This is a genomic window from Faecalibacterium sp. AF10-46, from assembly GCF_003604105.1.
In the GTDB taxonomy this organism is placed as follows: domain Bacteria; phylum Bacillota; class Clostridia; order Oscillospirales; family Ruminococcaceae; genus Faecalibacterium; species Faecalibacterium taiwanense.
Genome location: NZ_QVGY01000003.1, coordinates 191,297 through 244,095, shown reverse-complemented (window position 1 = coordinate 244,095; position 52,799 = coordinate 191,297). Strand labels below are relative to the sequence as shown.

The 52,799-nt window shown below is 52.0% G+C and carries 72 protein-coding genes and 2 tRNA genes (1 of these 74 cut by a window edge); 6 read left to right on the top strand and 68 right to left on the bottom strand.

The genetic code is table 11. The features are described from left to right. Positions 1 to 137: 137 nt before the first annotated feature. The 52 genes from DWV57_RS05955 to DWV57_RS05715 form a co-directional block, all read right to left on the bottom strand. Entirely contained in the window at positions 138 to 482 is a 345-nt protein-coding gene (locus DWV57_RS05955) for a hypothetical protein (RefSeq protein WP_120020252.1), read from the bottom strand. An 83-nt stretch (positions 483 to 565) separates the two neighbouring features. Beyond that, positions 566 to 712 (bottom strand): hypothetical protein, encoded by a 147-nt coding sequence (locus DWV57_RS14490; RefSeq protein ID WP_165853666.1) that lies wholly within the window; start codon positions 710 to 712, stop codon positions 566 to 568. 12 nt (positions 713 to 724) lie between these two features. Next, positions 725 to 979 (bottom strand): hypothetical protein, encoded by a 255-nt coding sequence (locus tag DWV57_RS05950; protein WP_207666240.1) that lies wholly within the window; start codon positions 977 to 979, stop codon positions 725 to 727. Between the two features lie 154 nt (positions 980 to 1,133). Continuing rightward, positions 1,134 to 1,820: an FAD-dependent thymidylate synthase gene (gene thyX / locus DWV57_RS05945; RefSeq protein ID WP_120020251.1), complete on the bottom strand. Its 687-nt coding sequence runs from the start codon at positions 1,818 to 1,820 to the stop codon at positions 1,134 to 1,136. 177 nt (positions 1,821 to 1,997) lie between these two features. Then, positions 1,998 to 2,177, bottom strand: coding sequence for a hypothetical protein (locus tag DWV57_RS05935; protein ID WP_120020249.1), 180 nt, complete (start codon positions 2,175 to 2,177; stop codon positions 1,998 to 2,000). After that, positions 2,174 to 2,632 (bottom strand): hypothetical protein, encoded by a 459-nt coding sequence (locus DWV57_RS05930; protein ID WP_120020248.1) that lies wholly within the window; start codon positions 2,630 to 2,632, stop codon positions 2,174 to 2,176. The genes DWV57_RS05935 and DWV57_RS05930 overlap by 4 nt, the downstream gene beginning before the upstream one ends. Positions 2,633 to 2,774: 142 nt before the next feature. Next, positions 2,775 to 2,975, bottom strand: coding sequence for a hypothetical protein (locus tag DWV57_RS14335; protein ID WP_133303636.1), 201 nt, complete (start codon positions 2,973 to 2,975; stop codon positions 2,775 to 2,777). A gap of 186 nt (positions 2,976 to 3,161) precedes the next feature. After that, positions 3,162 to 3,527 carry a hypothetical protein gene (locus DWV57_RS05915; protein ID WP_133303635.1) on the bottom strand — a complete coding sequence of 122 codons (366 nt, stop codon included), beginning with the start codon at positions 3,525 to 3,527 and terminating at the stop codon, positions 3,162 to 3,164. 454 nt (positions 3,528 to 3,981) lie between these two features. Continuing rightward, positions 3,982 to 4,233: a hypothetical protein gene (locus DWV57_RS05905; RefSeq protein ID WP_120020244.1), complete on the bottom strand. Its 252-nt coding sequence runs from the start codon at positions 4,231 to 4,233 to the stop codon at positions 3,982 to 3,984. A gap of 47 nt (positions 4,234 to 4,280) precedes the next feature. After that, positions 4,281 to 4,442, bottom strand: a complete 162-nt coding sequence (locus DWV57_RS14485) for a hypothetical protein (RefSeq protein ID WP_165853665.1) — start codon at positions 4,440 to 4,442, stop codon at positions 4,281 to 4,283. Continuing rightward, on the bottom strand, positions 4,435 to 4,953 hold the full coding sequence (locus tag DWV57_RS14660) for a dATP/dGTP diphosphohydrolase domain-containing protein (protein ID WP_207666239.1): 519 nt from the start codon (positions 4,951 to 4,953) through the stop codon (positions 4,435 to 4,437). Before DWV57_RS14660 ends, DWV57_RS14485 begins: the two co-directional genes overlap by 8 nt. Beyond that, positions 4,946 to 5,137, bottom strand: a complete 192-nt coding sequence (locus tag DWV57_RS05895) for a hypothetical protein (RefSeq protein ID WP_120020243.1) — start codon at positions 5,135 to 5,137, stop codon at positions 4,946 to 4,948. The genes DWV57_RS14660 and DWV57_RS05895 overlap by 8 nt, the downstream gene beginning before the upstream one ends. Positions 5,138 to 5,143: 6 nt before the next feature. Next, positions 5,144 to 5,485 carry a hypothetical protein gene (locus DWV57_RS05890; protein ID WP_120020242.1) on the bottom strand — a complete coding sequence of 114 codons (342 nt, stop codon included), beginning with the start codon at positions 5,483 to 5,485 and terminating at the stop codon, positions 5,144 to 5,146. Then, positions 5,485 to 5,637: a hypothetical protein gene (locus DWV57_RS14480; RefSeq protein WP_165853664.1), complete on the bottom strand. Its 153-nt coding sequence runs from the start codon at positions 5,635 to 5,637 to the stop codon at positions 5,485 to 5,487. Before DWV57_RS14480 ends, DWV57_RS05890 begins: the two co-directional genes overlap by 1 nt. A gap of 31 nt (positions 5,638 to 5,668) precedes the next feature. Further along, positions 5,669 to 6,013 carry a hypothetical protein gene (locus tag DWV57_RS05880; RefSeq protein ID WP_120020240.1) on the bottom strand — a complete coding sequence of 115 codons (345 nt, stop codon included), beginning with the start codon at positions 6,011 to 6,013 and terminating at the stop codon, positions 5,669 to 5,671. Beyond that, on the bottom strand, positions 6,003 to 7,217 hold the full coding sequence (locus tag DWV57_RS05875) for a DEAD/DEAH box helicase family protein (protein ID WP_120020239.1): 1,215 nt from the start codon (positions 7,215 to 7,217) through the stop codon (positions 6,003 to 6,005). The genes DWV57_RS05880 and DWV57_RS05875 overlap by 11 nt, the downstream gene beginning before the upstream one ends. 4 nt (positions 7,218 to 7,221) lie before the next feature. Beyond that, on the bottom strand, positions 7,222 to 7,422 hold the full coding sequence (locus DWV57_RS05870; protein ID WP_120020238.1) for a hypothetical protein: 201 nt from the start codon (positions 7,420 to 7,422) through the stop codon (positions 7,222 to 7,224). 204 nt (positions 7,423 to 7,626) lie between these two features. Then, the gene (locus DWV57_RS05865; protein ID WP_097775598.1) at positions 7,627 to 7,917 is read right to left on the bottom strand and encodes a hypothetical protein; all 291 of its coding nucleotides are present in this window, start codon (positions 7,915 to 7,917) and stop codon (positions 7,627 to 7,629) included. 43 nt (positions 7,918 to 7,960) lie between these two features. Further along, positions 7,961 to 8,039 (bottom strand) — tRNA-Ile (locus DWV57_RS05860). Positions 8,040 to 8,096: 57 nt separating this feature from the next. Next, on the bottom strand, positions 8,097 to 8,483 hold the full coding sequence (locus DWV57_RS05855) for a DUF3846 domain-containing protein (protein WP_120020237.1): 387 nt from the start codon (positions 8,481 to 8,483) through the stop codon (positions 8,097 to 8,099). A gap of 125 nt (positions 8,484 to 8,608) precedes the next feature. Beyond that, positions 8,609 to 8,971, bottom strand: a complete 363-nt coding sequence (locus DWV57_RS05850; protein ID WP_120020236.1) for a hypothetical protein — start codon at positions 8,969 to 8,971, stop codon at positions 8,609 to 8,611. A gap of 10 nt (positions 8,972 to 8,981) precedes the next feature. Continuing rightward, positions 8,982 to 9,494 carry a hypothetical protein gene (locus tag DWV57_RS05845; RefSeq protein ID WP_120020235.1) on the bottom strand — a complete coding sequence of 171 codons (513 nt, stop codon included), beginning with the start codon at positions 9,492 to 9,494 and terminating at the stop codon, positions 8,982 to 8,984. A 17-nt stretch (positions 9,495 to 9,511) separates the two neighbouring features. Beyond that, positions 9,512 to 10,138 carry a hypothetical protein gene (locus DWV57_RS05840; RefSeq protein WP_120020234.1) on the bottom strand — a complete coding sequence of 209 codons (627 nt, stop codon included), beginning with the start codon at positions 10,136 to 10,138 and terminating at the stop codon, positions 9,512 to 9,514. Between the two features lie 6 nt (positions 10,139 to 10,144). Next, positions 10,145 to 14,152 (bottom strand): DUF5906 domain-containing protein, encoded by a 4,008-nt coding sequence (locus DWV57_RS05835; protein ID WP_120020233.1) that lies wholly within the window; start codon positions 14,150 to 14,152, stop codon positions 10,145 to 10,147. 30 nt (positions 14,153 to 14,182) lie between these two features. Further along, positions 14,183 to 14,563 (bottom strand): hypothetical protein, encoded by a 381-nt coding sequence (locus tag DWV57_RS05830; RefSeq protein ID WP_120020232.1) that lies wholly within the window; start codon positions 14,561 to 14,563, stop codon positions 14,183 to 14,185. Between the two features lie 13 nt (positions 14,564 to 14,576). After that, positions 14,577 to 15,128, bottom strand: coding sequence for a hypothetical protein (locus tag DWV57_RS05825; RefSeq protein WP_120020231.1), 552 nt, complete (start codon positions 15,126 to 15,128; stop codon positions 14,577 to 14,579). Beyond that, positions 15,125 to 15,661: a hypothetical protein gene (locus DWV57_RS05820; RefSeq protein WP_133300945.1), complete on the bottom strand. Its 537-nt coding sequence runs from the start codon at positions 15,659 to 15,661 to the stop codon at positions 15,125 to 15,127. The genes DWV57_RS05825 and DWV57_RS05820 overlap by 4 nt, the downstream gene beginning before the upstream one ends. After that, complete coding sequence (locus DWV57_RS05815; protein WP_097775607.1) at positions 15,642 to 15,809, bottom strand: histidine kinase; 168 nt, start codon at positions 15,807 to 15,809, stop codon at positions 15,642 to 15,644. Before DWV57_RS05815 ends, DWV57_RS05820 begins: the two co-directional genes overlap by 20 nt. A gap of 123 nt (positions 15,810 to 15,932) precedes the next feature. Beyond that, positions 15,933 to 16,919, bottom strand: coding sequence for a DUF6353 family protein (locus tag DWV57_RS05810; protein ID WP_120020229.1), 987 nt, complete (start codon positions 16,917 to 16,919; stop codon positions 15,933 to 15,935). A 19-nt stretch (positions 16,920 to 16,938) separates the two neighbouring features. Then, positions 16,939 to 17,550, bottom strand: a complete 612-nt coding sequence (locus DWV57_RS05805; RefSeq protein WP_120020228.1) for a hypothetical protein — start codon at positions 17,548 to 17,550, stop codon at positions 16,939 to 16,941. Positions 17,551 to 17,620: 70 nt separating this feature from the next. Next, entirely contained in the window at positions 17,621 to 17,950 is a 330-nt protein-coding gene (locus DWV57_RS05800; protein WP_120020227.1) for a hypothetical protein, read from the bottom strand. A gap of 102 nt (positions 17,951 to 18,052) precedes the next feature. Beyond that, positions 18,053 to 18,835 carry a DUF6353 family protein gene (locus DWV57_RS05795; RefSeq protein WP_120020226.1) on the bottom strand — a complete coding sequence of 261 codons (783 nt, stop codon included), beginning with the start codon at positions 18,833 to 18,835 and terminating at the stop codon, positions 18,053 to 18,055. Positions 18,836 to 18,900: 65 nt separating this feature from the next. Beyond that, positions 18,901 to 19,125, bottom strand: coding sequence for a hypothetical protein (locus tag DWV57_RS05790; RefSeq protein WP_120020225.1), 225 nt, complete (start codon positions 19,123 to 19,125; stop codon positions 18,901 to 18,903). Between the two features lie 69 nt (positions 19,126 to 19,194). Next, entirely contained in the window at positions 19,195 to 19,359 is a 165-nt protein-coding gene (locus tag DWV57_RS14475; protein WP_158576310.1) for a hypothetical protein, read from the bottom strand. Next, the gene (locus DWV57_RS05785; RefSeq protein ID WP_120020224.1) at positions 19,352 to 20,131 is read right to left on the bottom strand and encodes a DUF6353 family protein; all 780 of its coding nucleotides are present in this window, start codon (positions 20,129 to 20,131) and stop codon (positions 19,352 to 19,354) included. Before DWV57_RS05785 ends, DWV57_RS14475 begins: the two co-directional genes overlap by 8 nt. A gap of 62 nt (positions 20,132 to 20,193) precedes the next feature. After that, complete coding sequence (locus DWV57_RS05780) at positions 20,194 to 20,421, bottom strand: hypothetical protein (protein WP_118527306.1); 228 nt, start codon at positions 20,419 to 20,421, stop codon at positions 20,194 to 20,196. A 65-nt stretch (positions 20,422 to 20,486) separates the two neighbouring features. Next, a complete protein-coding gene (locus DWV57_RS05775) occupies positions 20,487 to 20,711 on the bottom strand; it encodes a hypothetical protein (RefSeq protein ID WP_097775616.1) in 225 nt (74 codons plus the stop codon). Positions 20,712 to 20,764: 53 nt separating this feature from the next. Then, positions 20,765 to 20,938, bottom strand: a complete 174-nt coding sequence (locus tag DWV57_RS14470; RefSeq protein WP_158576312.1) for a hypothetical protein — start codon at positions 20,936 to 20,938, stop codon at positions 20,765 to 20,767. Positions 20,939 to 21,079: 141 nt separating this feature from the next. After that, positions 21,080 to 21,214, bottom strand: coding sequence for a hypothetical protein (locus DWV57_RS14930; RefSeq protein WP_256372184.1), 135 nt, complete (start codon positions 21,212 to 21,214; stop codon positions 21,080 to 21,082). Between the two features lie 109 nt (positions 21,215 to 21,323). Next, the gene (locus DWV57_RS05770; protein ID WP_118527308.1) at positions 21,324 to 21,581 is read right to left on the bottom strand and encodes a DUF2442 domain-containing protein; all 258 of its coding nucleotides are present in this window, start codon (positions 21,579 to 21,581) and stop codon (positions 21,324 to 21,326) included. Positions 21,582 to 21,594: 13 nt separating this feature from the next. Continuing rightward, entirely contained in the window at positions 21,595 to 21,861 is a 267-nt protein-coding gene (locus tag DWV57_RS05765) for a DUF4160 domain-containing protein (protein ID WP_118527310.1), read from the bottom strand. A gap of 50 nt (positions 21,862 to 21,911) precedes the next feature. Further along, positions 21,912 to 22,259, bottom strand: a complete 348-nt coding sequence (locus DWV57_RS05760) for a hypothetical protein (RefSeq protein WP_118527312.1) — start codon at positions 22,257 to 22,259, stop codon at positions 21,912 to 21,914. An 88-nt stretch (positions 22,260 to 22,347) separates the two neighbouring features. Continuing rightward, positions 22,348 to 22,542: a hypothetical protein gene (locus tag DWV57_RS05755; protein WP_118527314.1), complete on the bottom strand. Its 195-nt coding sequence runs from the start codon at positions 22,540 to 22,542 to the stop codon at positions 22,348 to 22,350. Between the two features lie 89 nt (positions 22,543 to 22,631). After that, positions 22,632 to 22,880, bottom strand: coding sequence for a hypothetical protein (locus tag DWV57_RS05750; RefSeq protein ID WP_118527316.1), 249 nt, complete (start codon positions 22,878 to 22,880; stop codon positions 22,632 to 22,634). A gap of 70 nt (positions 22,881 to 22,950) precedes the next feature. Further along, on the bottom strand, positions 22,951 to 23,316 hold the full coding sequence (locus DWV57_RS05745) for a hypothetical protein (RefSeq protein ID WP_118527318.1): 366 nt from the start codon (positions 23,314 to 23,316) through the stop codon (positions 22,951 to 22,953). 54 nt (positions 23,317 to 23,370) lie between these two features. After that, complete coding sequence (locus DWV57_RS05740; RefSeq protein ID WP_118527320.1) at positions 23,371 to 23,775, bottom strand: hypothetical protein; 405 nt, start codon at positions 23,773 to 23,775, stop codon at positions 23,371 to 23,373. Between the two features lie 57 nt (positions 23,776 to 23,832). Further along, positions 23,833 to 24,072 (bottom strand): hypothetical protein, encoded by a 240-nt coding sequence (locus DWV57_RS05735; protein ID WP_118527322.1) that lies wholly within the window; start codon positions 24,070 to 24,072, stop codon positions 23,833 to 23,835. A 99-nt stretch (positions 24,073 to 24,171) separates the two neighbouring features. Then, positions 24,172 to 24,405 carry a hypothetical protein gene (locus tag DWV57_RS05730; RefSeq protein WP_097775622.1) on the bottom strand — a complete coding sequence of 78 codons (234 nt, stop codon included), beginning with the start codon at positions 24,403 to 24,405 and terminating at the stop codon, positions 24,172 to 24,174. Between the two features lie 92 nt (positions 24,406 to 24,497). Further along, a tRNA-OTHER gene (locus DWV57_RS05725) sits at positions 24,498 to 24,567 on the bottom strand. 93 nt (positions 24,568 to 24,660) lie between these two features. Next, positions 24,661 to 24,807 (bottom strand): hypothetical protein, encoded by a 147-nt coding sequence (locus DWV57_RS14465; RefSeq protein ID WP_158576314.1) that lies wholly within the window; start codon positions 24,805 to 24,807, stop codon positions 24,661 to 24,663. 264 nt (positions 24,808 to 25,071) lie between these two features. Further along, a complete protein-coding gene (locus DWV57_RS05720; protein ID WP_120020223.1) occupies positions 25,072 to 25,485 on the bottom strand; it encodes a hypothetical protein in 414 nt (137 codons plus the stop codon). Beyond that, entirely contained in the window at positions 25,482 to 25,730 is a 249-nt protein-coding gene (locus DWV57_RS05715) for a hypothetical protein (protein ID WP_097775624.1), read from the bottom strand. Before DWV57_RS05715 ends, DWV57_RS05720 begins: the two co-directional genes overlap by 4 nt. A 238-nt stretch (positions 25,731 to 25,968) precedes the next feature. On the opposite strand from DWV57_RS05715, the gene DWV57_RS05710 reads away from it, so the two are divergent. Further along, on the top strand, positions 25,969 to 27,210 hold the full coding sequence (locus DWV57_RS05710; RefSeq protein WP_118527326.1) for a tyrosine-type recombinase/integrase: 1,242 nt from the start codon (positions 25,969 to 25,971) through the stop codon (positions 27,208 to 27,210). 122 nt (positions 27,211 to 27,332) lie between these two features. Here DWV57_RS05710 and pfkA read toward each other — a convergent pair whose 3' ends face one another. From pfkA to hprK, 6 genes are all read right to left on the bottom strand, one after another. Continuing rightward, positions 27,333 to 28,307, bottom strand: coding sequence for a 6-phosphofructokinase (gene pfkA / locus DWV57_RS05705; protein ID WP_097777759.1), 975 nt, complete (start codon positions 28,305 to 28,307; stop codon positions 27,333 to 27,335). 170 nt (positions 28,308 to 28,477) lie between these two features. Then, a complete protein-coding gene (locus DWV57_RS05700; RefSeq protein ID WP_120020222.1) occupies positions 28,478 to 31,987 on the bottom strand; it encodes a DNA polymerase III subunit alpha in 3,510 nt (1,169 codons plus the stop codon). Beyond that, positions 31,984 to 32,913 carry a DNA-binding protein WhiA gene (gene whiA / locus DWV57_RS05695; protein ID WP_120020221.1) on the bottom strand — a complete coding sequence of 310 codons (930 nt, stop codon included), beginning with the start codon at positions 32,911 to 32,913 and terminating at the stop codon, positions 31,984 to 31,986. The genes DWV57_RS05700 and whiA overlap by 4 nt, the downstream gene beginning before the upstream one ends. A gap of 16 nt (positions 32,914 to 32,929) precedes the next feature. After that, positions 32,930 to 33,793 carry an RNase adapter RapZ gene (gene rapZ / locus DWV57_RS05690; protein ID WP_097777756.1) on the bottom strand — a complete coding sequence of 288 codons (864 nt, stop codon included), beginning with the start codon at positions 33,791 to 33,793 and terminating at the stop codon, positions 32,930 to 32,932. Positions 33,794 to 33,827: 34 nt separating this feature from the next. Continuing rightward, positions 33,828 to 34,724: a UDP-N-acetylmuramate dehydrogenase gene (gene murB / locus DWV57_RS05685; protein ID WP_118527334.1), complete on the bottom strand. Its 897-nt coding sequence runs from the start codon at positions 34,722 to 34,724 to the stop codon at positions 33,828 to 33,830. Between the two features lie 28 nt (positions 34,725 to 34,752). After that, positions 34,753 to 35,688, bottom strand: a complete 936-nt coding sequence (hprK, locus tag DWV57_RS05680) for an HPr(Ser) kinase/phosphatase (protein WP_005941969.1) — start codon at positions 35,686 to 35,688, stop codon at positions 34,753 to 34,755. Between the two features lie 298 nt (positions 35,689 to 35,986). On the opposite strand from hprK, the gene DWV57_RS05675 reads away from it, so the two are divergent. From DWV57_RS05675 to DWV57_RS05665, 3 genes are read left to right on the top strand one after another with little or no spacing between them, the layout of a single operon-like run. Continuing rightward, positions 35,987 to 37,774 carry a Na/Pi cotransporter family protein gene (locus DWV57_RS05675; RefSeq protein WP_120020220.1) on the top strand — a complete coding sequence of 596 codons (1,788 nt, stop codon included), beginning with the start codon at positions 35,987 to 35,989 and terminating at the stop codon, positions 37,772 to 37,774. Beyond that, positions 37,771 to 38,460 carry a response regulator transcription factor gene (locus DWV57_RS05670; RefSeq protein WP_120020219.1) on the top strand — a complete coding sequence of 230 codons (690 nt, stop codon included), beginning with the start codon at positions 37,771 to 37,773 and terminating at the stop codon, positions 38,458 to 38,460. The genes DWV57_RS05675 and DWV57_RS05670 overlap by 4 nt, the downstream gene beginning before the upstream one ends. Continuing rightward, complete coding sequence (locus DWV57_RS05665; RefSeq protein ID WP_120020218.1) at positions 38,457 to 39,806, top strand: ATP-binding protein; 1,350 nt, start codon at positions 38,457 to 38,459, stop codon at positions 39,804 to 39,806. The genes DWV57_RS05670 and DWV57_RS05665 overlap by 4 nt, the downstream gene beginning before the upstream one ends. Before the next feature lies 1 nt (position 39,807). On the opposite strand, the gene DWV57_RS05660 is transcribed toward DWV57_RS05665, so the two are convergent. The 3 genes from DWV57_RS05660 to DWV57_RS05650 are packed head-to-tail and all read right to left on the bottom strand — an operon-like array spanning position 39,808 to position 43,033. Further along, positions 39,808 to 40,779, bottom strand: a complete 972-nt coding sequence (locus tag DWV57_RS05660) for a hypothetical protein (protein ID WP_120020217.1) — start codon at positions 40,777 to 40,779, stop codon at positions 39,808 to 39,810. Beyond that, positions 40,776 to 41,576: a hypothetical protein gene (locus DWV57_RS05655; protein ID WP_118527340.1), complete on the bottom strand. Its 801-nt coding sequence runs from the start codon at positions 41,574 to 41,576 to the stop codon at positions 40,776 to 40,778. Before DWV57_RS05655 ends, DWV57_RS05660 begins: the two co-directional genes overlap by 4 nt. Continuing rightward, a complete protein-coding gene (locus tag DWV57_RS05650; protein ID WP_243089033.1) occupies positions 41,573 to 43,033 on the bottom strand; it encodes a spore germination protein in 1,461 nt (486 codons plus the stop codon). Before DWV57_RS05650 ends, DWV57_RS05655 begins: the two co-directional genes overlap by 4 nt. A 78-nt stretch (positions 43,034 to 43,111) precedes the next feature. On the opposite strand from DWV57_RS05650, the gene DWV57_RS05645 reads away from it, so the two are divergent. Together DWV57_RS05645 and DWV57_RS05640 are read left to right on the top strand one after the other, a co-directional pair. Then, positions 43,112 to 43,804 carry a DUF421 domain-containing protein gene (locus DWV57_RS05645; protein WP_243089034.1) on the top strand — a complete coding sequence of 231 codons (693 nt, stop codon included), beginning with the start codon at positions 43,112 to 43,114 and terminating at the stop codon, positions 43,802 to 43,804. Between the two features lie 9 nt (positions 43,805 to 43,813). Then, positions 43,814 to 44,182 carry a DUF4363 family protein gene (locus DWV57_RS05640; protein WP_097782131.1) on the top strand — a complete coding sequence of 123 codons (369 nt, stop codon included), beginning with the start codon at positions 43,814 to 43,816 and terminating at the stop codon, positions 44,180 to 44,182. 52 nt (positions 44,183 to 44,234) lie between these two features. On the opposite strand, the gene nrdR is transcribed toward DWV57_RS05640, so the two are convergent. The 7 genes from nrdR to DWV57_RS05605 all read right to left on the bottom strand — a co-directional run. Continuing rightward, on the bottom strand, positions 44,235 to 44,705 hold the full coding sequence (nrdR, locus tag DWV57_RS05635; protein ID WP_044953681.1) for a transcriptional regulator NrdR: 471 nt from the start codon (positions 44,703 to 44,705) through the stop codon (positions 44,235 to 44,237). A 38-nt stretch (positions 44,706 to 44,743) separates the two neighbouring features. Beyond that, positions 44,744 to 47,080: a protein translocase subunit SecF gene (gene secF / locus DWV57_RS05630; protein WP_120020216.1), complete on the bottom strand. Its 2,337-nt coding sequence runs from the start codon at positions 47,078 to 47,080 to the stop codon at positions 44,744 to 44,746. Between the two features lie 180 nt (positions 47,081 to 47,260). Then, positions 47,261 to 48,544, bottom strand: a complete 1,284-nt coding sequence (locus DWV57_RS05625; protein WP_118527346.1) for an aminotransferase class I/II-fold pyridoxal phosphate-dependent enzyme — start codon at positions 48,542 to 48,544, stop codon at positions 47,261 to 47,263. Between the two features lie 230 nt (positions 48,545 to 48,774). Next, positions 48,775 to 50,097: an ATP-dependent Clp protease ATP-binding subunit ClpX gene (clpX, locus tag DWV57_RS05620; protein WP_120020215.1), complete on the bottom strand. Its 1,323-nt coding sequence runs from the start codon at positions 50,095 to 50,097 to the stop codon at positions 48,775 to 48,777. 41 nt (positions 50,098 to 50,138) lie between these two features. Then, entirely contained in the window at positions 50,139 to 50,735 is a 597-nt protein-coding gene (gene clpP, locus DWV57_RS05615) for an ATP-dependent Clp endopeptidase proteolytic subunit ClpP (RefSeq protein WP_005941935.1), read from the bottom strand. 146 nt (positions 50,736 to 50,881) lie between these two features. Then, positions 50,882 to 52,198, bottom strand: a complete 1,317-nt coding sequence (tig, locus tag DWV57_RS05610; protein WP_118527348.1) for a trigger factor — start codon at positions 52,196 to 52,198, stop codon at positions 50,882 to 50,884. Positions 52,199 to 52,407: 209 nt separating this feature from the next. Further along, positions 52,408 to 52,799 carry the 3' portion of a metallophosphoesterase gene (locus DWV57_RS05605; RefSeq protein WP_005941928.1) on the bottom strand. 292 nt of this gene lie beyond the right edge of the window, so the window shows 392 of its 684 coding nt (coding positions 293-684); the start codon falls outside the window, past its right edge — the gene reads right to left on this strand; it ends in the stop codon at positions 52,408 to 52,410.

Genomic DNA, 52,799 nt, shown 5'->3' with positions numbered 1-52,799 from the left:
ATTTTTATTAAGTTAAAGAAAAAAGTGGGTTTTTGGCCAAACGGCAATTTTATTACGTATTATCGTAATATTTTGTGGCCATTTTTGCAAAAATTTTTGGCCACGAAGTGGGTTTTTGACCAAAAAGTTGCCGAGAATCAGTCAAAATCGTTCATCACCCTCCTTGCCGCGGCATAAATGAACCGTTTCACAGACCACCGATCAACCCGATATTCGGCCCGAAGCCGCTCAAGTTCAGGGTTCGGATACTCTCCACACTGAAACTCAGTCACGTACAGTGCCCTGCGAAGCCGTGCATCCGCTGAACTTGCACTGCAGTGAAAACGATCGCTAAGTACATTTTCAATGCCTGTCAGTGTGACAAAACGATTATTCCGCATTTCCTGAATAGTGAAATCAATCGCTTCTCCCATGAGATCTCCACCGAATGTCGCCATCGGCACCCGCATTCTCACGAGAAAGTCATGTGTTTTCTGCTGCATTTTGCATCTCCCATCTTATCTACAAATTTATATGTAGTCATCCTATCACCGCTGTCCCGAGCTCCTCTTAACCTTACCGAGAGCTACTCGCCATGCAAAGACCTCAGCATCAAATGTTTCTTTTGAAACGCCACACTTTTCGCCTCACGTAGCGCCTGTGTATACGACCACGTTCCGTCAACATAGCGTCCTGCCAAAATTTCCGCATTGTCCGCTTCGCCAATCGTCATGAACATATCTCCTTAGGTTTTCATAATAGCATTTGCTGCATGAACTAGATATGTGGTGCCATCAATCGTGATTCGCAGCTGATCGCCTTCGCAATCGTTCCAGTTATCTACCTTGCCTTCGATGATGGTTCCGTCGGGCAGCTTAATCTGTGCCCAGGAGTAGGTAAAGGTCGTATCGAACATCTTATAGTTGCCACAGCTACACAGAACCACACAGCCAACGAGCATCATCATACATGCAACGACGCAAATAATACGATTTTTCATAGTTAATCACCTCAACCAAATACCATGTAAATCAAAAGCAAGAACCATCCTGTATATCTGATGATTCTCTGTTTTTCTTTGCCGATGTTCTCAGCAAAAGACATTCCAATTGCAATAGCTTGCAAAATAACACTTGTGAGCAGCACAATTCGCATCACTTCTCCACACTTTCCTTTTCCGTCTGGTCATCCTTCGGCCAGTACGTGTAAATGTCATCGAACACCACCGGGATCTTGCTCTGCAGTTCCTTCAGCAACGGGCACATCAGCTCTCTCATCTGAGGATGGGCCGCCACATGAGTACGCAGCTTGAAGATATTGCGCCACTCGCGGTAATTGGCCGTGACCACAATCTCAGTCTTCAAGCACAGCGGCAGCACACAACGGGCCTGTTCGGGACGATAGCCGTTCATAAGCATCAAAAAATAAGTTTTTTCTGCCAATTCACAGGATTCTACCCATTTACGATAGAACAGGCGATTCTGCTCTTTATCGATATAAAACGGCTCCACAACGGTAATGCTGCCCTCAAACTTCTCCTTTGAGTAGTTACAGTACCGGGTGCTCTCCTGCGCAAAGCTCGCAATGCGGTGCCGCACCAGCTCATTGGCCACGCCACGATCGCACGTAAACAGCACGGACAGCTGCGAATGCTCCAGCATAGCCTCATGCCCTTGCTTCACCAGAAAGCCCACCAGTTTCTTTGCCGACTCACCATCCGGCGTGATCTTATCCTCGCTCTTGTAGCAGACCCGGGCCACCCGCTCAATCTGCTGCAGCTCCTTGATGCCACCCTCAGAGATATCAGTGAGAATTTCGTACTTAGGTTCAATGATTTTCATAATTAGTTCTCCTTTTCATCCATGTGTCCACTATTTCGAGCTGTCCGAGGCTCTTTCCAGCACCTCTTGGCACAATCATGTACCCGAGATGAGCCATTTGCTTATGGTCACAGGATTTCACCTTCGGACACTTCTGGCATTTAGGAGCAAGAATGGTAATCGTTCCAAAGTCCTCGTTCATAAACTATCCTCTCGCTTCAACTTACACTCCCAGTCGCCACAGATTTCTCCGCAAGCGAACTTCTTCGCTGTTTTCATGCCTTTACGGATGGCCTCCTGCTTGTCGGTCGCCCTGACTTCAAAGCTCTGATAGCCGCCACCGTTGTCTGTGCAGGTAAAGATAAAAGTGTGTTTCATAAGAAATCCTCCGTAATAGCTTGTACAAACATATCAATTACTTCGTTCAGAAAAGCAACCAACCGATACGGCCAAGATCTTTTCTTTTCATGCCAAGCTGGGATAGTCGTAGTTTCTGTCTGACCGTATCGAATACTTCCTACCGCTTGCTCCATATCAACCAGTGAGTGATTGGTGTTAATGCACCAGATTCGTGCGTCTTGCAAAGTGATATAGCTATTCGCCAACAGCCAAGCAACATCGTCTATCGACGTGAAATTTCCAACCGGAACCCTGTAGCCATACTCAAGATCATATGTAGTAAGGGCATTCCGAGTTTGTTTTCGTACCATATCAATAGGTCGGCCATTCGCGTAGATGGTTTCAATGTCATCATCAGAAAATTCGTACACTGTCTTAATCCGATTCCGGATAGCTTCTACGGCTTCTTCATATGGCACTCTTCCATTGTCCATAGCCTTCTCACCTCACAGCAGAATCCGAAACCAGATAAGCCAAAGCACCTTCAGCGTGAATGCAATAATGATGGCCCAAGCGCACAAAATAAGTGTCAGCGCAATAGCCCGGCCAAGAAATTTGCCAACTTTCGTCCAAACATCAGTCATTTTTATCAACCCTTTCAAACCCTGCAAACTTTCCGAAGCCAATATTTCCATGCTCGCAGTGGTGAACCGGTTCATATTTTTTCAATTCAGGCACATGATTTAGAGCATCGGCTAAACCGACATAGCAGAGACCATCATTGAATTTCTGTTCGCATAAGCTGCATTTGTAAGCTGGAAAATAGAATGTTGTCACCCCACACACCTCCTAACTGCATCCACTCGGCACTCCGCAGCGTTCAACTCAAAAATAGCCGCATCCACAAATTCCGGGTCACAGTGCTCGAAGTGGTTCCGAGCCACCTCCAAGGCCTGTAAAGCCTCCCGCAGGGTAGTAACCGTCGTCGGGATCGGCTCCATGCGGAATATCTTTTTGACAAAATCAGCGATTTTTCGCAGCATTTCTACGCCTCCACATCTTCATAACCTGCCGAGCCGTGAGCCAGCCCTCGACATCATAATGATCAACAAGTGCTAGCCCGCACACCTCGAGTAAATGAGGAAACCCGTAAGTGCACCAACCGCATACCGCATCCCACAGATATGTGCCAGATTTATCTCGAACTGTAATCTGATAGCCCCCATCATGCAGTGCTCCAGGGCCGTAAACTTCAGGCCGGTTTTTATCGTTCTCAGGAAATCTTCTTTCCATCTCATGCGTAATGCCCGCTTTCGTAAGAAGATAATCCAGCTTCTGCATCTCGGTCATGTGATTCCAAACCCGGAGTTTCCAGGTTTTCTTAGACATGTTTCTCATTTCTGCATTTCCTTCCGTCAGCCTCCATGGTCTTTGCGATTTTGTGCTGAATATAAAGCACACAGCCAGCCTGACTATCACACCCGAATGAAGCCAATAGTCCAGCAATAGCATTCAAAGAGTTCAAATCCTCTTCAGCAAATATCATTTAGCGTTCACCGTTCCTCCTGATACTCTACGATTTTGGTCACTTCACTCTGAACCCGGCGTAAGAAATCACACGTACCCAAGCAACCGCATTCCCTCAATGCCTCAGCGATATCGCCCAAACAATCCATGTCGGTTCTTGTGAGATTAACTTGAGGAATAACTTCAATGTTCTCCTCTGTGATAAATGGAGTATAGTCCCCACAATGGCAGCATTTAATGTTCATACGTTGCATACAAGCATCTCCTTCGATGATAAAAAACAAAGAGCCGCAGATTTCTCCACGGCTCTTCACCTTTAATCTTCTCCAATTAGTTTCTCATATTCCTCATGTGTAATATACTCGTTTCTAAGTGCATCATACAGTCCGCAAAAACGGCCATTGTGATATCCGTATTTATACCCGCTGTCCCAAGCCTTGTTCCATGTCTCAGATTTGATCATATTGATCTTCGGTCTAATACATGTGTCATAAGCTTCAAACAGCAGTAATGCTACGGCACCGCACATACATGCCATTTTTACAATAACCTTCAATGTTTTTTTCATAATAAGTATCTCCTTTCAAATATGAGTTTACCTCATAAAGGAGTCTGTTATTTTCGCGTCTTCTCCTCGAACTTCACGGGCTTCTTGCTGCCCTCCCGTGCACACTCCGTCAGGCACTCGTTGCAGGGTTCATCCGTCTCCAGCACCTTGAAGTTCACGCACTTCGGGCAGTAGGTTGCATAATCCACTTCGCGCATCCAGTCATTCATCAGGCTTCACCTCCCGAACGATTGTTACATTCCCACAATGAGGGCAAGTCGTCATCACTCCGTCTGGAATATTGGTATACTGTGCTCTTTTGCGGACCCACCATTCGGTCGGCGCTTCAAAATGATTACCACAGGAACTGCAGACAACTGTAATAAGTTGTTCATCGTTCGAGCTTTTCATCTTTGGCACAAACCTATCATCCAACTCCGGATGCGTTACGCGCTGGTTAAGAGCCCACAGCAGGTTCCAGCAGGCAGCGCGCAGGTGATCCTCGTCGTCCATACCAACCATGTACTTTGCCAGATGCCGAGAAGCACTGTCCAACAACGAATGCAGCGGAATGCCCTTGTCCACATTGTGCTCACCATACTTCAGCGCACCTTCCTCGCAGTGCTTGCTGACCTCCATGATGCCATACCAGGGCAGAAGATCCATCCGCCCCTTTCCTGCATGCATATCACGTTTAGCACCGGTTTCAAATTCGGTACGATCTCCAGAATCCTTAATCATTGTTCTCTTCCTCCAGCGTTCTCATCAGGGTAATCGCCCACATCGTCAGTACAATAAAGTGACAAAATTCCGGATCGGCAGTTGTCCGGGTAACGACCTGATTTGCCAGTTCATCTTTGTTGGCATACGTCAAGATTTCATCTTTAACCCTTTTTGAGTTCGGCTTCTGCAACTTTCTTTTCAAGTTCTTTCATTTTTCAAATGCTCCTCTCAAATTTGATGTAAAATTGTCGATACTAGACATAGCATCTAAAATCGTCGCTCCTAAATCTGCGAGACCGGCATTTAAGAAATAAGCACTCTTAACAAGTCCTTCATGTCTCAGAGCTACTTTTTTGCCCCGTTTAATTTTTTCTCCCGGAATCATGTAGCGAACGTTTGTGCACATGCTCCAGCGCCAGTCCATCATTTTATTGTAATCTGCCCGGTTGTTCGGCGCGGCATGAAAGAACTTGCTCAGCATAACGGTAGTCCCACCAAAGCCGTTCCTTCGCCTATAAATTTGCTTCAGATGTTTTTTCGACAGGTTCATCAAGCAACCTCCCATACCTGCTCCGGCGAAAGAATGCCGAAGAAATTGTACTCACCAGATTTCTCCAGTGAAACTCCGATGAAATATCCAGCCTTGCCGCAGAATGTTACATAATCCAAGCCGATTTCAGTAGGATTGCGAAAAATGTACATTTTCAGCGCATTTCCAAACGTTCTATGCTCCTTACATCTGCTCTCCAGCATCCGGTCGATTTTCTTGATTGTTTTCTTCGATGGGTTGCACATTTTTCTTGACTCCTTCATATCGAATAAATATTCCGCATTTGAACGTTTCGCCCGCCCAGTGCAAAACCTTTCCCGATTTCAATGCCTCAATATCGCTATCAGACATCATGAGAAAAACATTTCCAAATGCTGACTGTTGCCGACAAACATCGAGGGTCTCGTTTAATACTTCGAGCTTTTCGTCAAACCATTGTTCAATGAGTTTTTCGGTAACGCCACACACTCGCCCGTCTTCCATGCAATAATCATATTTCGTGCACATCGGACAATTTTTATATGCCATAAAATTTCCTTTCATTAAACGCTTTCTTCGAGTTCAGTGCCCTCGAAATCGCCAGATCAATTCCCGCCCTGCTCTTCAGATGATAGTAGAACAGGTTCTTGTAAGGTGTATTCAGTCGATCTATTCTGCCTGCAGCCTGCTCCATAATTTTGTAGGAGTAGTTCTGCGAATAGAATATGACGGTATCGGTCTTGATGCAGTTCCAACCTTCTGCACCCGCATTGTACTGGACCAGATATACCCACTTCTTACTGTCAGGGATTGGCTGGTGCTTATGGCCGTTCCATTGCGCTACTTCCGCATCATCGCCATAGGGCAGATTCATGAGAATATTCAGTTCATAATCGAAATTATAGAAGATTATGACTCTTGGGCGGGTCATGCAAATATCCAGAACTTTTTGCGACCTAGTCAGGTCTGTGTTCACCAGTTTCCGCAGCAAATAACAAAACTCGCTGGCGGTCTCAATGGGTTTGTTTTCCCACAGGTTCCAGCGAGTTTTACAAATTTCCAGATACTTAGGCTTGTCATACTCGACAAAAACATTCTCATGGTGAGATACAGTAGGTCGCTCAAAGTCCATATCTACAAGCACCCGTTCACGCAGGCGTACCAGTCGCTGGGTGTTCAGATACCGGTCAATTTTCGGAAACTTGGAAAAACGACTATAGATTATGTGTTCATTGTTGAACTGCGTCCGGTTTTTATAGAACCCGTTTGCAATAAACACCGGAATGTAATCTGTCCAGCAATCTCCCGGAGTAGCGCTCAGAAGAATCCAGTCATTCTCCTTCGTGATTTTCAGGAAGGATTTGACCCATTGCCCGCTGCCAATGACTCTCTGCTCATCGAAAATAAAAAATGCGTTCTTCACGCCAACGTACTTTCCGATGTTGTTCCATGAATCCACAACCACCTTGTGATTGTAAATATCAAGGTCGCTGTCGGTGGACATATAGAAATGGGCCAGCTCTTCCTCCCACTCGCCTGTATCGCGCTTCCTCGCAGTGGTGATAATACACAAGTCGGGTGGATCATGCATCTTAACGTAGTTTTTGGTGTTGACTGTGCCACCATAGAGCGTATAGTAAAATGCCAAACTTGTTCTTGATTTTCCGCTTCCTACACCACCACATAAGATGCATCCGATTTTCATTCGTTCCAGCGCATCTTTTTGGTAGTCATAGAGCGTTATACCCGCCATCCAATCACCTCATTTCCGTGTGAACATGAATCTGGTTAGGATAGCAATGATTCTCATAAGCTAAAAGCTGTTTGGTGCATTCTTCCTCGTCTTCACTTTCACCGCGAATCGTGTAGGAAAAAAGTTCTTTGCCTTCTTTTGTAAAAACTTTCCAGAGTTCCTTTATGTGATTAGTGCAGTCCGTGTTTTTTACAATATTCTGCATACTGAAGCCCCTCCTTGGTAGCCTCTCTCATAATTTCCTGCAGAGTCGGCCCAGTGTACTTCGGATGTACCAAAGGCAGTACCGGGTCATTGGTTGCATAGCCAAATCTGCAAAAATCGCAGTATTTCCTTGCCACAGACACGTTGTGCATCACAGCGCCACACTTTGCACAGCGCTTTGTAACTTTGCTATCACCCATGAAAATCACCCAGCCTTTGTTTCATCACTGATGTTCGGGCAGTAATCTGTGTAGAAGGTCAAATCGAAAGTTGCCGAACCGTCGCTCTCGAAATTTACATTTGCTTCCGCCACAGCTTCATGCTGATAAACTTCGGTCAGGATTGCTCCAAACATCTCAATCACGCTGCTTTCGGCTACAGGAAATGCTTCTGCAATTTCCGCGCTCGTGAATATCCAGTTGCCGCTGGAGGTGTTCTTGGTACCTTCCTCGACCATCCATTTCACCATTGCCGGGACATAGTTTCTTGCGCTCATGCTGTTTTCTCCTTTGTTTATTCAAATATAAGGCTTGCACCTCTGGTGGGTCAGGCAGGATTTGAACCCGCGATCACGCAGTTATGAGCTGCCAGCTTTCAGCCAGACTAAGCTACTGACCCAAAATAAAAGAGCCGCAGATTTCTCCACGGCTCCAGGTTGTTTGATTTTAGAGTGTCTTACTCTTCCGGATCACAGCAATCGATTTTCAGATGAGTTCTTCCCCGTTCGTCGATCTCATGCCAGAATTTCTCCGGTTGGTGGAACAGCTTCTCATATTTGTCGATGTACTCCTGCGAAAGGTCGCCGAAGTCATCTTCCGTCAACCCTACAATAAGGAATGTACCGACAATCACATCAGTAGGTGCACCATCTGCATCCATGAGAGTCCGGTTAAAGCTAACACCAATCAGTTTTCCTTCCTCATTGCAGATAAGTGCAACCGGATCATCCCACGGGTAGACCGCCTGAATCGGACCGGCCACTTCTTTCTGAAGAGATTCGAGCGAGCCGTCGATTTCAATAACTTCAGGATACTTCTTGGGCTGGATTCTCAAGACTTTCATACGTTCAACCTCCCAAAATCAAAATATCAATCGAGCTGTTTCCTCTGAGAACGCCATTTGCGACGTGGGCACTCACCGACTGGATCATTCAACCGAGGACCGACCCCGGCACTCGATAAATACCATCAGACCATATGCTGCAAACGCTGCTCCATGATGTCCGGTGCTACGTACGCAATATTCACCAGATACTGCGGTACACCGTAGAGTTTGGCGACATGGTTCTCGATGATGCAGCCATCATAAGCTTTCTGGTCATCGAAAATGCCGATGAAGCAATCCGCCTCGGACATTTTCTCAATGGATTTGCCCAGATACCACAGACGATCATTGGCATTTTCAGGAGGGGTGCCCTCAAAGTAAGTCGGGATGACCTCCAGTTCTTCGCCGAAAATAGCCTCGGCGATTTTATGCATCCGGTCCATAGTCGCATGGATCTGTTCTGCAGTGCGAGCACGCATCGGACAGCTGATAAACAGTTTTTCCATAGTATCCTCCTTAGAACGGCACTTCAGGAGCAGGCTCTGCGTACTGAGCGTAGCGCTCCGCATACGGGTCAGCATCAGCATCCTGCTCAACGTACATCACATCAGCATACAGGCTGTACTCACCGGGTGCGTTCCTCTTCTCAACGAGATTTGCCTGCAGGCAGACGTTCTTGACGCGGATGAAGTCCAGCTGGCTGATGGTGTCCTCGTTGCAGAGCAGGCGCTTGCCAGCAGTTGTGACCCAATAGATGTGCGGCGGCCACTTGGAGTCCATCTTGATATTGACCGGCACGTAGAGCGTGGGCACAAACGGCTCGTCGTAAGTGCGCTCAGGGTTCGGCTTGGTCTGCTTGACATTCACACCCAGATCCAGCAGATACTGCGCGAGCTCCTCGGTAGGAATTACCACGTTGACACGGCGCTGGTCAGAGCCAAAGCGGTCACGCTCCGGATCACCGGAAAAATTGGTCTGGAAGATAAAACGGGTATCGTCGATATTGACTTTCTGGCGCTTTGTGTACATAAATATCAGTCTCCTTTTTACTTGTTGATTTCAATTTCCAGAATTTTCAGGTCTGCAGTGAGGGCATTCATATTGAGAAGGAGCTCCGTATTGTCATTATTTGCGCAGGCTTTAAGGAACTCATTCCAGTCCTCATTGGTCTTGGAAATTAACTTCTTCATAGATTCTCGATCGGGATTAGACTTAGGGGCAGCTTTCTTCTGCGTAGCAGTCTTCCCGGGATACTTCTTCCCGCTCTTCTCGACCCAATTCTGGATCTCCTTGTAATAGCTGCCCTTATTGCCACCGCAACGCTTTGCGATCGCCATAGCCAGCCCCTTCTCCGGGTCGAAAACATCCTTCTCGCTGCACTTCACAATGGTCTTGGAGCCATCCGACCAGTAAACGATCGTGGCCGGAGGAGCAAAGATAACGTCCTTGATAGCAGCGGTGTTCGCAGCAGAAGTGCTCTTCTTACCCGCATTGGGCCCTCCATAACGAATACTCAAATTACCACCCCGATCAGCGATCAGATCACCCGGGAGAAATGTGAGTTCATTACCAGTATGAAGAATCACTCTCGTCAGGCCGTCGTGCATATTCTTCTCGACGGTTTTGATATAGCCAATCAGTTGTCCTTGGGAATCACACAGCTTGTTCGCCATAAAATATCACCTCACGTCAAAATTTCTTGCTGCTTCTTCCTGCGCATCGCTCCATGGAAGGTCGGGTGCTGTCCAGGGAGCAACACCGTCGTCACCAACGAACCAGTTGAAGTCGCCGTACTTGGAGATTTCCTCAACTGCCTCATCGACTTCCCGGTTGAAATATCTTTTGTCGATATCCTCCTGCATCTGGAGCTGATAGACCGCCTCGCTTTCCAGCCAGCGATAATCCTTTGCTCCGGTCACAGAAGCATATTTCCGTTCGCCGGTATCCGTCAGGCCCGCTTCCCGCAGCAGCAGAGCGCCGCCCTTTCCCGGCATGATCGGGCAGAACTGTCCCACGCGTCCCACAAAAATATAATTGTGTTCGCCTTCAGGCAGATCTTCGTTCTTGTCGAGATAGATAGCGCCCTTGGAAACGGTCTTTGTCTCGCAGAGGTCAGTGAACTCGATCTTCTCCTTGGAGAACAGGGTCTTGAACACATACGGGACTTGGAACTGTGTGCCCGTAGCCGTCCATTCGCCGCCTTCGTCCTTGCAGTCGCTCGGGATATAACCGTAAAGCGCCTCGCACTGGTCGGCAGCCATATACTTTGCAATATAAACGGCATTGTTCACCAGACACATCCGCTCATAGGTCGCCTCATGCTCGAACGTGTAGCCGTACTTCTTCGCAAAATCCATGCAGTACGCAATGATCTCCGGGGTCGCATCGGGGATCTTGATTGAATCCGTTTTTATGTGCGCCACCTTAAAGCCACGCTGCTGCACTTCATCCTGCAAAGTGCGCATAAATAAAGCCCCTCGAAGCGCCACAATGTTGTTGACGTTCTTGGGGTTGCGGAACGGGTTGTCAAAGCTTGCACTGCTCAACCCGTAAACCGAATTGATGGCGATTTTCAACGCCTCCGCCAGATCCTTTGCCTGCTGCGGATCATCGAGGTATTTTGCCAGTTTACCGCCAAAGAGCCCCTTTGCCTTCTCGTACTCGCCGTGCTTGACATAGATTCGCACATCCATCAGGTCGTTGAAACGCTTGGTGTACTCGCCAAAGTAGTTCATGGCAACAGCCGAATGCGGATGCAGCGACGCAACGTCCAACAAAGCTACATTCGTGTACATTCCTGGCTCAGCGTAGACATAACCGCCCATGCCCAGGTCTGTGCCCCGGAACATGTTGTGGTACTTGCCATCTTCACCTTTGGTCCACTCGTAACCGGGAAAGGCATTGATGATGTTGCAGTCCGTCAAAATATCAGGCTCGACTTCCACGATTGCATCGGATTTCCCCGTGGCAAGGTCGGTGTAGACCAGCCGGGGGTGTTTTTCCTTGCCGAAAATAATGCGTGTTGTCAGCGAGTTTGTCGTGTCGTTCACCGTCATGCCGGCAAGGTCTGCCAGGATCTCACGTGCCACAAAGTCTGCCTGACACGTTTTCGAGTAGAACAGGGTCTCGGTCGCGATCACGTCGTTGTCGCAATACTCGGCCACCTTGTCCCACAGGCTCTTCGGCACCGGCTGATCCCACGGAAGTCCCAGCTCCTGATGATGGATGCCCAATTCGATTTCAAACTTCTTTAGGCTCTGTTTTTTCGATGAGAAGTCGCAAATATCAGTGTAGGACAGGTTGTACGCCTCACCAAAGAAGCCCGTGTGCTCGTTGACGATCCGTTTGGACAACGCATAGATCTGCTCCACCGACATCCCAATCATGCGGGCCCAAAGGATATGATTGTCGTACTTGCGGTTGTTGAAGCCGACCAACCGATACTTTGTCAGGCTCTCGATCTCGTCCGGTGCAGGATTCACCATGCGGTGTACAGGCCCCTGCTTGGCAAACTTCCAGTTCACGAGCAGCAGATTCGGGAACACCTCCACGTCTAAAAATATCAATGGCGCTTCCTCCCCCGCAGGGGCCTCCCGCTGAATATCATCCTTCGATTTGAAGTGCATCTTCGCCACGATCTTCAGACAGGTCTCCGCCTGATTGGTACTGCTGGCGGCGAACCCCAAGATGGCATTCCGCATGTCATCCACATTATAAGGGACGTTGCCTTCATATGCCTCGTCTATAACATGGGCAATAAAGTCCACACTTGGCTTCGTATACGGGCTGATCTCCTTTGCCAGCGCTTTCTTGATGAGAATGCGCAGATGCTTCTCATTCTGGATCTGCTTTACATCGACCATTGCTTTTTCTCCCTTCAACGGCAAGCCACTGCTGATGTTTGCGATGGAAATATCATTGCACTTCGACAATTTTCTTCGCAGAGAAGATTTTCCCATGAATACCTTGATTTCGATGTTTTCATCGTAGATCCTGCTTAGCTTAGCCGGATCACCGGTGTAAATATAATGCAGATGGATGCCCGCACCAGATTTACTAAGCTCAGCATAGGTCTTTGGCCATTTGGAAGCAGCTTCAAGGTTGCGCTCAAAGCTCTTACTCCCATCCGGGCCGGGAATATCAAAGTCGATGACAATGTGATTCTCCGGAACTTTTACATAATGCAGCTTTTTTGTATCGATCCCGGTCAATCTGGTTTTGACATTCTCCCACTTCTGCAGGGGAGTGCCATTTTCGTTCGCATATTGCGCCAGGCAGTCCTTGCAAATATCATTAAAGAGAGAATGCTGCTCCTTCAATTCGATCCAGGAGGAGGCAGGGGGATCGTTTCCCGCATCATCCCCGGGGGGAGGGTCCTCCAGAAATTCTTTGAATTTTTCGTACTTGAAGCCGCTGTAGTAGCTGCGCACCCGTTCGCCGTTCATATCCTCGGCACGTTCTTTGTAATCCGAGAAATAGTTCATCAATTCTTCACGGAACGCTCGCCTGGAGTAAGGATACGAAACCTTTGCCTCCTGATTGTAGGTGTCGTACATTGCCCAGGCACGTTTCAGCGATACGCCATCTTCTTTTTTGAAGATATAGTAGGAGTCCAGCATGAAGTTGTAGAAGTCGTTGGATGCACCAAGCATTCGTGTCGGAACATAATTGTCGTAACGATGCTTGTTTTTCTCGTAGACGTCTTTGCAATACCATGCAATAGCACCCAATTCAAAGTCAACCTTGCCTACGAGGTCGCGGTATTTCTTTGCCGGTATTTTTTCGCCGCTTGGCTCCACATCGATCAGTCGCCGGATCAGACCCGATTTTGCATCCGTGATCTTTACGGGCTTGTTTGTACCGAGAAACATGAAGCACTTGAACTGGCTTGCGTAGGCACTGCGGAACTTCTCGTTCACCATCATGGTTTCATGGGAAACCAGCGAGTTTAATCGGGTATTGTCCTCGATACGCGATAAATCGCCGTCATGCTGAATTGCGATCAGCGGGTTCGATTTGAACGCTTCCAGTGCAAACGCATTGGATGATGAGCCAAGTGCCTTCGAGTCAAACACGGCCCAATATCCATCAAACATTTTCTGGATGATGTTCAGAATGGTCGATTTGCCGCTTCCGGGCGGACCATACAGAACAAGGAACTTCTGGATCTTTTTGGAATCCCCGTTTACAATGGAACCAATGGCCCATTCGATCTTTTCACGTTCCTCCGGCGTATACAGCGTGGTCATCAGCTCGTCGTAGGCGGCAATGCTCCCCTGTTCCAGCGGGTACGGCAGTCGTTTGGATGCATAACTGTCTTTTTTGACAGAGGTGTTTGCGAATATCAATGTCTCATCGAGGGTATGATAGTTGTCCCGCATCTGGCGCTGACAATATTTGTGCCAAATATCAATCATGCCAGACTGTGCATCCCACATATGTAAGACTCGAACATTATCGCCCAGAAACTGCTTATGCTCGTTTGCATAAATATCAAGTTCACGGTCAATGAGCTGCAACGCATCCTGCTCTTCGGTACTCCACAAGCTGCGTTCTTCCAGCCAGATCGCATAGAAATCAGAACCCCGGATCATCAGGTCTTTCGACTTGGTGATGATAAAGTTCGGGTACACTTCGATCACCCCGTGTTTTCCGGTTCGCGTGGCGATCCTCAGGAAATCAATCATCGGCAACTGACTTCCTCCTTTCTATGCATTTTATTCCGGATTTTTGGTAATGGTTGCCTTCCCATCGCAGCAGATATCTTTTTCGGCTTCCTTCGCAATTGTGCTGCTCTCCGTCCAGAACTGTTCGGCGTTCTTGCGGTTCACATCGTCCAACACCTGCTGCGTATGAGCCAGTGCCGCGTGGAGCTGCCGGGCGTCTTCCTCAGCCTCTTTGCGCTTCTTATCGTTCTCGCTCAGCATCCTGCAGGCCGTAACGGTGAGCCATGTCAGCCCTGCGATCATCAGACTCTGGCGCAGGCACCGACGGTTCAGACTCCGGTTCTGCTTCTGCAGAGTTTCGATGGTACGGTCAGCAATGGTCAGCGAAGTTTTGGTGTTGACCAATTCATACATAATATTCGTCATATCCATGTTGATTTTCCTTTCAAAAATCGTTTTCCTGCAGGTAGTGCATCAGCTGATACCAAATATCAAGCCGACGCATATCTTCGGTCGGACGGTTCACTGTAAAGAGACCGCCGGCACCATTGTATTCATAGTCTCTGCGCTCAAACCTGTCCAGAATATAATCTGCCCGGTCTTCGTGAAACCGGCCGTCGTCCATGGCAGCAAGCCCGAGACTGACAACCATGTTCCAGAACCACTGCCCGACACGGTTTCCCGCACTGGAATCCTCCATAATATGTTCTTCGATGCGCACCGCAAGGGCCACCATCATTTCCAGCATACTGCACGGAACACCGTGGAACTCCGCATCGATCTTGCCATACGGAATATCACATTCGCGGGCAAAACGGTAACGCAGATTCACACCATCTTCTGCTCTGCACTGGTCCATTTCGCAGGCCCAAACATAGGTGCGGTTATGTAAGTACATGAGCAGCCGATGGAACGAGAGATTTCTCGGCTCCCATTCGCCGCACACGATTTTGTGGAGCCAGTCATAATACTGTTCTCCAAGATCCGAAAATATCATTCTTCCTCCTTTTCCGGATAGAGGTCGCCCCAGTTCTGACGAACCTGAATGATCTCATAGTCCTTATGATAGTTGTTGTTTCTCACATGAATGGTGCTGGGCATGAACTCGCCAAAGTGGTTCAGCGCCTCTGTTCCGATGATGTTCGGAATATCATCGTCGTTCACAGGCATTGTCTCCTCGTCGAATACCAGCTTGCCATCGGCATAATAGGTCAGCCCGCGAGTCTCATAGTCGTCGATGTCACCAAACTCGTCCGGCTGGATGATCTCGATAGGGTCGTGGGGCGCAATATCTTCCGGGTCGGACTCGGTGCGGTACTTTCCCGTAAGCTGCTCCATGCTCTTCTGCTGGGCCTTTTCTTCGATCATGGCATCCAGATCAGCTTCCTTCTTGCGGTAGTGGTCGCGCACATCATCAATTTGTGCATCGGCGTACTCCTGGTACTTCGTACGGAAGACCGTGTGCATAACGTACGCACCTGCGGCAAAACCTGCGCCAAACAGCAAAACATCACGAATTGTCCGATTCATTGTCTTCTCCTTTAATCGTCATCATGGTAAACGCCAGACCGCCAAAGAAAAGGGAGACACTCATCAGAATGCCTCCCACCATGTGGCGCTTGCGCTTGGTATCGGTCAGATAGTCCAGAAACAGGAATGCATTTTCCAAACTGTCCATCGTGCACCTCACTCCGAAAGAACTGCCAGACCAGAGACAAAGCACACTCCGGCCATGGCAGCAAACAGATAAGAAAGCGTCTTAACGTATCTGGTCATAGCAAGTTCCTCCAAAATATCAGTCTCAGATTTTGTCGATGATCACGCCGTCACAGTTGAACCGCAGCAGGACAGAGCGCTCGAATCCGTCGATGAAATTGTTCAGCGCATCGTTGTTCTCAACATAGTTGGTTACACCAAAGTCCACACGATTTTCCTTCATAGGATCATCCGGGCTCAAGATCCAGCCGACGACCTGGCCTTCGGGGGTGTGATGCATACCGTTGCCATAGGGGTCCAAAATATCAATGACATCGTTAAGGAACAGATGGCCTTGGCGATGGAGTTTCCGGTTTGCAGCAGCCTGCGCCTGGATCAGATGGGACATGTTCAGCTGTGCATCCTTATCCCAGGAGCTCACAGTCTCGTCGTAGATCAGCGTATAGGGGCTGGTGTGTGCCATTGCCACATCCGTATACTCTTTGACAGTCTCCTCTACACCCTGCTCATTTTTCCGGGTGGTCTCAACCTCAACGGCCTTGATGTTGTGCTCAAGCTCCTGCTGTACGCGGTCGCCAAAGCGGTCGGTCACACGGCCCTTATACTCGTTGAAGGCCTTATCCAGAGCGATGTAGGCGGCAGTCAGGCTGGCGTTACGCTTGGTCATGATGTGGTGCGAGCCGAACATACAGCCGAGTGCAACCGTGCCCATGGTTACTGCAGGTGCATAGATTTTCGCCAGCTTCAGACCGGTCTGCACATAGGCCGTGGTCAGGTCCTTCTTGTAATCGTTCTCGGTGTAGGCAGCGCCTTCCTTCAGGATCATTTCACCGCTATCGACCTTTTCCTTGGTCTCATGGATGGCTTTCACCATCTCGTTATGATTCTCCAGAATATCCTGAGCCTTCACAGTCGCCTTGCAGGCAGAGACGGTCGCTGCTACGCCCACAATAGCAGCACCAAAGATCATGATGGTAGGGCTTGCTTTCTTCAGCTTATAGCCATACTTCGAGGCAGTCCGGGTCACAGTTGCCATGAACTCGTCGGTTTTCACGTTTTTCAGAAACTTCATAAAATATCAGTCCTTTCTATCAGCGCAGCGGTACAGTGTGCGGCAGAACCAGTCGGAATCCGCCGGGGATGCCTTTGATGAATGCATCGTCGAGGTTGTACCAGCCATAATTGTAGTCGGTCGAATCGTTTGTCACGCCCATCAGGTCCCACAGGTCGCCCACCGAAACCTGCCGGTAGCGGTACAGTGCGTCCCTGAGACCCGCCAGAGTGTCTTCAGCGTCACCCCGACTCTCGAAATCCAGATTCTGCAAGCTTCTGCGCACGGGCGGCGGGTTCGGGCGATTGTTCTGGCTGCCCTGATAATAGCCATCGTAGCTGTTGCGCTGCCCACGGTTGTTTCCGTAGTAATTGTTCGAGCCGCCGCGGCTGCGGTCTTCACCCCAGAGTGCAATGCTGAACGCCGAGTTCAGAATGCTCCATGCACCGTTCTTGAGCATCGGCAGCAGATAATCGGTCAGAATACGGTCTTTCACCGTTTTCAGATCTTCGGCCAGAAACTGTGATGCGATCTTCTGCATATCGCTTTGCTCTTTCACCGCCACCTTACCCTTGACGACCTTCTCAAGCTTCTTTTTCGGCTCGGTCGGCGTCTGGCCAATGCTGGACTTCGGCATATCTACTTGTGCCATGTCTTTCCCCTTTCAAAAGCAAAAAAAGTAAGAGCTGCAGATTTCTCCACAGCTCTCGCCTTACCAAACATTACTCTTCTTCCGTAGTTTCCTCGTCAGAAGGAACTTCTTTCGACTCAATGTCGATGACTTCGTTTTTCTTCATCTTCTTGTTGGCAATCGACTCCTTGATGTGATTGAAGCCCTTCTTCACCAGCGGAATACCAAACTTGACAGCAGCGGCTCCGACAAGCACCGCACCAGCACCAACCTTGACAATAGTGCCAAAGCTAATGCCAGCGCTGCTCTCGCAGTCGTTGTTGTAAGCAGGATTCTCTGCCTCAGCAGGAACAACACTCTCAACAGGAGCGACCTCCATAGAAGTCTCGTTCTCCATAGTCACATTATTCATTTCGTCCATTTTTGTTACCTCTTTCTTAAATATAAAGTTTTGTAATGTTGGAGTTTTACCTCCATAAAGCAAGGTGAATTTTTCGCGTCTGTTCCGGGCATTGAAAAAAAATCAATAGCCCAGCCACTTGGGCGGTGTACGGTAGTCCAGTACAAGGCACGGCATACCGTTTTCATCAAGTTTGGAAGCATAGAACGTTTCCACTTCCATGGTCGTGTCGGTATCCCACCCAAGCAGATCGCCGTTTCGGTTATGTTCCATCCCCAGATAGTCAAACAGGTCGTTTTCGGTCATGCGGAAATCGCTGAGCAGCTGTTTGTTGACCCCGTTGATAGCCCGTTCAATGGCATTCCGTGTGGTCCAAAAGTAGTTCCCGCTCAGGCTTTCCCAGCATTTTACCCGCTGGTCATAGTAAATATCATCCATTTCGACCCCTTTTGCATTCGGGATCACTGCCGGCTCCGGACTCTTTGCCATCTTATCCAGAGCAACAGCCTCACGGATCTCCTGTTCCTTCTCTGCGCCAATGGTCTCAACAACTTTATTCTGGTAGGTGCGCAGAGCCGTTTCCGAGAGCGTGCACGCTGCAGCCAGCGCGGCATTCTGCTGGCTCTTCACCTTCAGCGCACCGATCGTGCACGCGGTCGAAAGGCCCATGCTCACGATCGTCGGAATGTATACCGGGCCAGCCGTTTTGACAATGGTCTTCGCATCCAGCTTTTCGACACCGAGTTCTGCCTTCTTTTCCTCCAGCAGGATCATCGCCTTCGGAGTTGCCTCGATGGCGAAACCTACAGCCATGACGCCTGCGCCGATAGCAAAACCGGCCAGGATCTTGGATGCATTGCGATTCAGCATCTGCCGACTCGCTTTTGCAAATGATTTCAGGTTCATTTTTCATACCTCCGTAAAATATAAAAAAGAAAGAGCCTACGATTTCTCGTAAGCCCTCGCTTTCGTCAGATGTGTCCAGTTCGTTTCAAATTCTCGAAGCGAATCGTTTCCTCACGGTCACATTCACGCTCGATCTGGATACAGTACCAGATGTATTCCACCAGTCTGATCGGCTGCATCAACACGTATCGTACTGTAGCATACAGCACACGTACCATGTTGATGGCCAGATCTGCCAGCAGATTTACCATCAGGCTGTCCATTTGTTCGTAAAAATTGTAATCGTACATAAATATCATTCTCCTTTACTTTGTTCAAATTGGATTTCTCTTCCATAAAGGAGCCTGTATTTTTCGCGTTTACTGGTTCTTTTCCGCCAGCTGCCGCCGTACTTCTTCCTGCACCATATCCTGCAGGTCTTCCTCGGTCTTTTTATCCTCGATCAGGTCATGTCCAAAGCTCAGCACTGCGCTTGCAGCCATCAGCGCCACAGATGCAACTTTCCACCAGTCGATCTTATGCATGATAAGTGTCCTCCTCATAATTCAGGTAATTTTTAACCGGATCAAGTGCAGGTGCCAGGTAATAGCACTCCAGTCCATCATCCGTGATTTGTTTATCGTATTCAAAGTCCATCCAGTAGGCATCACAGTCATATATGAGTTGGTCCAGACACCATCCCATTTCGTCGCCTTCTGGTGTAACGGTAAGTTCATCAGCGCAGAGATAGTTGCACCATTCGTTCACAGAAATACAACCGTTCGTGGCCAGTTCCCGGTTGAAATAGTACGATGCCTCAATGACACGGGACATGGTGGCATGAAAATATCTTTTCGACGCAGGCTCGTAGAACAGCCGGATGACATCACCATCTTTATCCCGCTGAACATCCTCACCTTTTGTCTTTTCAGCAACTTCCATGCGAAGCTTTTTTTCCTCTTCAGCACCGATGCGCTCCGCCACCTCCCTGCGGTACTCCTGATAGGTTTTTCCCAGTGCCATGTAGGCAGCGGTCATACTGGCCAGCTGTTTCTTGTTCAGCGCATTGGACCCCAGAATGCACGCCACAGTTCCAGCGCCAACCACAGCCGCTGGAATATAAAACTTCCAGCAGTCCTTGACGATTTCTTTTTTCGCCATAGGTTCGTCCTTGTTCATGGTAACGAACGTGGTAGCCTTCACAGTCGCCTTCCCCGTCTCCCACATGGTCAGACCGACACCAAATGAGGCTCCGATGGCAAGGATCGTCCCGCCATGTTTGCGCAGAAACTTTGCGCATGTTTTCGTCAGTTTCATTGCTAAACCTCCATTTTGAAAAATAAAAGAGCCTACGATTTCTCGTAAGCCCTCGCTTTCGATTAGCGCTTCAGATGCCTTTCGGCCTGATCTGTTTTCAGGAATTCATACAGCTTCAGCTCCCAGTTTGCTCGGCCTGCTTTCATCGCATTGTCGAGTGCATCTGCCGCTGAATCATCATTGCGCATCATAAGCTTTCTCCACATGATTGCAACGGTTTCAACGCAGAACAACTCGGTAATGCCAAGAAACGCCACTGCGCCCAAAGCAACCTTCACCAGTTTCTTCATAGTTCATACCTCCAAAATATAAATCTGAGACTAATCATCTCATAAAGCACACTGAAAATTTCGCGTCACAGCACTCCAGCTTTTTTCAGAATATCATTCAGCTGAGCCTTCGTTACCTCCGCATCCAGCTCCAGATGTACCCGCAGCTTCTGCTCCTTGTCCACCCAGTTCACCTGAGCTTCTTTCAGCTCCACTTCTACACCGGGTGCCTGCTTCTTCAAAGCCTTGTTGATGATCTGTGAAATGATACGGCGCATAAAACTTGACCGGATCAGCATAATGTCCTCCATAGCGTTCGACCTCCGAAATATCATTTTCAAAAAAGATAAGAGGGCGTGATCTTTCAGATTTGATTATCCATATCTCTGAATGAATTGTATTTATCAAGCCTCTCTGCCTTGTCCTTATAAGCGATCCACTTCTCGTAAGCAGCGATTGCCCCGATGACTGCTGCATACAGTCCCAGAACAATACCGCTCCACTTAAAGCTGTCGCCCCAAGTAATAGTTTTCATCATAGTAATTTCTCCTTTCGATAAAGCCCTCTTACCTCCATAAAGCAAGCTGATTTTTTCGCGCCATGCCAAAAAGAAAGAGCCGCAGATCTCTCCACGGCTCAATTCCGGAACAAAGACAAGTTCAGTTCGTACCTTGTTTTGTCATTTCTTGCTAAGAATCGATCGCACAATCAATGCAAACAACAGCACTGCAAGACCCACTCCAAGTCCGAATGCCATTGTCACAATCATGTTGCCAATCGTAATCGAATAGTTCCAAAATTTGTTTTCTCGCATAGTATTCTCCTTTGTTCATGGTCTTTGCTCCATAAAGCAAGGAGATTTTTTCGCGTTTGGACAAAATAAAAAGAGCCTACGATTTCTCGTAAGCTCCCCCATTCACATATCAAGCTGTTTTCTTCACAGAAACGCTGTTCTCATACAGTTCATGCGGCGCAATGTCTTGTCCTTCCGGCCATTCAATCCCAATTCCATCGGGTAAAAGCCGAACGGAATTAAAATATTTCTCATCCTTCAGCTGCCCATACCACGAACCGTTTGCATATGGCACGACATCGAACACTTTTACCTCATGGGTTTCATAGTACAAGCGGAGTTTCAAATCCGGCATCGGTTCAACTTTAACTAGTCTCGGCTGCAGCATCAAATATCACTCCTTACTTCAGCGGGTCAATACGGAAAAACTGTTCACCGTTGCTCAACAGCTTCCAGTTTGCTTCCAGATCATCATGATGAATAACGACCCACGCTTCCAGAAGCTTCAATTTATTTTTCGGGAAGCTTCCTTCCAGAATCGTTCCATCCAAGGCCATCACGATTTCTTCTCCAGAATACTCAGCGTGAATGTGCGGCATATTATGCTTGCCACCCTGCTCACGGTACATTCTGACGATAATACCATAGAAAATGCTCAATACCGGCATTTTTGTCACCTCTGTCATCAATTTGATTTTATCATATGTAAGTTATTTTTTCAAGCTTTCATGCTCTTCATTGCCGCTTCAAATTCTTCCACGCTCATGTCAACGCGCGGCGCAGCATCCTCTACCTTCAGGAGTCCATCGCGGACAAGCCCAGCCAGAATATCAATCTCGACTTTGTGCTTGGCGACTTTCTCCTGCGCTTTCTTTTGTTCACGCTCGACACGATCACGCTCCACCGGGCATTTTTTCATGCATTCGGGATAGCTCGGTTCGCCGCAGGAATTGCACATCATGCAGTGCCGTCCCAAATCCGGAATATCTTCTTCAAACTCTTTGATATAGGTCGTCCACTTGCCGTTTTTCTTCACGGGAACAATCATGTGCGATGTCACTCTCACGCTCTTCGCCTCCCTTTGTTTCATTATAGCATGGCCCGGACAAAAGCAAAAGACCATGTTTCAGATCTTTTGCCCTCCAGAGTAAGATTTAGGAAATCAACGTCTGGTAGCGGTCATTCAACTTCGCCATCTTGTCTTCGTCAGCCATAACCTTGACGTGGAACTCCATTCGGTTCTTAGCGTTTATCACACTTTCAACAACCAAACCTTTGTATCCTTCGTCGTACAGCATTCTCAGGCAAATACCGAGCTGTCTGTCGCTCTTTGCCAGAAGGTATTCCATAACTCTCACCTCCTTCATAATAGAGCAAGTTTTTCTCGCGTCTACGAAAAACAAGAGCCGCAGATTTCTCCACGGCTCCTGCCTGTGAGTTACTCTTTAAGCAATTTGTCTTCGGTTTCCGTATAAGCTTTGCATATCGTACTACGTCCCTCCGTATCATTATCGCGCACCGAAATCCACATAGTTCCGTGCATGTAGGTAGCATAACTTATCGCAGTAAGCACCAAACCCACTGCAGTAAAAATCACGCCAGCCGCACCCGCACAATCCATGCGATCAATTTTCGCTTTGTCTGACATTCCAAGTGACGTACCATTAGCATTAGCTTTGATTTTCATAGTTCATACCTCCAAAATATAAATGTTAAGACGTAACTCGTCTCATAAAGCACCCTGTAAAATTCGCGTCCTAAATCGTGCTTCTGTCAAACACGGTCTCCCAGCGCTCTTTTTTCAGGGGCTTCATCCGCAGCGCCCACATGATCTGCCGCACGGTCACGGTAGGATATTCTCCGTTTTGATTTTTTCGTTTGGCATGGCTGTCAAAATATTCCTTGAACCCGTCATGCAGGTAAATTTTATCGGTCAGCCATGGGTCTATGGCGCTCCAGTAGGTCGCTTTGCTTTTCTCGTTGTAGCGCTGCTGGATCACGCACAGGCCCTTGCTGCGCTCTTTATACAAGGTGCATACCCGGTACACAGGATGGTTGCAGCGGTAGACGCTTCCGTAGTAGTTCGTCCACTCCTGCGGCTGAGCGTTATCATGATATCGCATAAAAAATAAAGAGAGTCCGCAGCTTTCGCCACAAACCCTCCTCGGTTCCTCCTTTTAATCTTTTTCCGTAAAGCCTCTCTTCAGCTCATGTACTCCCTCGCTGATTGCTCTCGACAGCTGGGTTACACCGCCTGCCTCGCAGATCGACCAGTACACAGTCATGCCAATCGTGCCTGCAAACGTCAGCGCCTTCATGCCGATTTTTGCCCAGTCAAGTTTGCGCGCCTTCTCCGCTTTCTCCTGATCGAGTTCCAGTTCGTGCACTTTCCGCACGGCCTCGTCCTCTTTCAGCTGTTTTTCGTTTTCCTGCGCTTCATCCTTGAGCTGCATATCGTACAGCTTCAATGCCATGTTTGCAGCCGTATTGTACTCTTCCGTACCCGGCTTCAGATCCTTAAGACTTTCCAGCGATTTCTTCGCCGCGTCTTTCAGCAATTCTTTGTTTTCGTAGTTTTCCATTTTGAAATATCTCCTTTACAAAATATCATTCTGGAGTCTCCTCCATAGAACACCACGTTATTTTCGCGTCCGGATCATTTTGATGTTCAGCATCACCCGCTCTTTCCCTGCCAGAGTTTCCGGACTTTTCGCAAGGTCCAGGAACATGCAATGGTCTGCATCCTCGTCACCGGGTGCGATCACAAGATCACCGACACACCTCTGGCCTTCGCTCAGGTTGAAACCGATGGCAATACCCAGCACCAACCCCAGTGCAGCAATGCAGATGAAAACGATCAGAAACAGTTTTGCGTCCATTTTGAAATTCTCCTTTTTAATAATATAGTAGAGGAACCTGTCCCCTGCGTGCGGAAAAAAGAAAAAGAGCCTACGATTTCTCGTAAGCTCCATTTCGCCTCAGATGTCATTGCGAATCAGGAAAAGCTCATTGCGGTTGCAAGTAACACGCACGATTCCTCCCGCCCGCACCAGCGCGATCGCGTTCCGGTAAGCACAGCGTGCCGTCTCAGCATTCTTATACTCGCGTGTATCGACATACATCACTTTCGAGCTGCTTTCGATGAACACGCGGATCTTATCCATAGCGTTCACGTACCCGCGGTCATAATTCGTCTTTACTCGTTTTGCCATAATAGCATTTCTCCTTTCGTTCTTCGGAAGACATCCTTCCATAAAGGGCAATGCGTTTTTCGCGCCAACATTCTATTCTAGAATAGAAAAAAGAAAGAGAATGGGATTCGGACCCACGACCTCTGCAATCAAGCAGCGCTCTGCCAACTGAGCTATCTCCTTCCATAAGGGAGGCTGTATTTTTCGCGCCTACACCGAAACGTCAAAGAAAAGAGCGCATGTTTCCATACGCCCGTTTTCCGGTCAGAATATCCATTAGCGGATACCACACCGAACCTCGTTCAGCATGAGGAGTTCTTCCCCTTCATTCCAGCCCGCATACGGATCGCTCAGCGACTCGTTCATAGCGGTCAGAACACAGTTCATCATTTCCTCAAAACCTTTAATAACATTCTTCAGCATAGTAAAATACCTCCTAAAATTGTTCATTTCTTTCCATAAAGGAGGGTGAATTTTTCGCGTCTGCGAAAAAAAAGAGCCTATGGCTTCCCATAAGCTCCATTTTGATTTTCAGTGTTTCTTCTTTGTTCTCTGTTTCACCTCTTCCGTCTTAGCGCCAACAAGGCCAATGCACTTGACCAGCAGCACAACGATCAAAATTGCAACGATCAGACTAAACATTGTTCATACCACCTTTCTCATAAAGGCGGCTGATTTTTTCGCGTCTCACTGCCGTTCCTTGCTCAGGAGCCAGAAGAAGTACCGGTAATGCTCGTAGTAGGTCTCGCGGCAGCAGGGGCAGCCATTTGCTTGAAGCTTGTTGTAGCCGTCTCCCTCTGTCACTCCCTTTTTTATGTACGGTGCCAATGCCGTATCAAGTTCCGCAATACACCTGTCCACGATATCGATGCAGCTAGAGTAGAACACTCTGGACAGTGCGATCCTCTCGGTCTGGCTTACAGGTGGGCAGCCCTTGATGATGCCGGAAATATCATTGGGTGATGTCTGCCAGCCGTCGATCAGAGTCAGGGCCTTCTTCCAGTCATCGTACTGCCTGCAAAAATACTTCAGCTCGTAGTAGCGGTATCTCGGAATGTGGTATGGGTTCTTTTTTGACAGCTCCGCACGTTCTCTGCTCATTTTTCGCCCCTCCATTCATAGCCGGTCTGCTCATAGAGGAGCTTGGGTGAGATGTAATAGCTGATCCTGCCCAGCTTTGAGTTCATCTGCTGAATATCTGTAACGCGCTTTCCGTTCCTAGTCGCTTCTCCAATCGGTAACCACCCAGCGATGATTCCAGCTCTCACCCAAGCAGGATCTCTGCCGTATACTCGTGCTGCGATCCGTACAGGAACCGAACCCATTTCTAATCTAGCTTTATCCATTCTATCGTACTCCTTTTGTGTTACTCTAGGAGCGTCTAAATACGTTCCCAGGCTCAAAAGGATGATACTTGTAAAAATGGTCCCCCGCGTGCTGTTTTTTATCTTTTTCGCCCTGAAGGATTGACAAGCAAAAATCTATCGTTTAACCTAGAATAGCTTTTTCAAACAGAAAAAGCCCGGTTTGACCGAGCTTTTGAGTGAAAATGGCAAATTTATACAATGATTGAAGGAGGTTTCTATGTTAAAACTCTGTCCAGAGTGTTGTCTACAAGTGAGCGATAAGGCAGCAGCTTGTCCTCATTGCGGTTACCCGCTCAAATCCAAGTCATCGCTGCCACCAAAAAAGAAAAAACATATGCGTCTTCCCAATGGATTCGGCCAGATTTCCGAAGTCCGAGGGCGTAATCTTCGCAAGCCCTTTCGGGCAATGGTCACAGCCGGAAGAACTGATGAAGGCAAACCGATCGTATGCCCGCTCCGTCCGGTCGCTTATTTTGAAACGTATAATGAAGCATATGAAGCGCTTATGAAATACAACGCGCATCCATTTGACCTTAGCAATAAAACAACCATGCAGGACCTTTTTGATATGTGGCTGACCACGAAAGAGAAAAAAGTGGATTCTTCTACGATTTCCCGTTATAAAAGAGCATGGGCCTACTCCTCCTCGATTCATAACATGCTTGTCCGCGACGTTCATATCTCGCACCTGCAGAATTGTATTGAAAACGGAACCATCGTTTACGCCGGAGAAACTCGCCATGCACAAAACAATAATAAAGACTCAATGAAAAATCTTTATAATCTGCTCTTTGATTATGCAGTCTCCCGCGAACTCGTCGATAAAAATTATGCTCGTATGTTCACGATCGATTCGGGGTATGTCCGCAAACCGAATAGTCATATTCCCTATACCGAAGCAGAACTCGATCTTCTATGGGCAAATATAGACAAGCATCCTATCATTGACATGATTCTAATTCAGTGCTACTCTGGCTGGCGTCCCGGAGAACTATGCGACCTGAAAATGAAGGATGTTGATATGGATGTGGGCACATTTACAGGCGGCTTAAAAACAAAAGCGGGGATAAACCGAACAGTGCCGATTCATCCCCGAATTTACAACCTGGTAAAAGCCCGCTACGAAAAAGCGCTCGAAGCAGGTTCGCCTTATTTATTTTTCACGATCCGCCAGCGTGGTTTCCATCATCAGAACACCGTAAAAGGCGAAGTCACGCAAATGCGCTATGCCTCTTTTTCCGTGCAGCTTGTCAACGAAGTCGTTCCTCTGCTGTCACTGAACCCTGAACATAAAGGCCATGATGGACGTATTACTTTTGTTACAATGGCCAAAAAGTATAACATGGACGAATATGCCATCAAACGACTTGTTGGGCACCATATTAAAGACCTTACTGAACGTGTTTATACCCAAAGAAGCATCGACTGGCTTAAAAATGAGATTGAAAAGATCCCATAATTCCTTATACCGCTTTTGCATTTGAATACAGGGAATGTGTAGGAGTGACCCGATTTTGTCTACATTTTATCCAATCTGTAGATGCCGTATTTCACGTATTTACGTTCAATTCAGTCCAAAAATCAGATAGAAATGGTGTTACAAACGTCCAGCAGCACCGGGTCAAGCGTCTTAGTCATTTCAAGAGCTTCATCCACAGGGTAATCCACCAGTTTTTCGCCCCTCATGCCGACGATGCGGTTATACCTGCCCTGCTCCAGCAGGCACACGGCATGGTAGCCCATTGCAGAAGCGTTCACACGGTCACGCAGAGTGGGAGAACCACCGCGCTGGACATGGCCCAGAATAGTGGCGCGGGAGTCGATGCCGGTGCGTGCCTGAATCTCGTTTGCGATCTCCTGTGCATGGCCGACACCCTCGGCAACAATAATAATGAAGTGACGCTTGCCGGTCTTCTGAGTCTCAGCGATCTTATCCAGAATATCACGCTGCATGTCAAATTCCTTCTCCGGCAGTAGAACAGCCATAGCGCCGGAAGCAATTGCAACATTCAGAGCAATATAACCGGCGTTGCGGCCCATGACCTCGACCACACTGCAGCGGTCGTGGCTCTGGGTGGTATCGCGCAGCTTGTCGATCATCTCCAGCGCGGTATTCATGGCGGTATCGTAGCCAATGGTGTAATCGGTGCAGGAAATATCGTTGTCAATCGTGCCGGGCAGACCGATCATCGGAATGCCGCGGTGGGCCAGCTCACGAGCGCCGCGGTAAGAACCGTCGCCGCCAATGACCACCAGCGCATCAATGCCCAGTTCGCGGCACTTCTCTGCACCCTTGTCCTGACCTTCCTTGGTCTTGAATTCCAGACAGCGGGCGGTATACAGAATGGTACCGCCTGCAGAGATGATGTTCGACACACTGCGCAGGTTCATCTCAAAGCATTCGCCGTTCAGCAGGCCATTGTAGCCACGCTGAATGCCGATCATGCGGTAACCCTTATGCAGGCCGGTACGGACTACGGCGCGCACGGCAGCGTTCATGCCAGGAGCATCACCACCGCTCGTCAATACGCCAATCGTTTTGATCTGCTTTTCCATACGAGAGTTTCCCTCCAATTTGTTTCTTCATTTACCCAATGGTATCACAGCGCTCTCTATTTTAACGCTGTCCAAAGCACTTCACTTGCCTTGAATCATTATAACACAAACGCCTTATTTTGGAAACAGCCATCCCGCCGGATTTGCGTTAAGATTCGTGCACGGAAATGTCATTTTGTTGCAATGTTGTCCGTTCCGACCAGCCTTTCCAGCTCTTTGAACAGCAGCGGATGGCCGGATGCGTACAGATGGCGCGGCACACGCAGATACTGCTTGGTATCGGTCAGATACAGGAGCACCGGCATGTCCCCATCAAAAATGCCAAGCAGATTGACCACCTTTGCATATTCCCTGCTGCTGCGGGAAGGCACACGGATATACAGCTTCTTTGCTGCCGTTTTCATCGGGTCCGGCCTGCCGTTATCCAGTCGGGCCGGATCGTAATTTTCGATCGGGACGATGCTCTCTGCCAGCAGCTTGGAAGCTTCATCCTCCCGTACCGACAGTCTGCCATCGATCACGACGACTGCATTTTCGTGCAGTGAATCCCGGAAAGCATCCAGCACCTTTGGGAATACGATCACTTCCATGGTGCCGGTCAGGTCTTCTACGCTGGTAAAAGCCATCATGCTGTTGGACTTTGTGGTCATCATGCGGCTTTTTACCACCGCGCACACAATGCGCACTTTTTCTCCATCCTTCACATGGGCATCTTCCCCTGTAAGATCCTTGATGGTGTGGGATGTAATGCGTGCCGATTGTTCTCGGTAAGCATCCAGCGGATGACCGGACAGATACAGGCCGCTGACTTCCTTTTCCTGCTGGAGCAGTTCCTTATGGCTGTACTCCGGCAGCTGCTTTATTTCATAGTTATCCTCGGAAGCACCGCTCTGTGCTTCCCCGCTCATCACCGAGAACAGATCCAGCTGTCCATCCAGATTGCGCCGAGAGTCGGTCTCAATGCTCTTCAGAATGCCCTCTACGGCCTCCACATGGCTGTGGCGGTTGTTGCCCAGATGATCGAATGCGCCGGCCTTGATGAGGCACTCCACTGCCCGGCGGTTCAGTTCATTGCCATGCATCCGCTTGCAGAAATCGTACAGGCCGGTGTAAGGTTTATTCTGCCGCCCCTTCACCACATTCTCGATCAGGTTGCGGCCCACATTTTTGACTGCATTCAGGCCAAAGCGGATCTGACCGCTTCCATCCGCCGTGAAGCCGCCGTTGGAAACATTCACATCCGGCGGCAGCACCTTGATGCCAAGGCGGGCACACTCGCCGGAATATTCAATGACCTTATCCGTGTTATCCAGCACACTGGTCAGCAAAGCCGCCATGAACTCACTGGGATAATGGCACTTGAGGTAGGCCGTCTGGAATGCCACATAGGCATAGCAGGCCGCATGGCTCTTATTGAACGCATATGAAGCGAAACTGGACATTTCATCGTAGATCTCATTGGCCACTTTCTCAGAGATGCCGTTTGCCACACAGCCGGGGCATTCGTTGCCGGGATCGGTGCAGCCGTACACAAAGTGCTCCCGCTCGGCCTCCATGACGGCATGTTTCTTTTTGCTCATGGCACGGCGGACATTGTCTGCCTGACCAAAAGAAAAACCTGCCAGCTCCCGGAAGATCTGCATGACCTGCTCCTGATAGACGATGCAGCCATTGGTCACATCCAGAATGTGGGCCAGCTGTGGGGTCTTATAGCTGATTTTGTCCGGCTCGTGGCGGTTGCGCAGGTAGGTGGGGATTGAATCCATGGGGCCGGGCCGGTACAGGCTGATCAGAGCGATAATGTCTTCTAGGTTCTGCGGCTGCAGGCCCACAAGCACCTGCTTCATGCCGGAAGATTCCAGCTGGAACACACCCTCGGTGTCTCCCTGCCCCAGCATCCTGTAGGTGTCCGGGTCGTCGTAATCCAGTTTCTGGATGGAAAACTCCGGGTGGTGCTTCTGCACAGCGGTTTCCGCGTCATGAATGACGGTCAGCGTGCGCAGGCCCAGAAAGTCCATCTTCAAAAGGCCAAGTTCTTCGATCTCGGTCATGTTGAACTGGGTCACAGGCAGGCCGTCGTTGGTGGCCAGCGGCAGATAGTAGTCCGTAGGCTCCGGGGTAATGACGACACCCGCCGCATGGGTGGAAGCATGGCGGGGCATGCCCTCCACCTTCAAGGCCGTGTCGATCAGCTCTGTGACCTGCGGGTCGGTATCGTACATCCGCTTAAGTTCCGGCGATACCTCCAACGCACGCTTCAGCGTCATTTTCAGCTCCATGGGCACCTGCTTTGCCACAACATCTACCTGCTGATACGGAATGCCCATCACGCGGCCCACATCGCGGATGGCGTTGCGGGCGGCCATGGTGCCAAAGGTGACGATCTGAGCCACATGGTCGGCACCATATTTCCGGTTGACGTAATCGATCACTTCCTGACGGCGCTCGTAGCAGAAGTCCACATCAAAATCTGGCATACTGACGCGCTCCGGGTTCAGGAAGCGCTCAAAGATCAGGTTATAACGGATGGGGTCGATATCCGTGATGCCCACGCTGTAAGCCGCAATGCTGCCTGCGCCGGAGCCACGGCCCGGGCCTACCGGGATACCCTGACTCTTGGCGTAGTTCACGTAGTCCCACACGATAAGATAGTAGTTCGTGTAGCCCATCTTTTTGACCACGTCGATCTCGTATTCCAGACGGTCTTTGTTGGCCTGCGGAACATTGGGGCCGTAGCGGCGCTCCAGACCTTCCCAGCAGAGCTTTTCAAAAAACGCCTGATTATCCATACCGTTCGGCGCTTTGTAATATGGAATTTTAGTGTGTCCAAAATCAAAATCAAAGTTACACTGTTCGGCAATTTTGGCGGTATTCTCGCAGGCTTCCGGCACCATGGAGAACAGCTCGTACATTTCGTCTGTCGTTTTGACATAGAACTCGTCGGTCTGGAACTCCATTTTATCCGCATCCTGAATGGTCTTGCCGGTCTGGATGCAGAGCAGGATGCCCTGCATTTTGGCATCCTCCTTGCGCAGATAGTGGGAGTCGTTGGTGGCCGCCATGGGAATGCCGGTCTCCCGTGCAAGCTTGATGAGCTGCGGCAGCACAGTATTATCCTCTTCCAGACCATGGTCCTGAAGCTCGATATAATAGTTTTCCTCGCCGAAGAGGTCTCGATACCACAGCGCTGCTGCTTTGGCGCGCTCATAATCGCCCGCCAGAATGGCCTGCGAAACTTCGCCTGCCAAACAGGCCGACAAGCAGATCAGACCTTCGTGATATTTTTCCAGCAGTTCCTTATCAATGCGGGGCTTGGAATAAAAGCCCTCCACAAAGGCGGCCGACACCATTTTGATCAGATTTTTGTAGCCGGTCTCATTTTTGCACAGCAGGATCAGGTGGTTGTTGCCGTCGATCTTATTTACCTTGTCAAAGCGGGTGCGGGTGGCCACATACACCTCACAGCCGATGATGGGCTTGATGCCAGCCTTTTTTGCAGCCTTATAAAACTGCACGCAGCCGTACATCACGCCGTGGTCGGTGCAGGCAATGGCGGTCTGTCCGCACTCTTTTACGCGATCCATCAGCTGGTCAATGCGGCAGGCACCATCCAGCAGGCTGTACTCTGTGTGGATGTGCAGATGGACAAAAGGCCGGGTATTGGGTAATGCTTCGCTCATGCTTTTGTCTCCTGTTCCAGATTCTGCCGCAGATTTTCGGCCAACGCCTCCAGCTTTTTCATCCGGTGCGACAGGCCGGATTTGCTCACGGGTGGCTCAAAGCAGCCGCACAGCGCTGTGAGCGAAAGATCCGGGTACTGCATCCGCTTGGCAGCGGCCTCCTGCAGTACCTCCGGCAGAGTGCTAAGGGCATTCTGATCTTCCAGAAAGCGGATGGCCTTCAGCGTCTGCGCATTGGCACGGGCCGTTTTGCCAAGGTTTGCCGTATCACAGTTGGTCTGTCGGTTGGTCTGGTTGCGCACCTGTTTGAAGGCTTTTTGCGTATGCATTTCCTCTGCAGCGTTTCCAGCGCCCATAAAGCTGAGCAGCCGTTCCACATTGGCCCCGGTCTTGACGTAGATCAGGTTCACGCCGTTGCGGCGGGTGCGGTGCGGTGCAAACTCATGCTCTGCCAGCAGCGCTTCAAAGTCCCGTGCCAGATTGGTGCGGGAGGTAAGAAATTCCAGATTATATTCTTTCTGCGGATCAATGACCGTTCCACTGCACAAAAAAGCTGCGCCAATGTACGCACTGACGCAGGTCTGACAGCGGATAAGGCGGGGGTCGATCTGCAGGCTGGTCTCGCTGCCCGTGGTGCCGAACAGCTCGTGCATCCGGGCTACCTGCTCCGGCGCGCGGATGTTGAACTCATACAGCATGCCGCTGGGCCGCTGCTTGTGCAGGATCTCGCCCTGCACGCCGCAGCGTGCGAACAGCTGCTGGGCAGCCTGCACCGTCTCCTGCTGCTCGGTCTGCACCACCAGACCCTTTGCATCAAAATATTTGGCAAAGCACGCAATGCCATAAGCTGCCGCACGCACACAGCAATCCTTCTGGATGCTGCGCTGCGCGATCTCCTCCCGCGCGCGGGATGCAAAACTACTCATACTTCCTCGAATTCTGTCAGCGTTTGGCATCGCGGTGCTGCACGCCCGGCTCATAGCCGAGCGAGGTACAGTATTCCGCGATCTTGCGCGCAAATGTAATAGAGCGGTGCTTGCCGCCGGTACATCCCACCGCAATGGTCAGCTGGCTTTTGCCCTCCTTGACGTACAGCGGCAGTGCATACTGCAAAAAGTTCTCATACCGCTTGAGCAGTTCCTGCGCTTCCGGGTGGCTCATGACAAAATCCACCACATCCTGATCAAGGCCGGTCTTATGCTTGAGTTCCGGCACGTAGAAGGGGTTGGGCAGGCAGCGCACATCCAGCACAAGGTCTGCCTCCGGCGGGATGCCGAATTTGAATCCAAAGGACATCACGGTCAGGCGCATGGCACCCTTGGCTCCGCCATTTTTTGCAAAAAGATCGCAGATGCGTTCTTTGTTTTGTGCTGTAGAAAGCAGGGCGGTATTGATGACGTAATCTGCACGCTCCTGCAAAGGCTTCAATATTTTGCGTTCCTTTGCAAAGGCCTCCCGGGTGGAAATGCCCTCGGCAATGCTGATGGGGTGGCGGCGGCGGGTCTCGCTGTAGCGGCGCATCAGAACGTCATCCGGGGCATCCAGAAATAGAATTTTATAATCCACACCCTGCTCATCCAGCTTGTCGAGCGCACGCTCGATCTCTTCGCTGGTGCGGCAGCCGCGCACATCCATGGAAAGAGCCACCCGCTCCAGCTGGCTGTCGCCCGCTTCCGAAAATGCAGTGATGCTGGGCAGCAGTCCGGCCGGAACATTATCTATACAGAAAAAACCGATATCTTCCAGCGCATTCATAGCCACCGACTTGCCTGCACCGGAAAGTCCGCTGACGATCAACAGCTCCATAATCTGATCTACCGCTCCTTTTTTGCTTTTTCCGTTATCGGACGACCCGGATCTCTTTTTCAAGGTCGTAGCCCGTCTTTTCCTTTACGATGGCGCGCACCTCGTCACAGAGTGCCAGCACATCAGCACAGGTAGCGCCGCCAAGGTTTACCACAAAGCCGCAGTGCTTATCGCTGACGGCTGCGCCGCCGTGGCGATAGCCGCGCAGGCCGCACTGGTCGATCAGCGCAGCCGCAAAAGCACCCGCCGGGCGCTTGAAGGTGCTGCCGGCGCTGGGCTTATCCAGCGGCTGTTTTTCCACACGCTTGGCCATCAATTCATCCATTTTTGCACGGATGTCCGCTGCGTTTCCGGGCTGCAGATGGAACTGTGCCGAGAGGATGCAGCCGCTGTTCTCTTCAAAAATACTGTGGCGATAGCGGAGATCCAGCTCTGCGGCAGGCACTTTTCTGACCTCGCCTTCTGCCGCAAGATACCGCACTGTGGTGAGCACGTCCTTCATCTCGCCGCCGTAGGCACCCGCATTCATATACACTGCACCGCCCACCGTGCCGGGGATGCCGTAGGCAAATTCCAGCCCGGACAGGCCATGCTTCAGTGCCGCCTTACACAGTGCCGCAAGGCGGACACCTGCGCCTGCGGTCAGGACTGTATCTTCCACCGCGATCTCTGCGTCCAGTGCCGAAACATCGATCACCACGCCGGAAAAGCCTTCGTCCGCAAACAGGATGTTGCTGCCGTTGCCCAGCAGGTAATAGCGGACAGCCTGCTCTTTGCAAAGCGCAACTGCACTGCAGAGCTGCTGCTCGTTTTCCGGCATGACAAACAGCTGTGCCGGGCCTCCGATTTTAAAGGTACAGTGCGCCGCAAGCGGTTCATTCTCCCTGAACGGGATCGCCGCTGCCTGCAGTTTCTGCTTGAATCGTTCCATGATAACTTGCTCCTTTTGCGGTGTGGGATCAATCCATTTTATCGTCCAGACCCAGACGGATCAGCAGTTCACGCGCTGCGTTGTAGCCCATCTTCTTCTGGCGGTTGTTGATGGCTGCAGTTTCCAGCACGACAGCCAGATTGCGGCCCGGTGAGACCGGAATGCTGGTGCTGGGAATGCTGACACCCAGAATGTCGTAGTATTCGTTTTCCAGACCGGTGCGCTGGTAGTTCTTAGTGGGGTCCCATGCTTCCAGCTGAACCACAAGGTCAAGGCTTTCGCTCAGCTTGACCGCGCCCACGCCGTACACACGGGCCACATTGACGATGCCAATGCCGCGCAGCTCAATGAAGTGGCGGATATTCTCCGGGGCAGTACCCATGATCTGGCGGTTGGACACCTTGCGCAGCTCCACCGCATCATCTGCCACAAGGCGGTGGCCGCGCTTGACCAGCTCGATGGCAAGCTCGCTTTTGCCAATGCCGCTGTCGCCCAGGATCAGGATGCCTTCGCCGTACACTTCCACCAGCACACCATGGCGGGTGATACGCGGTGCCAGTTCCAGATTCAGCACACTGATCAGGCTGCCCATCAGAGTGCAGGTGGTCTCGTTGGAGCGCAGCAGTGCAACACCATGCTTCTGGGCCAGCTCCTGCATTTCCGGGAAGGGGGTCAGTTCTTCGCTGCGGCAGACGATAACAGCCGGCGGCTGCTGACGGAACAGCTGATCCAGCGCTTCGTAGCGTTTTTCCGGTGAAAGGCCGGACAGAAAGTTCATCTCGGCCAGACCCATGATCTGCAGACGCAGCTTATCAAAATAATCGTAATAGCCCGCCAGAAACAGACCCGGGCGGTTCACTTCGGCGATCTCCACACAGATCTGATCCAGTTCCTTCGGCGTATAGACAACTTCCATGCTGACACGGTCGGTCAGCGTTTTGAGCGAGACATTGAATGTGCCCATTCTTGTTCCTCCTGTGCTCCCCTTTTGCTGCACAGCCCTGCCTGCTGTCAGGTACCGTACAGGATTCCTTCTTATTATTATAATAGAACGATCGGTAAAAAACAATATTGTGCGGGCGGCTTTTTCGCAGCCCGGCAAGAATGCACGCAGCAGCGCAGCCATGTACTGATTTTTTACATTTTTCTTACCTTTACACGGATTTTACATTCCCTCGATTTTGGATTTTACATTGCATCTGTATACTCAAAATCAGGAGAAACACATCAAAAACACGTCAAACAAAAGTGAGGAAATCTTTATGACCATCTTCAATGTCTTTTCCCTGCTTGGAGGTCTTGCCCTGTTCCTGTTCGGCATGGACATCATGGGCAAAGCACTGGAAAAGCAGGCCGGCGGCCAGCTGCAGAAGATCCTGAGCAAGCTGACTGACAACCCCCTTAAAGGCTTTTTCCTTGGCCTGTGCGTCACCGCTGTGATCCAGAGTTCCAGCGCTACCACGGTCATGGTGGTCGGCTTTGTCAACAGCGGCATCATGGAGCTGCATCAGGCCATCGGCGTGATCATGGGCAGCAATGTGGGCACCACTGTCACCAGCTGGATCCTGAGCCTTTCCGGCCTGCAGGGCGACAGCCTCCTCATCAATCTGCTCAAACCCACTTCTTTCAGTCCTTTGCTTGCATTTATCGGCATTTTGCTGTATATGTGTAAGAGTGAGAAGAAAAAAGGCGTGGGCACCATCCTCATCGGCTTTGCCGTGCTGATGACTGGCATGACCACCATGTCTAACGCCGTCCTGCCCCTGCAGAACGAGGCATGGTTCACCAGCCTGTTCACCCGCTTTTCCAACCCCCTTCTGGGCGTTCTGGTGGGTGCCCTTGTTACCGGCATCATCCAGAGCTCCAGCGCCAGCGTGGGTATTCTGCAGGCGCTGAGCGCCACCGGCGTGATCACCTACGGCAGTGCCATTCCCATTATCATGGGTCAGAACATCGGCACCTGCGTTACCGCGTTGATCTCCTCTGTGGGTGCCAACAAGAATGCACGCCGTGCTGCCATGGTCCATCTGTACTTCAACATCATCGGTGTGACCATCTTCCTTGTCGGCTTTTACGGCCTGAATACGGTCTGCCACTTTGCTTTTGTGAACACCACCATCGAGGCATGGGGCATCGCTGTGGTGCACTCGGTGTTCAATATCGTGGCAACGCTGGTGCTGCTGCCCTTTGCAAACCTGCTGGAAAAGCTGGCCATCCTCACCATTCCGGATTCGCCGGAAAAGGAAAGCTTTGCGCTGCTGGATGACCGCCTGCTGAACACCCCTGCCGTGGCTGTGGAGCGTGCACGCTCTGCAACGGCTGAAATGGCAGAGCTTGCCCGTGTGGGCGTGATGCAGGCCATGAGCCTGACCCATGAGTGGAACGATACACTTGCGCAGAAGGTCCGCGAGGAGGAGACGCAGGTAGACCGTTACGAGGACGCTCTCGGCACCTACCTTGTCAAGCTTTCCAGCCGTGAGCTGAACCATGCCGACAGCCAGAGCGTAAATACTCTGCTGCACACCATCAGCGATTTTGAGCGCATCAGCGACCATTCCGTAAACCTGATGGAATCTGCCGAAGAGATGCACACCAAAGAAATCCAGTTCTCGCAGGATGCCCGCGACGAGCTGCAGGTGCTGGAGGATGCGGTGCAGGATATTCTGAACCGCACCACTGATGCTTTCCGCAAGGGTGATCTGCATCTTGCCAGCAAGGTGGAACCGCTGGAAGCCGTGGTCAACGAGCTGGTACGTGCCATCAAGGCCCACCACATTGCCCGCCTGCAGGCCGGCAGCTGCTCCATTGAATATGGCTTTGTGCTGGACGACCTGCTGACCAACTATGAGCGTGTGTGCGACCACTGCAGCAACGTAGCCGTTGCACAGATCGAGGTTGCACAGGACAGCTTTGATACCCACGCATACCTCAACGAGCTGCGTCACGGCAATGACACCAAGGAAAGTGAGGAATTCCATCGCCGTCTTGACCGTTACCGTGAACGCTATCTCTTCCCTGAAAATCAATCTGCGGAGGATTTTGACAAATGATCTATATTGTTGAAGACGATGCCGCCATCCGGGAGCTGGAACAGTATGCCCTGCAGTCCAGCGGATACGAAGTGACCAGCTTTGAAAGCTCTGAGCTGTTCTGGCAGGCCATGCACACTGCAGAGCCGGAACTGGTGATCTTAGACGTGATGCTGCCCGGTGAGGACGGTTTTTCCATCCTGAAAAAGCTGCGCAACACCCCTTCCCTGCGCAGGCTGCCCGTCATCATGGTGACTGCAAAATCCAGTGAGCTGGACACCGTGCGCGGGCTGGACTGCGGTGCCGATGATTACATCTCAAAGCCTTTTGGCATCATGGAATTTTTGAGCCGGGTGCGCGCCGCCTTGCGCCGCTCGGCTCCGGAAGCACGTCCCAACGTACTCAGCTTTCACGAGATCCTGCTGGACAATGCCCGTCACAACGTGACCGTGAGCGGAACGCCGGTGGAGCTGACCTACAAGGAGTACAGTCTGCTGCGCCTGCTGCTGGAAAATACCAATCTGGTGGTGACGCGCGAGACCATTCTGCAGGTGGTGTGGGGCACCGACGTTTCGGTGGAGAGCCGCACTGTGGATATGCATATCCGCACCCTGCGCAAAAAGCTGGGGGATGCCGGCAAATACATCTGCACTGTGCGCAAGGTGGGTTACAAGCTGACCGATGAAGAGGAGGCCGGTGAAGAATGAAGCTGCGCAGCATGGAAGAAAAGATCAGCTACCGCCTGTTCCTGATGGGCTTCCTCGGTCTGCTGTTCACGGCGGCGCTTTGCATCTTTGTTTTTCACAAGGCATTCACGGCTCAGGCATGGACCAGCCTTGAGCGGGAAGCCGATCTGGCAAGCGCCGGTTATGATCTGGTGCAGGACCCGCAGCAGCTTTCGTTCTTTGTTACCAATAATCTGCGCATCACCCTGATCTCGCAGGACGGCAGCGTGCTGTTTGAATCTGCTACCGATCAGCCCATGGAGAACCATCTCTCCCGCCCGGAGATCCGTCAGGCCATGACCGAAGGTGTGGGCCGGGACATCCGCGATTCCCAGACCATGGGCTACGAGACCTATTACTATGCCGTACTGCTGCCCAACGGTGAGATTTTGCGCATGGCACAGGATGCAGAAACGGTCTGGTCTATTTATGATTCGACCCTGCCTGCCATCGTGCTGAGCTGCGTTGCACTCATGCTGGCCGCCGCTGTTCTGGCAGCTCTGCTCACCCGTGCATTAGTCTCCCCTGTGCTGAGCATGACCGAAGATCTGGATCATATTCAGGACAATGTTCCCTATAAGGAGCTTGTCCCCTTTGCTGAAAGCATCCACTCTGACCGCATCCTCCGTGAGAACAATGAAAAGATGCGGCAGGAGTTTACTGCCAATGTCAGCCATGAGCTGAAGACCCCGCTGACCAGTATTTCCGGCTATGCGGAGCTGATCGAGACCGGCATTGCAAAGCCTGAGGATGTGCCGTGCTTTGCCCAGAAGATCCATGTGGAGGCCAGCCGTATGATCCAGCTGGTGAACGATATCCTGCAGCTTTCCAGTCTGGACAACGCCAGCGAAGCCGGTTCTGAGCCGGAGATGGAGACAGTGGATCTGCTTACCGTTGCCAAGGACTGCGTAGAGCGCCAGAAGCTGAATGCCCGCCGGGCTTACATCTCGCTGAACTGTCTGGGCGAAAGTGCTCTTGTGCACGGCAACCGTGCCCTGCTGGACGAGCTATGCCAGAACCTGTGCGATAATGCGATCCGTTATAATCGTCCCGGCGGTAAGGTACAGATCACCACAGCCTGCAGCCGCAACGGACACTGCACCCTGACTGTGGCCGATAACGGCATCGGCATCCCGAAAGAAGCACAGTCCAGCGTGTTTGAGCGCTTCTATCGTGTGGATAAGAGCCGCAGCAAGGCTACCGGCGGTACCGGTCTGGGCCTTGCCATCGTCAAGCATATCGCACGCATCCACAACGCACGCATCAAGCTGGAAAGTCAGGTGGATGTGGGCACTACCATTACTGTCACCTTCCCCACTGCCAACTGAATCACATCGGTAAAAACCTCACGTCTGCCTGCAATTGCGGGCAGGCGTTTTTTATTGTGATCTTTTCTCTGTCCACACCGTTCTGCAATGCACTGCGCTGCTGCAGATGCACAAGGTCGATGCCCTGCTGCCAGAAAGACTGCACCGTCTGCGTGCACAGTTCTGCCAGCTGTTCGCACTGTGCGGCGCTGGGCTGCGGCGTATCATAGCTGCGCTGACAGTCCAGCCGCAGACTGGCAGTTTCTTCCTGCAGGGTGACAGACACGCTGCATCGGCGGACCGTTACCGGCTCACCTTCCAGCCAGAACGTATGCACGCCGCCCATTTCCAGCAAAAGCCGCGCTGTTTCCGCCTGCCGGGCCTCCAGCTCAATGCTGTTTTCCACTCGCCAGAGGATGCTTGTATCTGCAAGTGCCACTTCCTGTTTCTCTGCCCGCAGCTGCGGCAGAAGCATTCCGTCCTGATACTGGTAAAGCCTCGGCATCTGGTCTGCGCACTGCTTGAGCTGCTCAAGCAGTTTGTTCGGAAATTCCTGCTTTTCCGCTGGAAGTTCCTCCAAAAATCCATCGTCCATTTCCAGCACAGAAACTTTTGCCGATACCCTGCCCTGCCTGTTTTCCAGCACCGTGCGCTCATACGCTGCAAGCAGCTCTGCCGATGCATCTTGATCGATCAGCAGATAATCGCACAGGCGGTAATCTGCCTTTTGCGGCAGTTGCTTTTGAGCCGCCGCCAGCGCTTTTGCCAGCGTGTCCGCCTGCGCCAACTGCAGCTGCACAGCCCCAGAGGCCTCGGATGCATCGGCGGCGGCTTCCGGAGCCTGATACAGCAGCCCTACGGTGATGGACTGTTCCTTCTGAGCAAGATACAGCGCACGCACCATGCTTTTTTCGGTGGTCTCGCAGCGCAGAAAAATCAGGCACCATCCGATCAAAAGCACCGTACTGAGAGAGCGCAGTTTCTTCTGCTTCATTTTACCGCTCCTTTCCCGCACTGCACCGCGCGCTGCCACACGGTACGCACTGCCGCGCAGAGAAAGCCGGTGCGGAAGATCGCGCAGGTGAGCCAGATGAGCAAAAGCAGCGCATCCATGCGGGAGAAAACATCTGCGCTCCATGCCCGCAGCAGCTCCTGTGCCGGGTAATCCGCTGCGCCAAATACGAGGCACATCCCGGCAGTAAGACCCGCCTGTACCAGAAAGGTGAGCCATGGCAGCCAGGACATGCTGCGCGGCTCTTCATAACCTGCAAGAAGCGGCCAGAACAAATACTCCGCATACAGCGGAACACGCGGCCAGCGGGCCAGTTGCACAGCATCTGCCGTCAGCAGGTGCGCCCAGTCCATCTGCCCGGCAAGCCCTGTCAGACAGACCAGCCCACCCAGCAGCACGAACCACCACAGCACCCGTGCCGGAGCATCCCAGCCGGAAGGCGGAATACACCACCCTGCCCAGAGCAAAAGCGGCAGCAGGCCGATCAGCGCCATGGAGCGGAACTCCTGCTGGCAGATGTTCTGGGCCTGCATTACGGTTTCAAACAACTCTGCCAGAAACCATGCTCCTGCGGAAAACAGCCAGACCCACTGCATGGCTGCCCGCTGCCAGCAGGCAGAGAACACCCCACTGATGCATGTGAGCAAAAGAGCCTGAACCGCTCCATGAATGATCATCCCACGCGGAGAGATACCGGTCTGCATTTCTTCTGCCAGCGCAGCTGTCCACACGCTCAGTGCCAGCACGGGAGCAGAAAAGCCTTTCTGTTTTTGTATCATTTTCCCTCCCGTTTCTGCCAGATATTAAAGTCGTGCGCTGAAAGGCGGCGGTAGTTGCGGCGGATGATGCCATCCTCTTCCATGGGCCGCTGCGGGAACGGATGCGCCGCCAGATATGGCACCTGCAGGCAGGCTGTGCCGGAAAGACTGAGCAGAACTGCAAAAAAAGCCCCCGCAAGGCCCACCGGCCCGGCAAGACCTGCAGCCAGCACCACACCCAGACGCAGCAGCGTAGCAGGCTCGTACAAAGAGGGCGTGACGAACACCGCGATGGCCGTGATGCTTGCCACAAAGATCACCGGCGTGCTCATAAGCCCGGTGGCAATGGCAGCATCGCCGATGATCAACGCGGACACCAGACTGACCGAATGCCCCAGCGACTGCGGCATCCGCAGACCTGCTTCCCGGATGACCTCCAAAATGAGTATGACCAGCAGCATTTCCGCAAACAGCGGCAGCGGTGTGGCCTTCTCCGCCGCTTCGATCTTGTACAGAAGCTGCGGTGGGATCAGCTCCGGCAGGTAGACCGCCAGACAGACGAACACACCCGGCAGAAATACTGTGAGGTAGAACGAAACATATTTGAGGATGCGCAGAAAAGAGGAAAACACGGCGGTGGATGCATAATCGTCCAAGCACTCAAAATTTTCGCAGAAAAGAGCCGGAAGCACCATGGCGGAGGGACTTCCGTTGACCAGCACCACGATCTTGCCCTCACAGATCTTTGCCGCCGCCACGGCAGGCCGCTCGGTGTAGCTTACCGGCGTGAACAGCCGCGCCTTGCCCGGCAGCAGCCACGGCACAAAGTAACTGGAATCCAGCAAAAGCTCCGGCTTTGCAGCGGCAAGCGCCTTGCGCACACGGATCACCATGGCGGAGTCTGCCCTGTTTTTGCAGTAGCAGATGGCGTATTCCGTTTGCATTTCGGTATCGGCCTGCGCCACCTCCTGCACCAGATGTTCGGTACGGATGAGCCGCCGCAGCAGGCTCAGATTGACCCGCAGCAGGTCGGCAAAGCCTTCGCGGGAGCCGCGCAGATTGCCCTCCCCGGAAGGCTCGTCTACCGAGCGGAACTTCAGTCCCTGTACCGAGAAGGCAATGCCCTTTGCGCAGCCGTCCAGCAGTAAGACCGCCATGCCTGCTGTCATTCGTTTGATCAGATCAGCCAGATCTGTTACCGGCTCACTTTCTGCCGGAAAGGCTGAGCCGTGCAGGATCAGCTCAAAGACCTGCGGCCCGGTGCAACGCTGGCCTGCCTGCTGCGGCGGTGCCTGACGGCTGGCCGCATCCAGTAAAAGCTCCCACAAAGAATCCAGGCTTGCCATGCCGTCAAACAGCAGGATGCTTCCCCTGCAATGATAAATCGTGATCTCCTTGGCATAATAATCCGAAGAGGTGCCAAACATTTTGTCCAGCACCGCAAGATTTGCCGCAAGGCTCTGTGATAACTGCCGCATCCAACCACTCCTTTGCACAGCAGTATGCCCGGCTGCAGCGGCATCCATTCCGCCAGAAACGACAGGAGGTCTTGTTACTTGAAGCTTCTGATCTGCCGCACGATCATCATTTATCTGTGCGTCCTGTTTGCCATGCGGCTGATGGGCAAGCGCCAGCTGGGCGAACTGCAGCCCGAAGAACTGGTGTCCACCATTCTCATTTCCAATCTGGCATCCATCTCCATTGAATCGGAAGAGGTGCCCATCACATCCAGCCTGATTCCTCTGTTTCTCATTGCAGCGCTGGAACTGCTGGGCTCCGTGCTGAGCTTCCGCAGCCAGAAATTCTTCAACTTTCTCTCCGGCAGACCAAAGACGGTGATTTTGGACGGACAGATCGATCAGAAAGCCTTGCGGATGTTACGGCTGACCACAGCCGACCTGATGGAAGCGCTGCGCGGTAAAAATATTTTTGACCCACGGGAGGTCTCCTACGCGGTGATCGAGACGAACGGCACCCTTTCGGCAGCACTGCGGCCAGAAAAAGAGCCAACTCGTCTTGCCGACCTGCAGCTGAAGGTGACCCATACCAACGCCACCATTCCCTTTGTGCTGGACGGACAGGTGCTGGAAGACAACCTACGCTGGTGCGGCAAGGACCGCGCGTGGCTGGAACGCACGGCGCAGGCCAACACCCTGCTGCCGGAAGAAATTTTGCTGCTGATCGGCAACGAGACCGAGGATTATTTTTTGCTAAAAAAAGAGAACCGCCGTGCCGGCGGCTCCCATTGAGGTGAGCGGATGAAACGGATCTATGCATGTATCGCTATTGTGGCCGTACTGCTGAGCGTGGCCTTTTACAGCAGCTGGAAGGTGCAAAGCTTTGCGGATGTGATCTCGGCAGACCTTGACACCGCCGCCGAAGCCATCCGCAATACCGACTACCCTGCCGCCCGGCAGGCGCTTGCTGATGGTGCCGACCGGTGCGACCAAATGCGCACCAAAATGAACCACCTGCTGCGCACCGCAGATTTTACCGAGCTGGAAGCTGCACTGCGGGCGGCGGACGGACACCTGGAAATGGGTGCCCCAGAGGAAGCCTTTGGTGAGCTGCGCCGCGCACAGGTACAGGTGGAAACACTGGAATGGCTCTCGCACCGGCTGGTATAAACAAAAACACCGGCCCTGCCCCATTGGGCGAAAGCCGGTGTTCTGATGCAAATTATTTCTGTGGTTCCTTGCGGTCGCCCATCAGCTTTTTCAGCTCATTGAAAAAACTTTCCACGTCTGCAAACTGACGGTAGACCGATGCAAAGCGAACATATGCCACTTCGTCGATCTTTTTCAGTTCCTGCATGGTCAGCTCACCGATGCGCACACTGGGGATCTCACGGTCGTAGGAGCTGAGCAGCGTCTGCTCAATGCTGCTTACCGCACGCTCCAGCGATTCGTAGCTGACCGGCCGCTTGGCGCAGGCACGCACCATGGCGTTGAGCAGCTTCTGCCGGTCGAACGGCTCACGGGAGCTGTCCTTTTTGATGACCACAAGCGGAACAGTCTCCACGACCTCATAGGTCGTAAAGCGCATATGGCAGCTCAGGCATTCGCGGCGGCGGCGGATGCGCTCACTGTCTTCGGTGGGGCGGGAATCGATCACTTTGGATTCCTCGGCTCCGCAATAGGGACACTTCATGTTCTGTTCCTCCTGTCCGGTCTGACCGGGCTGTGTTTTTAGGCTTTGGTCTTGGGCTTGCGCTCACTCCACAGCACCCACGCAGAGGTGGAAACGCACAGCGAAGTGTACACGCCGCTGATCATGCCCATCATCAGCGGGAACGCAAAGGTAAAGATGCTGTCCAGACCATACAGCTTTGCCACGATGCACATAACGCCCAGCGCCATCACCGTGGTAATGGTGGTGATCAGGGTGCGGCGGGCGGACTGGTTCACCGAGTGGTTCACCAGCTCTTCAAAGGATGCCTTTTTACCCATCAGGGTGCGGTTCTCGCGGATACGGTCGTAGACCACAACGGTATCGTTGATGGAGTAGCCAAGGATGGTAAGCATGGCGGCAATGAAGTTGCCATCCAGCGCGGTGCGCAGCAACACGAAGGTGCCAAACACCACCATCAGGTCGTTCACCAATGCCAGCACCGCCATCATGCCTCCGGTCAGGCCGCCGATGTTCTTGAAGCGCAGGGCGATGTACAGCAGGATCAGCACCAGTGCAAACACCACGGCAACCAGACTCTTCTGCAGGAACTTGGTGCCCATGGCAGCGCTGACGTTGCTTAGCGACAGCTGTTCAAAATTGTTGTCCGGGCAGCTTTCGTTCAGGCTGTCCAGCAGCTTAGCCACCTGCTCGGTAGTCACTGTTTCGGTACCGGGCATCGAGATTTTCAGGGTCTGGCCACCGGTAGCAACATTCTCGCCGGTCTGCAGGGTCAGGCCGTTATTCTCCAATGCAGAGGATGCAACCTTCTGCACATCCGACATGGTAAAGCTGCCCTCGTAGCTCAGGGTGATCATGGCACCGCCGGTGAACTCGGTATCCAGATGGACACCCAAAACCACAGCGCACAGCACGATGGCTGCCATCAGGCAGGAGGAGATCGTCAGGAAGCGCTTGCGCAGGCCCACAAAGTCGATGGGCTTCTTCTCGGCTTTTTCCTTGCCGGGCTTTTCTGCACCGTAGAGCCAAGGGTTGCGCAGTGCCTTGATGGATGCCGCACCGCGGATCATCACACGGGTTGCGAACACGCCGAACACAAAGTTCAGCAGCACGCCGGTGAGCAGCGTGTAACCGAAGGCATAAATAGTGCCTGCGGTGGAGGGGCCAAAGGCAAAGAACACAAAGTGGAGTACCTTTGCAAACATGCCGTCCGAGGGGCCAAAGGCACCCATCAGCACGATGGCCACGATGACGATGGTCACGTTGCCGTCAACGATGGGGGTCAGGCCGCGGGCAAAACCGCTCTTGAGTGCACCATCCAGAGACTTGCCGTTTTTCAGCTCTTCCTTGATGCGTTCTGCCGTGATAACATTGGCATCCACGCCCATGCCGATGGCAAGGATGATGCCTGCGATGCCGGGCAGGGTCATGGTAAAGCTTTCAAACACCGGGAAGTAACCGGAAACGAACGCCAGCGTTGCTGCCACCTGACCAGCCAGTGCAATACATGCAAGGAAGCCCGGCAGACGGTACAGCATCGTCATGAACACCACGATCAGTGCAAAGGCGATCAGGCCGGCCAGAACCATGGCGCTCAGGCTGTTCTCGCCCAGGCTGGGGCTGACGGTGGAATAGCTGTCCACCGTCAGTGCAAAGGGCAGTGCGCCGGAGTTGATCTGGCGGGCCATCTTGACGACCTGCTCCTGCGTGAAAGGATTGGAAGCCGAGCTTGTAATGATGGCAGAGCCATCGGTAATAGCAGTATTGACCGTAGCCGTGCTCACGTTTTCATCGTCCAGCCAGATGCTGATGGTGCCGCCCGATGCAGCCAGCTTTGTGGTAGCATCGCCAAATGCCTTGGCACCGTCATCGGTGAACTTCAAGGAGACGAAATATTCCGAAGCACCGCCATTGCTGACGGGGCCATACTGAGCTGCGGCGCTCTCGATCATGGAGCCGTCCAGGATCAGCTCACCGTCCGCACTGCTTCCCTCGCGGAAGGTCAGATAGGCGGTGGTGCCGATCTCATCGATCGCAGCTTCCGGGTCAAAATCTGTCTCACCGGACTGCCACGGGAACTCCAGGATCAGGCTGTCGGAATTGTTGTCCACATACAGCTCGTAGTCGGTCACATTCAGCGCCACGAGACGGTTCTCAATGACGAGCTGGGCTGCTTCCAGCTGTTCTTCGGTAGCATCGTAGCCATCCGACGGCACAAAGGTGACGTTGACACCGCCCTTGATATCCACACCGAAGCGGATATCCTTTGCACCTTTGATGTAGGTCGTGGTCGTATCGCCGTACTTGGCATACACACCGAAGAACGCAGTATACACAAATACCACGATCAACAGCACTGTGGCGATCAGATGCCATGCTTTGCCTTTTGTTTTCATAAAATTCAGAGAACCTCCAAAAGCAGCAGTTCTTGCAGCTGCCGCCCGTATTCTAGCGCGGACCGCCTGCTTCGGCGGGCCTTATCATTTCCGCAAGGGGGCCGTCGTGCCGGCTTTCTTGCGACAAAACTCCCCTGACGGCCCAGACGGGCCGCACAGAGGAGATAAAATCAAAAAATGTTAGTCTGCCTTGTCAGCCAGCAGTTTTTCTGCCACAGCCAGACGCACACAGATGCACAGCAGTTCGGAAGCGGTTTCCACCTCGTCCAGACTGGGATAGGTGGGCGCAATGCGCAGGTGAGAATCCTCGGGGTCCTTGTGATAGGGATATGCAGAACCGGCACCGGTCAGGGTCAGGCCCGCATCCTTGCACAGACCCGCCACGCGCTTTGCACAGCCGGGCATCACATACAGGCTGATGAAGTAGCCGCCCTTGGGGTCCGTCCAGTGGGCAATATCCCCGCAGGGGATGAGGTTGTTCTTGAATGCGGTCTTGACGGCATCAAAGCAGGGCACCAGACGACGACGGTGCTTTGCCATGTGGGCCAGCACACCTTCCTTGTTCTTCAGGAAGCGGACGTGGCGCAGCTGGTTCATCTTGTCGTAGCTGATGATCATGACCGAGAAGCGCTTGCAGATATACTTCATGCTGCTCTCGCTGCAGGCAATGGCAGAGACACCTGCGCCCGGGAAGGTGATCTTGCTGGTGGAAGTGAACATGAACACACGGTTTTCGTTGCCGTACTTCTTGCTCTCGTTCAGCAGCACCGGAGTCTCGATGATCTCATCGGTCAGGTGATGGACGATATAGGCTTCATCCCAGAAGATCTTGAAATCAGGCGCAGCGGTCTTCATCTTGGCAAAACGCTCGATGGTCTCATCGCTGTAGGTGTAGCCATCGGGGTTGGAATACTGCGGCACACACCAGATGCCCTTGATGTCAGGATCCTCGGCCACCAGCTTTTCCACAATGTCCATATCCGGGCCATTGGGGGTCATAGGCACGCTGACCAGCTCAAAGCCAAACTCCTCGGTAATAGCAAAGTGACGGTCATAGCCGGGCACCGGGCAGAGGAACTTGCGCTTCTCCACCTGAGACCAGGGGCACGGAGACTCCGGGAAACCGAACACATAGCCGATATTGACGAGGTTATACATCAGCTGCAGGCTGGAGTTGCCGCCCACGAACACTTCCTCCGGCTTTACGCCAAAGACATCCGCAAACAGCACGCGGGCCTCCTGCAGGCCTTCCAGCTCGCCATAGTTGCGGGCATCCGTACCGGCATCGGTGGTATAGTCATTCATCTTCAGCAGGTCCATAGCCAGATCCATCTGGTGAGGGCCGGGCTTGCCGCGGGCCATGTTCAGCTTGAGACCCTTGGCCTGAAATTTTTTATACTCTGCTTCGAGCGCTGCCTTTTCGGCAGTGAGTTCATCACGATTCATTGCAAGATAATTTGCCATTGGAAACACACTCCTTTATCGTACTTCCTGTTACCCATAGCGCCAGAGCGGCATTTTGCGGAGCATTCCTGCCAGGGAGCGTTCCCCATGCCATTCCAGACCTTAATATTATAGTACATTTTGCCCTCGGAAACAAGAATAATAAAGCAAAAAGCCCTGCCAAAAGCAAAAAGCTTTTGAAACAGAGCTTGAATGCCGGGTCTTTGCTCCCCTGCTGTACGCTAAAAGCGTCAGCTCAGAGCGACCTGATTTTTATAGCGCTTGCGCACCGCGCCGTATTCCAGATGTGCTTCGCCGCCTTCCACGGTATCTTCATCCACAGTTACGCGGATGATGGTAGTATCGGTGGGCACCTCGTACATGATGGGCAGCAGAATGCTTTCCATCACGCTGCGCAGGCCGCGGGCACCGGTCTTGCGCTCGATCGTCTTGCGGGCAATGGCGTGGAGTGCTTCATCAGTGAAGTTCAGTTCCACATTATCCATGCTCAGAAGTTCCTTATACTGCTTCACAAGGCTGTTGCGCGGCTCCTTGAGCACGCGAACCAGAGCATCCTCGTCCAGATCGTCCAGCACGGTAATGACCGGCAGACGGCCGATCAGTTCCGGAATCAGGCCGAACTTGACCAGATCGTGGGGTTCCACCTTGCGCAGCAGAGCCTTCTCCGCTTCGCTGGAATTATCCTTCAGGCTGCTGCCGAAGCCCAGTGCGGACTTATCGGTGCGGCGCAGGATATACTTATCCAAGCCATCAAATGCACCGCCGCAGATGAACAGGATGTTGGTGGTGTCGATCTGGATGAACTCCTGCTGCGGGTGCTTGCGGCCGCCCTGCGGAGGAACATTGCTCACAGTGCCCTCCAAAATCTTCAACAGGGCCTGCTGCACGCCCTCACCGCCCACATCGCGGGTGATGGAGGGGTTCTCACTCTTGCGGGTGATCTTGTCGATCTCGTCGATATAGATAATACCGATCTGTGCCTTCTGCACATCAAAATCCGCTGCTTGGATCAACTTGAGCAGAATGTTCTCCACATCCTCGCCCACATAACCGGCTTCGGTCAGGGTGGTGGCATCGGCAATGGCGAAGGGAACGCCCAGCATTTTTGCCAGAGTCTGTGCCAGCAGGGTCTTGCCCACGCCGGAAGGACCCAGCAGCAGCACGTTGGACTTCTGCAGCTCCACGTCGCTGCCCTTGCCGCTGAGGATGCGCTTGTAGTGGTTGTAGACCGAGACGGCCAGCACACGCTTTGCCTCGTCCTGACCGATCACATACTGATCCAGACCTTCCTTGATCTCGGCCGGGGTCAGGATGTTGATATCCAGATCGTCCGCAGGCTGGATGTGCGCACGGTTTGCACCGCGGGCCGGTCGGGCGCTTTTGGGCTGATCCGGCTTGTCGGAAAGCAGGTCGTGGCACAGGCCGATGCATTCGCTGCAGATATTGACACCGGGGCCGATGATCATACGCTCCACTTCGTCCTGATGCTTTCCGCAGAAGCTGCAGACCAGATCCTTTTCGTTTTTGTCTCTGCCGGAATTGTTATTTGCCATAGCTGTTTTTCCTTATCCTGGGTAAATTAAATGTCGGCGGCTCAGCGGTGGGCAATGACCTCATCGATCAGGCCGTATTCCTTTGCCTGCAGTGCGGACATATAGTTGTCGCGCTCGGTATCCAGCTGGATCTTTTCCAGCGGCTGGCCGGTGTACTCGCTGAGCATGCGGTTCATCTTATCGCGGATATACACCATGTGCTCAGCATGGATCTTGATATCGGTGGTCTGGCCGGAAAGGCCGCCGCCCTGCCCGCCGATCAGCGGCTGATGGATCAGAATTTCCGAGTTGGGCAGTGCAAAACGCTTTCCCTTGGTGCCGCTTGCCAGCAGGAAGGCACCCATGGAAGCTGCCATGCCCATGCAGATGGTGGAAACATCGCACTTGATATACTGCATGGTATCGTGGATGGCCATGCCGGCGCTGATGGAGCCGCCGGGGCTGTTGATATACAGGCTGATGTCCTTGTCCGGGTCCTGCCCTTCCAGATACAGCAGCTGTGCCACAACAAGGCTGGCGGAGGTATCGTTGACATCCTCGCTCAGAACGATGATGCGATCGTTCAAAAGACGGGAGAAAATATCATAGGAACGCTCGCCATGGGACGACTGTTCCACAACGTAAGGAACAAAACTCATAAAGTTCGCCTCCTGAAATGGAATATAGTATTTGCAAAATTGACCGATACGGTTTCCCTGCCGGTTCTGCCGTATCGGTCAATTTTTACAACCTTTGATTGAAACCGTGCAGCATACTGCCCGCTTCAAAGGAACACAGGAGCTGATTACTCAGCGTCTGCAGCCTTCTCTTCCTCAGCAGCCTTCTCCACGATGTTTGCGTGGCTCTTGATGAAGTCGATGGCCTTGTTGATGGCCAGATCCTTCTTCAGGTCGTCAACATTGACCAGCTCACGAACCTTGTCCTCTTCCATCTTATACTGGTCAGCGATGCGCTTGATCTCAGCGGAAACTTCCTCCTCGGAAGCCTCGATGTTCTCAGCAGCAGCAACAGCCTCCAGAGCCAGACGGATCTTGACCTGCTTCTCAGCCTGCGGCATGAAGGAGGCGCGGAACTGCTCCATAGTCTGGCCCATATACTTCAGGTAGTCCTCGAGGCGCAGGCCCTGCTGCTCCACGCGGAATGCGAAGTCGTTGACCATCTCGTCCATGCGGGCATCATACATTGCCTGGGGGATCTCACCCTCCATGCTCTCGATGACCTGATCCACCAGAGCATTCTCAACAGCCAGATCGTCCTGCTTGTCCAGCTGCTCCTGATTGTTCTTGCGGATGGAAGCCTTGAACTCGTCCAGAGTGTCGTACTCAGAGCAATCCTTAGCCAGCTCGTCATCCAGAGCAGGCAGCTCCTTGTACTTCACTTCGTGCAGCTTGATCTTGAACACAGCAGCCTTGCCAGCCAGTTCGGCAGCCTGATACTCGGTGGGGAAGGTAACGTTCACGTCGAACTCTTCGCCAGCAGAGTGGCCCACGATCTGATCCTCAAAGCCGGGGATGAAGCTGCCGCTGCCCAGAGTCAGGCTGTAGTGCTCAGCCTTGCCGCCCTCGAAAGCCACGCCATCGACGAAGCCCTCGAAGTCGATATCAGCGATGTCGCCGTTCTCAGCAGCGCCCTCACGGGTCAGCTCACGGGCATTGCGCTCCTGCACACGCTTCAGCTCAGCTTCAACAGCCTCGTCAGAAACAGTATGGACAGTCTTTTCAACCGTCAGACCATTGTAGCTGCCAACTTTGACTTCGGGCTTGACAGCGACCTTGACGGTCAGGGTGACACCGTTGGTCTCATCAGCAGAGTCAACAGTGACCTCCGGACGGCCGACCGGCTCAACGCCAGCTTCCTTGACAGCAGCCTCGAAAGCCTCGGGGAACAGCTCATTGATGGCATCATAGGTAAAGACATCAGCGCCGTACATCTTCTCGATCAGAGCGCGGGGAGCCTTGCCCTTACGGAAGCCGGGAACAGCGTACTTCTTGCCTTCCTTCTTGAAAACATCGGCAACAGCCTTCTTGAAAGCCTCTGCGTCGATGGAGAACTGCAGTTCTGCCATGCTCTTCTCGAGCTTTTCACACTTGATGAAATTCATTTGTTTTTCCTCCACTCAAAAATTCTATTGCGCAGGGCAGGAAGTTTTTGCCCTTTGCAACCGCGCACTGCGTCCTGGATGAACTTGCTTTTGCAATATGCGGGGACGCGCGCGCTCAATTGGGTGCAACAATCGCGTCAAAAACTATTATAGCACGCTCCTGACACAATTGCCAGCCCAAATTGTTAATTTTTATTGGTTTTAACGGTTCAATTGATGCGGTACGGGCAAAAACGCAGCCCATCGGCACTGACCAGCTTGTAGTGGATGCCATCCACATCGCCCTGCACCGCATAGCGGATGGCATTGCCGTGCAGATGGCCATAGTAGCAGGTCCTGATGCTGTATTCCTTTAAGGTGGCCACGATCTCCGGCGCACTGGTGCCGGTATACACCGGCGGATAGTGCAGGAACACCAGCTTTTCCAGCCCGGGTTCGGCGGCATCCAGACTCATGCGCAGCCGTCCGATCTCGCGGTTCATCACCTTTTCGTCGTGGGCCTCGCCTGCATCAAACAGCCAGCCGCGGGTACCGCACAGTGCATACCCCTCTACACTGTAGGAGTTGTTGTGCAGAATGTGCAGGGTATCAAAGCCTTCTG

Bases quoted from the DNA above. Each gene is read 5' to 3' on its own strand.
- DWV57_RS05765 (WP_118527310.1), bottom strand. From the start codon at position 21,861: ATGCCGGTATTGAGCATTTTCTATGGTATTATCGTCAGAATGTACCGT.
- hprK (WP_005941969.1), bottom strand. From the start codon at position 35,688: ATGGGCACATTCAATGTCTCGCTCAAAACGCTGACCGACCGTGTCAGC.
- DWV57_RS05800 (WP_120020227.1), bottom strand. From the start codon at position 17,950: ATGGACGAAATGAATAATGTGACTATGGAGAACGAGACTTCTATGGAG.
- pfkA (WP_097777759.1), bottom strand. From the start codon at position 28,307: ATGGAAAAGCAGATCAAAACGATTGGCGTATTGACGAGCGGTGGTGAT.
- DWV57_RS05840 (WP_120020234.1), bottom strand. From the start codon at position 10,138: ATGGCGAACAAGCTGTGTGATTCCCAAGGACAACTGATTGGCTATATC.
- DWV57_RS05785 (WP_120020224.1), bottom strand. From the start codon at position 20,131: ATGAAACTGACGAAAACATGCGCAAAGTTTCTGCGCAAACATGGCGGG.
- rapZ (WP_097777756.1), bottom strand. From the start codon at position 33,793: ATGGAGCTGTTGATCGTCAGCGGACTTTCCGGTGCAGGCAAGTCGGTG.
- DWV57_RS05710 (WP_118527326.1), top strand. From the start codon at position 25,969: ATGTTAAAACTCTGTCCAGAGTGTTGTCTACAAGTGAGCGATAAGGCA.
- DWV57_RS05640 (WP_097782131.1), top strand. From the start codon at position 43,814: ATGAAACGGATCTATGCATGTATCGCTATTGTGGCCGTACTGCTGAGC.
- nrdR (WP_044953681.1), bottom strand. From the start codon at position 44,705: ATGAAGTGTCCCTATTGCGGAGCCGAGGAATCCAAAGTGATCGATTCC.
- clpX (WP_120020215.1), bottom strand. From the start codon at position 50,097: ATGGCAAATAACAATTCCGGCAGAGACAAAAACGAAAAGGATCTGGTC.
- DWV57_RS05780 (WP_118527306.1), bottom strand. From the start codon at position 20,421: ATGAAGAAACTGGTGAAGGTTGCTTTGGGCGCAGTGGCGTTTCTTGGC.
- DWV57_RS05745 (WP_118527318.1), bottom strand. From the start codon at position 23,316: ATGCGATATCATGATAACGCTCAGCCGCAGGAGTGGACGAACTACTAC.
- DWV57_RS05715 (WP_097775624.1), bottom strand. From the start codon at position 25,730: ATGGATAAAGCTAGATTAGAAATGGGTTCGGTTCCTGTACGGATCGCA.
- DWV57_RS14470 (WP_158576312.1), bottom strand. From the start codon at position 20,938: ATGATGAAAACTATTACTTGGGGCGACAGCTTTAAGTGGAGCGGTATT.
- DWV57_RS05810 (WP_120020229.1), bottom strand. From the start codon at position 16,919: ATGAAGTTTCTGAAAAACGTGAAAACCGACGAGTTCATGGCAACTGTG.
- DWV57_RS05825 (WP_120020231.1), bottom strand. From the start codon at position 15,128: ATGATATTTTCGGATCTTGGAGAACAGTATTATGACTGGCTCCACAAA.
- DWV57_RS05880 (WP_120020240.1), bottom strand. From the start codon at position 6,013: ATGGCATATAAAAATTGTCCGATGTGCACGAAATATGATTATTGCATG.
- DWV57_RS05665 (WP_120020218.1), top strand. From the start codon at position 38,457: ATGAAGCTGCGCAGCATGGAAGAAAAGATCAGCTACCGCCTGTTCCTG.
- DWV57_RS14480 (WP_165853664.1), bottom strand. From the start codon at position 5,637: ATGTACATTTTTCGCAATCCTACTGAAATCGGCTTGGATTATGTAACA.
- DWV57_RS05720 (WP_120020223.1), bottom strand. From the start codon at position 25,485: ATGAGCAGAGAACGTGCGGAGCTGTCAAAAAAGAACCCATACCACATT.
- thyX (WP_120020251.1), bottom strand. From the start codon at position 1,820: ATGAAAATCATTGAACCTAAGTACGAAATTCTCACTGATATCTCTGAG.
- DWV57_RS05820 (WP_133300945.1), bottom strand. From the start codon at position 15,661: ATGAATCGGACAATTCGTGATGTTTTGCTGTTTGGCGCAGGTTTTGCC.
- DWV57_RS05845 (WP_120020235.1), bottom strand. From the start codon at position 9,494: ATGTACACAAAGCGCCAGAAAGTCAATATCGACGATACCCGTTTTATC.
- murB (WP_118527334.1), bottom strand. From the start codon at position 34,724: ATGGAACGATTCAAGCAGAAACTGCAGGCAGCGGCGATCCCGTTCAGG.
- DWV57_RS14930 (WP_256372184.1), bottom strand. From the start codon at position 21,214: ATGCGAGAAAACAAATTTTGGAACTATTCGATTACGATTGGCAACATG.
- tig (WP_118527348.1), bottom strand. From the start codon at position 52,198: ATGAATTTCATCAAGTGTGAAAAGCTCGAGAAGAGCATGGCAGAACTG.
- DWV57_RS05935 (WP_120020249.1), bottom strand. From the start codon at position 2,177: ATGAAACACACTTTTATCTTTACCTGCACAGACAACGGTGGCGGCTAT.
- DWV57_RS05660 (WP_120020217.1), bottom strand. From the start codon at position 40,779: ATGAAGCAGAAGAAACTGCGCTCTCTCAGTACGGTGCTTTTGATCGGA.
- DWV57_RS14475 (WP_158576310.1), bottom strand. From the start codon at position 19,359: ATGCATAAGATCGACTGGTGGAAAGTTGCATCTGTGGCGCTGATGGCT.
- DWV57_RS05865 (WP_097775598.1), bottom strand. From the start codon at position 7,917: ATGAGCGCAAGAAACTATGTCCCGGCAATGGTGAAATGGATGGTCGAG.
- DWV57_RS05955 (WP_120020252.1), bottom strand. From the start codon at position 482: ATGCAGCAGAAAACACATGACTTTCTCGTGAGAATGCGGGTGCCGATG.
- DWV57_RS05775 (WP_097775616.1), bottom strand. From the start codon at position 20,711: ATGGAGGACATTATGCTGATCCGGTCAAGTTTTATGCGCCGTATCATT.
- DWV57_RS14490 (WP_165853666.1), bottom strand. From the start codon at position 712: ATGACGATTGGCGAAGCGGACAATGCGGAAATTTTGGCAGGACGCTAT.
- DWV57_RS05915 (WP_133303635.1), bottom strand. From the start codon at position 3,527: ATGTCTAAGAAAACCTGGAAACTCCGGGTTTGGAATCACATGACCGAG.
- DWV57_RS05930 (WP_120020248.1), bottom strand. From the start codon at position 2,632: ATGGACAATGGAAGAGTGCCATATGAAGAAGCCGTAGAAGCTATCCGG.
- DWV57_RS05750 (WP_118527316.1), bottom strand. From the start codon at position 22,880: ATGAAAATCAAAGCTAATGCTAATGGTACGTCACTTGGAATGTCAGAC.
- DWV57_RS05675 (WP_120020220.1), top strand. From the start codon at position 35,987: ATGACCATCTTCAATGTCTTTTCCCTGCTTGGAGGTCTTGCCCTGTTC.
- DWV57_RS05805 (WP_120020228.1), bottom strand. From the start codon at position 17,550: ATGGCACAAGTAGATATGCCGAAGTCCAGCATTGGCCAGACGCCGACC.
- DWV57_RS05795 (WP_120020226.1), bottom strand. From the start codon at position 18,835: ATGAACCTGAAATCATTTGCAAAAGCGAGTCGGCAGATGCTGAATCGC.
- DWV57_RS05835 (WP_120020233.1), bottom strand. From the start codon at position 14,152: ATGATTGATTTCCTGAGGATCGCCACGCGAACCGGAAAACACGGGGTG.
- DWV57_RS05755 (WP_118527314.1), bottom strand. From the start codon at position 22,542: ATGGAATACCTTCTGGCAAAGAGCGACAGACAGCTCGGTATTTGCCTG.
- DWV57_RS05870 (WP_120020238.1), bottom strand. From the start codon at position 7,422: ATGCAGAATATTGTAAAAAACACGGACTGCACTAATCACATAAAGGAA.
- DWV57_RS05905 (WP_120020244.1), bottom strand. From the start codon at position 4,233: ATGAAAAAAACATTGAAGGTTATTGTAAAAATGGCATGTATGTGCGGT.
- DWV57_RS05735 (WP_118527322.1), bottom strand. From the start codon at position 24,072: ATGGACGCAAAACTGTTTCTGATCGTTTTCATCTGCATTGCTGCACTG.
- DWV57_RS05650 (WP_243089033.1), bottom strand. From the start codon at position 43,033: ATGCGGCAGTTATCACAGAGCCTTGCGGCAAATCTTGCGGTGCTGGAC.
- DWV57_RS14485 (WP_165853665.1), bottom strand. From the start codon at position 4,442: ATGAATGACTGGATGCGCGAAGTGGATTATGCAACCTACTGCCCGAAG.
- DWV57_RS14660 (WP_207666239.1), bottom strand. From the start codon at position 4,953: ATGATTAAGGATTCTGGAGATCGTACCGAATTTGAAACCGGTGCTAAA.
- DWV57_RS05875 (WP_120020239.1), bottom strand. From the start codon at position 7,217: ATGGCGGGTATAACGCTCTATGACTACCAAAAAGATGCGCTGGAACGA.
- DWV57_RS05830 (WP_120020232.1), bottom strand. From the start codon at position 14,563: ATGGATATGACGAATATTATGTATGAATTGGTCAACACCAAAACTTCG.
- DWV57_RS05890 (WP_120020242.1), bottom strand. From the start codon at position 5,485: ATGAACCTGTCGAAAAAACATCTGAAGCAAATTTATAGGCGAAGGAAC.
- DWV57_RS05850 (WP_120020236.1), bottom strand. From the start codon at position 8,971: ATGGAAAAACTGTTTATCAGCTGTCCGATGCGTGCTCGCACTGCAGAA.
- DWV57_RS05700 (WP_120020222.1), bottom strand. From the start codon at position 31,987: ATGAGCGAAGCATTACCCAATACCCGGCCTTTTGTCCATCTGCACATC.
- DWV57_RS05790 (WP_120020225.1), bottom strand. From the start codon at position 19,125: ATGTACGATTACAATTTTTACGAACAAATGGACAGCCTGATGGTAAAT.
- DWV57_RS05740 (WP_118527320.1), bottom strand. From the start codon at position 23,775: ATGGAAAACTACGAAAACAAAGAATTGCTGAAAGACGCGGCGAAGAAA.
- DWV57_RS05655 (WP_118527340.1), bottom strand. From the start codon at position 41,576: ATGATACAAAAACAGAAAGGCTTTTCTGCTCCCGTGCTGGCACTGAGC.
- DWV57_RS14465 (WP_158576314.1), bottom strand. From the start codon at position 24,807: ATGCTGAAGAATGTTATTAAAGGTTTTGAGGAAATGATGAACTGTGTT.
- DWV57_RS05950 (WP_207666240.1), bottom strand. From the start codon at position 979: ATGAAAAATCGTATTATTTGCGTCGTTGCATGTATGATGATGCTCGTT.
- DWV57_RS05770 (WP_118527308.1), bottom strand. From the start codon at position 21,581: ATGCTGCAGCCGAGACTAGTTAAAGTTGAACCGATGCCGGATTTGAAA.
- whiA (WP_120020221.1), bottom strand. From the start codon at position 32,913: ATGAGTAGTTTTGCATCCCGCGCGCGGGAGGAGATCGCGCAGCGCAGC.
- DWV57_RS05625 (WP_118527346.1), bottom strand. From the start codon at position 48,544: ATGGCAAATTATCTTGCAATGAATCGTGATGAACTCACTGCCGAAAAG.
- DWV57_RS05730 (WP_097775622.1), bottom strand. From the start codon at position 24,405: ATGGCAAAACGAGTAAAGACGAATTATGACCGCGGGTACGTGAACGCT.
- secF (WP_120020216.1), bottom strand. From the start codon at position 47,080: ATGAAAACAAAAGGCAAAGCATGGCATCTGATCGCCACAGTGCTGTTG.
- DWV57_RS05855 (WP_120020237.1), bottom strand. From the start codon at position 8,483: ATGAAAGTCTTGAGAATCCAGCCCAAGAAGTATCCTGAAGTTATTGAA.
- clpP (WP_005941935.1), bottom strand. From the start codon at position 50,735: ATGAGTTTTGTTCCTTACGTTGTGGAACAGTCGTCCCATGGCGAGCGT.
- DWV57_RS05670 (WP_120020219.1), top strand. From the start codon at position 37,771: ATGATCTATATTGTTGAAGACGATGCCGCCATCCGGGAGCTGGAACAG.
- DWV57_RS05815 (WP_097775607.1), bottom strand. From the start codon at position 15,809: ATGGACAGTTTGGAAAATGCATTCCTGTTTCTGGACTATCTGACCGAT.